Below are 55,640 nucleotides of genomic sequence, written 5' to 3' on the forward strand. Positions count from 1 at the left end.
CAATTGATCCCCCGGATCAATTGCTTAACGTCTTCACCTCGTCAGGCTCATAACCTGAAGGCCAGAGGTTCAAATCCTCTCCCCGCAACCAGGTCGAATAATACCAAAACAGACCCTGCAGACTAAAATTGATACCCCGGATCAATCACCCGACCAACGCGAAATACGCCGGACCGCAGGGTCAAACCCTGCTCCCGAAACCAAAATCGGAAAAGCACGTTCAGACTAAAAACAGTCCACAAAACGAATTGATCAGCGATCAAGCTACGCAAAAAAATGTTCGGAATGCGGCGGGCGCGACATCGTTTGGTCATGTCGCAAGCGCTAAACGCTCAAAGGACCGGATATTGTGTCGGGTCTATCCCGTGACGTTTACAGACGACGTCAATGTAGCTTCCGTCAGGTGGTAATCCACCGTAATGCGCCCTCATGTTGCTTCTGGTTTCGCCCTGGAAATGATGGAACCGTACCCAATCGGGTTCGTAGTCGTCCAGACCGCGTTCGGGATCCAAAAAACCGCGGCGCGGAAAATACAAATGCCAGTGTTGGCCGCGACTGATCTCACCTGTCGCGCTCAGGGCCCAGCGGGTAACACTGGGGCCGGTTGTCGTCCAGGGTAGGTCATACAGCGTAAAACGATCTCCCGCCTGGTATCGGTCTACCAGCTTCTGTGTGCGTTCTGGTCCAAGCCAAAATGGAAATGGCACATCAGATTCCAAGAAGTTGATGATGAGTTTCAGGGCCAGTGAGGCTTTAGGAAGACGTAGAACGCAATTGTTCATCGAGTTGTTGCGCCTAATCAAACCGAACAGGTAATCGGACTTCACTTGCAGCGGATTTACGCAATAGATGTCAAGATCGACCCAGACATAATCGGTTTTTTGCATCAGGTAGATTCGGAACACATCCGAATACACGGCGGCTCGTTTGCGTGATGCATCAAGCTGGTCGATCTTGCCCACGCTATAAATCTCGCGGGCGTCATGGACGATGACACCGTCCGGGACATCAATATTCAAATCCAGGACATAGAGATGATATGTGTAGCCATGGTCGAGAAAGGACTGAATACAGACCCGTTCCACGCACGAGAGCGGTTGTCCGTACCAAAAACTCGCCACCTCAAAATCCAAAACAACATTCCCTTTGCAACGGCTTGATACAGTGTCTCTACCGAAGGGATTTGGAGGTCGTCAACGACCGGATGATGCTTGTGGATCGATGTGTTTTATTGTCCACATTTAAATTGGTTTTTGCGCTGATGTGCTGAGCGAGGCGAATAGAGTTTTATGATCAAAAGGAACTCTAATTGGGTTCCAAAAACTTCTGCCAGGCAAGTCGGATTAACTCAAATTCGGGCCACCTTTGGCGCATATCTCATCATTGCAGTCCATGTAGATCCTGCCCCACAAGTTCCTGAATCCTTGGACGACGTAAATTCCATCTTAGATGACTGTGCCTCTTCATCTAATTGCGGGTTCATCAGACAACGGTGAAAAGCTTTGCCCAGCTAAGCTTTTACCGCATGATGCCAATAAGTTGATGGCGGAGACGAAGGGATTCGAACCCTCGAGACGGTTTCCCGCCTACTCCCTTAGCAGGGGAGCGCCTTCGACCACTCGGCCACGTCTCCGCCGACGGGTATATCCTTGCAAACGCTGGAAATACAAGGCCATTTGTCGACGGTTTGACAGTTTTATTGAATTTTCCGGAAATCCTTGAAATTGCTTGGATTCACGTGGCACATGTTGAATCTCGACGCAATTCGCACCTTGTTTTTCAATCTGCGCATCGCCAAGGCGTGCCAAAACTCGAGCCGAAAGCATAGTGCGTGCAACCTGAGTCTCGCGAAATCCGCCGATCACAACCTGTGTCAACGGAACCGGTTCAACGAGGCCATTCGGGTTCAGCCGCGTAGATGCCAAGCTGATGGCGGCGGCGGTGGAAACGCTCGACGCGTTCGACGATCTCGTCGCTGGATACGGCAATCACAAAAGACAGCAGGGTTTCAAGCAACGCTATGGTTGAAACGGATGACGGGAAGAATTGGGGCGTATCTGCAGATACAACGAACCCGTGATGCGCGTTCAGGATGACAGGGCTGGCCGGGCTGTCCGATATCCCCACAACCGTCAGGCCCTGTTGCCGCGCCAGCTTGATCGCTTCGATCACTTCGGTGCGGTAAGGGTGACAGGTGATTGCGATTAACACATCCTGTTCATCAGCCCATGCCAGATCATCGACCGGTGTGGATCCGGGGCGTGGAATGGCGTGAAACTGTTTCATTCCGGTGGAGGCCAGGTAAGTGAAATTGCGCGCGTTTGAGTTGTTTACGCCCACGCCCAAAGTGAAAATCTGCCGACAATTCCAGATATCTTCTGCAGCCGATTTCAAACGCTCTGCGTCAATACCTGCAAAGGTTTCTTCGATGTTCTGTATCGCTGCACCGATCATGTCGGCGTAAAGCGTACCCAGCTCTCCGGACTTTCCGATGTCTTGCAGCCAACGGGCGCGGTCCGGAAACGAGATTTGACCCTTGCGGATCGCGTCACGAAACGGTTCGCGGAAATCGTCATATCCGTCAAAGCCAACCTGCCGGGCCATGCGTACAAAGGTGTTGGGCTTAACCTTTGCAGCCTCGGCAATTTCGCGCACGGTCGAAACCCCAACATCGGTTGGGTTTTCCAAAACATACCGTGCAGCTTTTTGCGCTTCGGGGGTGAGGGCGTCCCACTCTTCAGTCAGGCGGTTCAGGACAGCTTGGGATACGTTTGTGTCATTCATGGTTGACGATGGTACAAATGTGAAATTAGCGTGTCGAGCAGAAACGCGACTCGCGATAAGGAACGATCATGTCCGCGAACGAATTGCCATCACTCTCGCATGCGGTGATCGCAGACTATGACTAATTTGCCATGAACGTGAAGCGGATTGAGCACGGATACAACTGTGCTTGCGAATTAACCTCCGAGCCAGCCAACGCAAGGCGCATTGCGCGCGCTGGTAGGACGTTTTTGATTGGGGGCATTGCTCTGACAAATACGCCCCGCACTGACGCAACATTGGAGACCGCTCAATGAGCTTGCCTGAAACAATGAAAGCTATGGTGACAATGGGCCACGGTGGCCTGGAACAGATGGTTCTACATGACAACTGGCCGCGCCCCGAACCACAGATTGGGGAAGTGTTGATTAAGGTCGCGGCCTGTGGGCTGAACAATACCGACGTCAATACGCGCTCAGGCTGGTATTCCAAGACAGTGACCGACGCAACGACTGGCGGCGCGTTTGAAGAGGTTGGAGAAGACGACCCTACCTGGGGCGGCAACCCGATCACCTTCCCACGGATTCAGGGGGCCGACATTTGTGGACACATCGTGGCAGTGGGTGAAGGTGTCGACCCCCGGCGCATAGGTGAGCGGGTCATTACCGATGGCTGGTTACGCGATCCAAACGATCCCGAAAATATGAATAAGACCGGCTATTACGGTTCAGAGCGCGATGGCGGGTTCGCAGAATATGCGACGACGCTTGCGGTCAATGCCGTGCCGATCACGTCAGATCTGTCGGACGCTGAACTGGCCACTTTCTCATGTTCCTATTCCACGGCCGAAGGCATGCTGACCCGTGCCAACGTAACCGACCGGGACACGGTTCTTGTGCCCGGAGCATCGGGCGGCGTTGGCGGTGCCCTTGTCCAGTTGGCAAAACGGCGTGGCGCGCGTGTCATCGCGATGGCATCCGAGGCCAAACACGCAGATGTCGCCGAGCTGGGTCCGGATGTCATTCTGCCGCGCGCACCTGAGAACCTGCGCGATGCCATAGGCGACGAAAAGATCACAGTGGTCGCGGATGTGGTTGGTGGGTCGTATTGGCCAAACCTGATCGACATTCTGGAACGTGGCGGTCGCTATACCTGTTCTGGCGCGATCGCCGGACCGATGGTCGAGTTTGATCTGCGCACCTTCTATCTGCGCGACCTGACCTTTACAGGCTCGACCGTGATTGACCCGCAGGTGATGCGAAACCTTGTCGGCTACATTGAAGCTGGTGAAATCAAACCTGCCTTGGCCGCCACATATCCTTTGGAGGAATTGCGTGAGGCGCAAGCAGCGTTCATTGCCAAAGAGCACACCGGCAATATCGTGGTGATACCATGACGCTTGAAGACGTTTTAGCGGCGGCGCGGCAGCTGCATCAGGCACACCCTGAGCTGTCGGCCTTTAGCGCTTGGCCCTCTGATCTGTCTGCCGCAGTGACAGAACCAGTTCACATCCCAGCGGCAGATCTGGTGCAGGGTTTCGGTCTGCGGGGGAGTGAACTGGTTCAACCGCTCATTGACGCTATCAAAACAACTACCCATCTGGCCCATTGGAAACAGACCTACACCGAGGAAGAGGTTGGGGCGGATTTTCTCAACCGATACGGCTATTATGAGCTGTTTGGTCCGACCGGCCATTTCCACTCGGCGCAATTGCGCGGCTACATCGGATATTGGGGCGCTGGCCTGAACTATGACTGGCACAGCCATCAGGCAGAAGAGATCTATTTGACGCTGGCGGGTGGTGCCCTGTTCAAGGTCGAAGGGGACGAGACTTTTGTTGGCCCTGACCAAACAAGGCTGCATTCCAGTTGGCAAAGCCATGCCATGATCACAACGGATCAACCGATCCTGACCTTTGTGCTGTGGCGTGGCGATGGGATGGGCGATTTACCAAGAATGGATGCCAAATGAAAATCACACGAATTCGAGTTTTTCAGACAAAATTGCCTTACGTCGGCGGTGTCTATGTCTGGGGCGCAGGGAATGCCATTGAGACGGCCATCACATCGGTCGTGGTCATAGACACTGACGCAGGGTTGCAAGGCTGCGGCGAGTTTTCTCCCTGCGGCGACAATTACATGGTCGCCCATTCAGAGGGTGTGCCAGCATTGGCGCGGTTGGTTGCTCCGAAATTACTGGGGGAAGACCCCCGGCAGGTGGCGCGGATCGAGCAGTTAATGGATCATCTTGTGCAAGGCCACGGCTACGCTAAAGCCCCATTCGATGCGGCGTGCTGGGATATTCTGGGTCAGGCGTGTGATCAGCCGGTTTGGATGCTGATGGGCGGCAAGCTGACGGACGGTGCGCCGATGTATCGGGTCGCGCCGCAGAAGGCGTTGGATGAGACTGTGGCAGAAATGGATGCCTACCGCGATCAGGGCTACCGCCAGTTTCAGGTCAAAGTCGGAGGCGACTGGTCCACTGATATTGACCGGATCCACACCACGGTCCCTCTGTTGAAACCGGGTGAAAAGGCGATGGCCGATGCAAATCAGGGATGGCGCGTTGACAATGCGATCCGAGTGGCGCGGGCGACACGCGATCTGGATTTCATCCTCGAACAACCCTGCCGCACCTATGAGGAATGCCAACAGGTGCGCCGCGTGGCCGAGCAACCGATGAAACTGGATGAGTGTGTAACAGGCATCCACATGGCGCAGCGGATCGTTGCGGATCGTGGGGCCGAGATCTGCTGTCTGAAGATTTCGAACCTGGGTGGCATCAGCAAAGCGCGGCGCGTGCGGGACTATCTGGTCGACAACCGCATCCCAGTGGTCAGCGAAGATACATGGGGCGGCGAGATCACGACGTCTGTAGTGGCACATTTCGCGGCCTCGACACCACCTGAATACCTGCAGAACACAACGGATCTGATGAACTATAACACCAGATCAACCGGCATCGGTGGACCAACGGCAAAGGACGGCAAGCTCTTTGCATCGGACACGCCCGGACTGGGCGTAACACCTGATTTTGAAAGCCTCGGCGCGCCGGTGGCGGAGTACACACTATGAAGATCAAGACCGTAACCGTTTATCACGTGGACCTGCCGTTAGAGCATCCCTATTGGCTGTCTGGCGGTCGGCTGAAGTTCGAAACGCTTGATGCGACGATTGTGAAAATCGAAACTGACGCCGGGCTGGTTGGCTGGGGTGAGGGCACCCCTTGGGGGCACACCTATGTTCCTGCCCACGGACCAGGCATTCGCGCTGGCATCCAGACGATAGCCCCTTTCATTTTGGGTCTCGACCCGCGCAAGGTTTTGGATGTGGAGCGGGCGATGGATCTGGCCTTGCCCGGGCATCTTTATGCCAAAAGCCCGATCGACATGGCCTGTTGGGACATTGCCGGTCAGGCAGCGGGCCTGCCCATTGCCGATCTGATGGGGGGCGGGTCGCGCACGCCGCGCCCGATTGCTTCCTCGGTAGGAGCAAAAACTGTCGAAGAGACCCGAGAGGTAATGGAGCGTTACCGCAGCCGTGGTTACATCGCGCATTCGGTAAAGATCGGCGGGAACGTCGAACGTGACATCGCGCGTGTCCGCGATGTGGAAAGCATTCGGCGACCGGGTGAGATTGTCCTCTATGATGTAAATCGCGGTTGGACGCGGCAACAGGCCCTGCGGGTGATGAGCGCGTGCGAAGACCTGAACGTTATGTTCGAACAGCCGGGTGAGACGTTGGACGATATTGCGGCGATCTCGGGGTTGCATGCTTCACCGGTGTCCGTAGATGAAACTCTGGTGACTTTGCAGGATGCCGCCCGGATTGCCCGCGAGGGTATTGCCGAGATATTCGGGATCAAACTGAACCGCGTTGGTGGTTTGACCAAGGCCGCGCGGATGCGGGATATCGCGTTGGCCCATGGTATCGATATGTTTGTAATGGCAACCGGCGGCACGGTTCTGGCAGATACCGAGGCGTTGCATTTGGCGGCCACGATCCCGGATGACAATTGCCATGCGGTATGGGCTTGTCAGGACATGATCACCGTCGACATTGCGGGCGGGCGTGGGCCGCGCAATATTGACGGCCACCTGCACTTGCCTGAAACTCCGGGGCTGGGTGTGCACCCTGATGAAGACGCGCTGGGGAATCCTGAAGCTGTGTACCAATAAGGTTCGCGCCGGCGTTCTGTGATGACGGAGACCACGTGACATGTTGAAGATCAACACTCAATCCGAATGGATCAACCGCGCAAGGGCTGTATTGCCAGCGGGCGGGTTCGGCAATTTCGACCCAGGCATCGTCATCGCTCGGGGCGAAGGCAGTCGTGTCTGGGACGAAGACGGTAACGAATATGTCGACTTTCTGATCGGATCAGGCCCCATGTTGCTGGGGCATGGCCACCCTGAGGTGATGGAGGCGGTGCTGGAACAGCTTCCGCACGGCATGACCTTCTTCGCCAATAACAGCAAGGGAATCGAACTGGCCGAAGCGATTGTCCAAGCCGTTCCCTGCTGCGAACAGGTGCGTTTTGTTGCATCCGGTGGCGAAGCTGACATGTATGCCATCCGACTGGCGCGCGCCTTCACTGGGCGCAACAAGATCCTCAAGTTCGAGGGCGGGTACCACGGGATGAGCGCCGAAGCGCAAATGAGTCTGGCGCCCAGCCGTCGGGTCAATTTCCCTCAAGCCGTGCCCGACAGTGCCGGGATCCCAGACAGCGTCGCCGAACAGATGCTGATTGCGCCGTTCAATGATCTTGAGGCTGTTGCGGCCCTTTTGGACGAACATGACGATGTGGCGGCGATCATGGTCGAGCCGTTGCAGCGGATCATTCCACCCCTGCCAGAGTACCTGCAAGGGCTGAGGGATTTGTGCGACAAACACAATGTCTTGCTGATCTTCGATGAAATCGTCACCGGGTTCCGTCTGGCATATGGCGGGGCGCAGGAACGTTATCGTGTGACCCCGGACATCTGCACGTTGGGCAAGATCACGGGTGGCGGGTTTCCTTTGGCCGCTTTGGGCGCGAGCGCCGAGATCATGAAGCACTTCGACAAATCGAAAGTCGGCGAAGACGGCTGGCTGATGCAATTGGGCACTTTGTCAGGCAATCCTGTCGCTTCGGCCGCAGGATTGAAGACGATGGAGATTCTGCGCCGTGACGGGGCGTATGACCGTCTGCGCAGCATCGGTCGACAGCTGCAAGACATGCAGACCGAGGCACTGAACGAAGCGGGCATTCCGCATCGGATTTGCGGGGATGAAACCTTGTTCGACATCTACTTCACCGAAGGTGAGTGCCGCGATTACCGAAGCGCCCGCCATGACGATCCAGCACGTTACACAACCTATGGCGCTGCATTGCGGGCGCACGGCGTGTTCAAAGCCCCGGGCAAGCTGTACCCGTCTCTGGCGGTGACCGACGTCGATCTGGACAAGACCCGAGAGGCCGTGCGTCACGCGGTTGCTGCAATTTCCTGAGTGTAGCTTGAATTAAAAACGGGTCGCCGTTGGTTACAACCGCGACCCGCCACCTTTGGAAGTCGGGGGCCAGCCTCGCCCCCTCGAATACTAATTAAATCACCGCAATCTGAAAACTTTTCGATACTTTCGAGACTGACCCGACTTCCTGGTTGGTATGTCACCTTAATGCCTGAAGAAATTACCTTCTACAGTGACCCAGTTCACATTAGGCGAATTTATTTTGATTTTTTCCAATCGAATAAATCCGGGCCTGCTTGCGCAAGCAGGTCTGCAGCCATCGCGCGGGCCATTTCCGGCCCGTCTTCTACGGGGGCTGTCATATCCCGGTTGGCGGTTTCAGTTCCGTCTGGCCGCAAAACCTCGCCACGCAGCCTGAGAGTGCCGCCATCAAGCTCGGCCAGACCCGCGATCGGTGTTTCACATGACCCGTCCAGCGCATCCAGCAAGGAACGTTCGGCGGCCAGCCGTTGGCCGGTTTCCGCGTGATGTATCGCCTCAAGCATCTTTGCCGCACGCATGTCGTCGCTGCGCCGTTCAATGCCGATGGTGCCTTGCGCGATGGCGGGCAGCATATCATCGGGGGAAATGGCGTTGGCCGGGACATCATCCATACCCAGGCGGCGAATACCGGCCATCGCCAAAAAGGTGCAATCTGCCACGCCATCTTCCAGCTTTTTCAGCCGCGTCTGCACGTTTCCGCGAAATTCGACAACCTTCAGATCAGGGCGACGGCTCAGCAATTGTGCCCGACGGCGCAGCGAGGAGGTGCCCACAACGGCCCCCTCGGGCAGATCGTGGATGGAACCCAGGCGCGGGGAGATAAATGCATCCCTTACGTCTTCACGTGGCAGGAATGTATCCAGCACCAAACCGTCTGGCTGTGCGACTGGCATGTCTTTGGTCGAATGCACGGCGATGTCGATTTCCGCGCGAAGCATCGCTTCTTCGATTTCTTTGGTGAATAGGCCCTTGTTGCCAATCTCTTTCAGCGGCCGATCAGCATCGATCATGGCGCGATTGTCGCCCGTGGTTTTGATCACAACGATCTCGAATGCGTCTTCGGGCAGGTCGAAGGCATCACTCAGGCGTTGGCGTGTTTCATGGGCCTGCGCCAGCGCAAGCGGAGAACCACGGGTGCCGATTCTGAGGGGCGATGCGGGTGTGGGCAAATTCACAGTCATGCTCACAGCTTTAGTCGCGTCACATTGCCCTGACAATGGGGGCTAAGCTTGACAAATTGCCGCCGAAGGACGACCCGTTGCCAAAAGCGGATGACTGGGGGCAAAAATGGCCGAGACAAAGAAACTGCTGCGCGCTTTGGCGGGTGAGGTGCAGGACGTGCCGCCGATCTGGATGATGCGCCAGGCAGGCCGGTATCTGCCCGAATATCGCGCCACCCGCGCCCAGGCCGGTGATTTTCTGTCCTTGTGTTATAACCCAGAGCTTGCCGCCGAAGTCACGTTGCAACCAATCAGGCGATATGGGTTTGATGCGGCGATCCTGTTTGCCGATATCCTGCTGGTGCCGCAGGCTTTGGGCGCGGATCTGTGGTTCGTGACCGGTGAAGGCCCGCGCCTGTCGACCATCACGCAGCAATCCGATTTTGACATGTTGAAGCCGGTCGACGCGCTTCATGAAACACTGTCGCCCGTTTATGAAACGGTGCGCATTCTGTCACAGGAATTACCGTCGGAAACCACTCTGATCGGGTTTGCTGGCGCGCCGTGGACGGTGGCCACCTACATGATCGCCGGACGCGGTACGCCGGATCAGGGCCCTGCGCACGCATTGCGTGAAGGAAACACCGCGCTGTTTGAGGCACTGTTGGATCGCATCACCGCCGCGACGATTGAGTACCTGTCCGCGCAAATCGAAGCCGGGGCCGAGGTGGTCAAGATCTTTGACAGTTGGGCGGGGTCCTTGAAAGGTGAGGCGTTCCCAAAATACGCGGTCGAACCGTGCCGGGTGATTACTCAGGCCATTAAGGAACGCCATCCAGGCATTCCGGTCATTGGATTCCCGCGTGAGGCGGGCGATGGGTATATCGGATTTGCCAAAGCAACCGGTGTGGACTGTGTTGCGCTGGACAATTCGGTGTCGCCGGAATGGGCGGCCGAGCATGTGCAGGTAGATGGCTGTGTACAAGGCAATCTGGCCTCGTCCCATATGGTGACGGGCGGGCAGGCGCTGGTAGATGAGACGCGGCGCATTGTCGAAGCGTTCTCGAAAGGGCCGCATATCTTCAACCTGGGGCATGGGATCACGCCGGATGCTGATCCCGAAAACGTGCAGTTGATGATCGACACGGTGCGTGGGCGGTAAACCGGCGAAAGGGGCCAGCCCCCTTTTTGGCCTGCGGCCAATTCATCCCCCGAGGTATTTTTGGCCAGATGAAGCGCGGATCAGCGCGGAGCATCAAGCTCGGCGAGGATTTCCTTTGTGTGCTCTCCGCGTGTGGGGCTGGGACTTGGCTGCCATTGATGGTTTGAAAATCGCGGCGCGGCTGCGGATTGCAGGGTGCCGTCGACGTCTTGCCAGCTGTTGCGATGGGTGTTCATAGGGTGATCCAGCGCCTCTTGCGGGCTGAGCACCGGGGCGACGCAGGCATCCGTGCCTTGGAACAGGGCAACCCAATGGTCGCGGGGTTTACTGGCGAAGATATCAGTAAGGCGTTGTGTCAGGTCGGGCCAGAGTGTGCGGTCATATTGGTTCTGGAATTTGGCGTCTGTGGCGAGACCGAGGATCTGCAAAAACTGAGCGTAGAATTTGGGTTCCAGGCATTGAACCGTGATGAAGCCATCATCGGCGCAGGTATAGGTGCGGCTCCAGTACGGGCCGTCCAGAAGGCTTTCGCCGCGCGTTTCGGACAGATTGCCGGTTTGGCGCATGGTCATCAGAAGGTTCATCATATTGGCTGAACCGTCATAGATTGCAGCATCAACAACTGTGCCTTCACCAGTGCGTTGCGCATGGATCAGACCTGCCAGAACACCTGCGACCAGATACATGGAACCACCGCCAATATCGCCCACCAAAGTTGCCGGTGTCTGCGGGGGTTGGCCGGGATGAGAGGCATACCAGAGCGCGCCGGACAGGGCGATATAGTTCAGGTCGTGTCCAGCTGTATTGGCCAAGGGACTATCCTGACCCCAGCCGGTCATGCGCCCATAGACCAGCTTTGGGTTGCGGGCCAGGCAGGGGTCGGGGCCAAGGCCCAGCTTTTCCATCACACCGGGGCGGAAGCCTTCGATCAAGGCATCTGCGGTGCCGATCAAACGCAAAGCGGTTGCCAGGTCATCCGGGTCTTTCAGGTCAAGCGCGATGGAACGCTTCCCGCGATCCAAAAGTGAGCGTTCTGGCATCCCGGGTGTGACGGCACCGTTCTTGCGATGAATGGTTATCACATCAGCGCCCAAATCGGCGAATTGCATGGCGGCAAACGGACCGGGGCCCAGCCCTTCGATTTCGACGACACGAATTCCTTTTAGCATCTGCACCCTCCGTTTCGGGCAGAGTTTGCGAGCTGGCTGCGGATTGCAAGGCGGATGTTTAGTGGTGCAGATCGTCGCCTTTAAGGCAGATGTGTATCAAACGATGTTGAATTGACCTGTTATACCCAGGTTCGGCGCGATAGGGTCCACGCCAGAACGGGGAACGGATATGACGACAATTTTGTCCATCAGAGATCTGCGCAAGTCTTACGCCGATGGGTTTGAGGCGCTGAAAGGTGTGTCTTTGGACATTGAAGAGGGTGAGATTCTTGCCCTGTTGGGGCCAAACGGTGCCGGAAAGACAACCTTGATCTCGACCATCTGCGGGATCACCACCCCGAGTTCAGGCGAGGTCACGGTGGGAGGGCATGACATTCAGGCCGATTACCGCGCTGCGCGCAGGATGATCGGGCTTGTGCCGCAGGAAATTGCGCTGGAACCGTTTGAGAAGGTCTGGAACACGGTGCGCCTGTCGCGGGGGTTGTTCGGGCTTGGCAAAAACAATGCGCGGATCGAAGAAATTCTGCGGAAACTGTCCCTTTGGGACAAGCGCGACAACGCGATCAAGGAGTTGTCCGGCGGTATGAAACGTCGGGTGCTTATCGCCAAAGCACTGGCCCATGAACCCCGCGTTCTGTTTCTGGATGAACCCACTGCCGGTGTGGATGTCGAACTGCGTAAAGACATGTGGGAAATCGTGGCCGAGCTTAAACAGGACGGGGTCACCATCATTCTGACCACCCACTACATCGAAGAGGCCGAAGCCATCGCAGATCGTGTCGGGGTCATCGACAAGGGTGAGCTGCTGTTGGTGCAGGACAAGGACGCGCTGATGGCGCAGATGGGTAAAAAGCAGATTGAGGTCATGCTGACAGAGCCAATCGTGCAAATCCCTGACAGTCTTGCGCTGCACAATCTGACCCTGAACGGTGCGGGGGATGTCTTGATTTACACCTATGACACACACGCAGATCGCACGGGTATCACGACATTGCTGAATGACGTGTCGCAAGCCGGGTTGATCTTGCGGGACGTACAAACACGTCAATCGAGCCTGGAAGAGATTTTCGTCAACCTTGTATCCGGAGAAATGGCATGAACTGGACTGCAATTGCTGCCATCTACCGGTTCGAAATGACCCGGTTCTTCCGCACCCTCGCGCAAAGCTTTTTCTCGCCGGTTCTGTCCACGTCGTTGTACTTCGTGGTCTTTGGCACGGCTATCGGCAGCCGCATTCAGGAAGTCGAAGGCGTCTCATATGGTGCGTTCATCGTGCCGGGGCTGATCATGCTGTCGGTGGTGATGCTGTCGATTTCGAACGCGTCTTTCGGGATATATTTCCCGAAGTTTCTGGGCACCATCTACGAGCTTCTGTCCGCGCCGGTCAATTTCATCGAGATCGTGATCGGATATGTAGGTGCCGCAGCTACCAAGGCGCTGTTTGTGGGTTTGGTGATACTGGCAACCGCCACCTTTTTTGTGGATATTCGGATTGAACATCCCTTTGCCATGGCTGCGTTCCTGATCCTGTCCTGTCTTAGCTTTTCTTTGCTGGGCTTCATCATTGGGATCTGGGCCAGCAATTTCGAACAGATGTCGTTGGTGCCGCAACTTGTGGTGACGCCCCTGATCTTTCTGGGGGGTACGTTTTATTCGATCTCAATGCTGCCGCCGCTGTGGCAGACCATCACATTGTTCAATCCGGTCGTTTATCTGATTTCGGGTTTCCGTTGGTCTTTTTACGGGCTGGCCGATGTGCCGATTGTCTTTAGTCTGCTGGCCATTCTGGCTTTTACAGGTGTTTGTCTGGCGGTCATTGGCTGGATCTTCAAAACCGGTTGGCGCATACGCAACTGACTGTTCTCGGGCGTTGCATTTTTGCCCACCGAGTGTGGGAATTTGGTTCACGTCGCGTTTAAGGCCGGATGAGTCCCTTGTTTACGGGTTGGGGGCACTCTACATCGGCACCCATGAAACTCAGCCTGCCGTTTGTCAAAAAGCACCCCTGCGTGGCCGTTGTCCGCCTGTCCGGCGCCATTGGAATGGCGGGGCGTGGGGCGTTGAACGATACGACCCTGGCCCCGGTTCTGGAAAAAGCGTTTCGCAAGGGAAAACCCGCCGCCGTGGCGATTGAGCTCAATTCCCCGGGCGGGTCCCCTGTGCAAAGTTCTCTGATCGGTGCCCGTATCCGGCGTTTGTCGGAAGAGCTGGACGTGCCCGTTATCGCCTTTGTCGAGGATGTTGCTGCCTCGGGTGGGTATTGGCTGGCTGCCGCTGCGGACGAGATCTGGGCCGATGACAGTTCGGTTCTGGGCTCGATCGGAGTGATCTCGGCCGGGTTTGGCGCGCATGTCTTTCTGGCGCGGCAAGGGTTTGAACGGCGCGTGCACACGGCAGGCCAGTCGAAATCCATGCTGGATCCGTTTGCACCAGAAAAGAAAGAGGATGTGGCCCGCCTGCAAGGTTTGCTGGGGGATATCCACGAAAACTTCATCGCGCATGTCAAAGCGCGCCGCGGTGACAAGCTGGATGGCAGTGCAGATTTGTTCACCGGCGAGGTTTGGCTGGCGCGCCGCGCGCAAGAATTGGGCCTGATTGATGGCATCGCTCATCTCAAGCCGAAGATGCAGGAACGCTTTGGCGACAAGGTCAAGTTCCGCCGATATGGTGTGCGCAAACCGATCTGGTCGCGTTTTGGGGCCAGCCTCGCACAGGATGCTATCGCCGGATTAGAGGAGCGTGCAGCATATGCGCGTTTCGGTTTGTGACGTGATCATCAAGGCCGTCACCCTTTTCCTGATTGCCATGGGCGTATTGGCAATGTTCGGTAAGCTTCGCTTTCCCGGACAAAAGAAATTGAGTTCGGCGAAATGTCCGCGCTGCGGTCGGTATCGTATCGGCAAAGGCCCCTGCGCCTGCGAAAAAGGAGGCCGGACTTGATTACCACATGGCTGTTGTCCGGTCTGGGCCTGTTGATTCTGCTGCTGGCAGGCGACGCCCTTGTGCGTGGTGCCGTGAACCTGAGCCTGCGCCTTGGCGTTCCGGCGTTGATCGTCAGCCTGACGATTGTGGCATTCGGGACGTCCGCGCCTGAGCTTTTGATTGCAATCAGCGCTTTGGAAGAGGACGCGCCTGGTATCGCGCTGGGCAACGTGGTCGGATCAAACACGGCGAATATCCTGCTGGTTCTGGGCCTTCCCGCGCTGCTGGCGACTTTACACACCAGTGAGTGCAACAGCCGCAGGAACTATGTCTTCATGCTGATGGCGACGGTTTTGTTCATTGGTTTGGCATTTTTGGGAACGTTTACTTTCTTCAGCGGCCTGATCTTGTTGGCAGCGTTGGGTCTTGTTCTGATGAACGCCTTTCGCGAGGCAAAAGCCCATCGCAAAGCCTGCGGTGAGGCATGCGTGGATGAAGAGCTTGAGGGGCTGGAAGAAGCAGATCCTGACATGCCGTATTGGAAGGTATCTGTTTTCTTGATCCTCGGGCTGATTGGTCTGCCGATGGGCGCGCATCTGTTGGTGGACAATGCAACGGTCATCGCACGCAACTATGGTGTCAGCGAAACGGTCATTGGTTTGACGTTGATTGCCGTTGGAACGTCTTTGCCCGAATTGGCGACAACAGTTATGGCCGCGTTGCGCAGACAGGCCGACGTTGCGCTGGGTAACGTGATCGGTTCGAACATGTTCAACCTTTTGGCCATCATCGGGATCGCAACCTGGTTTGGTCGTATCCCGGTTGATCCCGAGTTCCTGCAATTCGACCTTTGGGTCATGCTGGGCGCATCGCTGCTGCTGATACCGTTTGTATTCTTCAAACAAGATATCTCGCGCATCTGGGGGTTGGTGTTGACTTTCCTTTATGTGCTTTATGTCACCGTATTGCTGGTGTGATCTGACAAAACGAGGTGAAGCATGACCCGAGCTTTAGTGACCGGTGCCGGTATTCGTCTGGGCCGGGCCATGGCGCTGTATCTGGCGGGTCGTGGGTATGACGTGGCGGTGCATTACGCCACTTCAGAACAACCGGCGCAGGAAACTGTCGAAAAGGTGCAGACCCTTGGGCGGCACGCGGTGGCATTGCAGGCCGATTTGCTGGATGAAACTCAGGTTCAGGCGTTGTTGCCCAAAGCGGCTGAGGCGCTGGGCGGACCGATCACTTGTCTGGTGAACAACGCCTCGATCTTTGAATACGACAATATCCATACTGCAACCCGCCAAAGCTGGGACCGCCATCTCGACAGCAATCTGCGTGCGCCATTCGTGCTGACGCAGGCCATGTCTGAACAGGGATTGGCCGCCGGTATGGACGAAAACAACGAGCCCTTGGCCGCGGGCTTGATCGTCAACATGGTCGATATGCGAGTCCGAAAGCTGACGCCAGAATTCATGTCCTACACAATCGCGAAAATGGGGCTGTGGGCCCTGACCCGAACGGCCGCTCAGGCCCTGTCACCTGATATTCGGGTCAACGCGATCGGTCCGGGCCCGACGGTTCAGGGGCATCGCCAAAGCGAACAGCATTTTCAGGCGCAACGGTCGAACACGGTGCTTGAGCGGGGCTCCAACCCGTCGGACATAACCGCTGCGCTGGGGTATTTTCTGGATGCACATGCAGTCACAGGGCAATTGCTCTGCGTTGATGGGGGGCAGCACTTGGGATGGAAAACGCCTGACGTGCTGGGCGTAGAATAAGCAATTTTGCCGCAAGTTTTGCACCGCTCTCAATCCTGTTACTTACGCGTTACAAAAATGTCTTTTTTTTCATACACTTGCTAAGTGATGGAAAAAATATCATTTATTTACATATACTTACAATATTGCCCATTTTTTGTGCAAATCAAGGAAGAGGCAATGAAACAAGGGGATTCCCGATCCAGCAGAAACTTATCTTCACACTTATCCACAGAAGTCGTGGATTTGTTTCCTCTTGATTTGAGGCGCCTGAGATTGCAGCCAGTCCAAGAGAATCATATCAAAAGCCCATGACCACCCACAGCGACTCCTCTCAGACCGGTTACGCCTGTATTCAGCGTTATGTGAAAACGCTGGACAGTTCGCCCGGTGTGTATCGGATGCTGGACGCAGACAGTCGTGTTCTTTACGTGGGCAAAGCGCGCAACCTGAAGGCGCGGGTGTCGAATTACACACGCCCGGGGCATTCCGGCCGGATCGAAAAGATGATCGCTTCGACCGCCTCGATGATGTTTCTGACCACCCGGACCGAGACCGAGGCGCTGTTGCTGGAGCAGAACCTTATCAAGCAGCTCAAGCCGAAGTACAACGTGCTTTTGCGCGACGATAAAAGCTTCCCCAATATTCTGGTCGCAAAAAGCCACGCCTTTCCGCAGATCAAAAAGCATCGCGGGGCAAAGAAAGAGAAGGGTGCCTATTTCGGCCCGTTCGCCAGTGCCGGTGCGGTGAATCGGACACTGAACCAATTGCAAAAGGCGTTCCTGCTGCGCAACTGCTCGGATTCCATGTTTGACAGCCGAACGCGGCCTTGTCTGCTCTATCAGATCAAACGCTGTTCAGGGCCCTGTGTCGGTTTGATCTCGGAAGAGGCATACCGCGAAAGCGTCAAGGACGCTGAACGTTTCCTGTCTGGCCGGTCCACCAAAGTGCAGGAGGATCTGGCCGAGCAGATGATGGCTGCGTCCGAGGCGATGGAGTTCGAACGCGCCGCCGGTCTGCGGGATCGCATCCGGGCGCTGACGCAGGTGCAGACGTCCCAGGGCATCAACCCGCGCGGCGTGGCCGAGGCGGATGTGATCGGCCTGTATATGGATAGCGGTCAGGCTTGTGTGCAGGTGTTCTTCATCCGCGCCAACCAAAATTGGGGCAACAAGGATTTCTATCCACGGGTCGGCCCCGATGTGTCCCCGGCTGAGGTGATGGAGGCGTTCCTTGGCCAGTTCTACGACAACAAGGAACCGCCCCGGCAGCTGATCCTGTCGGACGGAATCGAAAACGCTGATCTGATGCAGGAGGCCCTGACCGAGAAAGCAGGCCGCAAGGTGGAAATCCTGGTGCCGCAACGCGGTGAGAAGCAGGAGCTGGTGGCAGGAGCCCTGCGAAATGCGCGCGAGTCATTGGCTCGTCGCATGTCAGAAAGCGCGACGCAGGCCAAACTGCTGCGCGGGGTGGCCGAAGCGTTTGATCTGGATGCGCCGCCTGAACGGATCGAGGTTTACGACAACTCGCACATTCAAGGCACCAACGCCGTAGGCGGCATGATCGTGGCAGGGCCCGAAGGCTTCATGAAGAACGCCTATCGCAAGTTCAACATTCGAGGCGAAGACCTGACACCTGGCGATGATTTCGGCATGATGAAAGAGGTGCTGAACCGTCGTTTCACCCGGTTGCAAAAGGAAGACCCAGATCGGGACAAAGGGCTCTGGCCCGATCTGTTGCTGATTGATGGCGGTGCAGGGCAGGTGAGCGCCGTGCACGAAATCATGCAGGCCCATGGGGTCGAAGACATTCCTATGGTTGGCGTTGCCAAAGGGGTCGACCGCGATCACGGCAAGGAAGAATTCCATAGGACCGGTCAGCGCCCCTTTGCCCTGAAGCGCAACGACCCGGTGCTGTATTTCATCCAACGCTTAAGGGATGAGGCGCATCGGTTCGCCATCGGCACCCATCGCGCGAAGCGGGCAAAGGCGGTCGGGGCCACGCCGTTGGACGAAATTCCCGGAGTAGGGGCCGCGCGCAAACGTGCCTTGTTGACGCATTTCGGCAGCGCCAAGGCGGTCAGCAGGGCCAATCTTGCTGATCTGAAAGCAGTCGAGGGGATCTCGGCCGGGCTGGCCCAGAAGGTTTACGATTTCTTCCACGACAAGGGCTAGGCGCGTCGTCCACGCCACAGGATGTACAGTCCCGAAGCCACAATGAGCGCGCTGCCGATCCACATGGTCGGATCGAGGCTTTCACCGAACATGACCACGCCCAAGCCGATGCCGAATAACAGGCGGGTATAACGGAATGGTGTCACAGCGGACACTTCGCCCGTGCGCATGGCCTTCATCAGCGAGGAATAGGCCAGAACGCCCATCAGCACCGCGCCGGTCAGATGCAGACTGGTATGCAGATCAATCGCAACCATCGGCGCGCCTTCCCAAAACCGATAGGCGAGCCCTGCAACGATGATGCTGATAAATCCGTAGAACCCTAGAACCTCGGTTCCCAGCGTGGCAGGTGCTGCGCGACTGGCCAGATCGCGCCCGGCAAATCCCAGCATACCCAGGACGGCCAGTACCGACAGCAGCGAAAAGCTGTCGCCGGTGGGTTGCAGGATGACGACGACACCGATCATTCCGACGAAAATCGCGCTCCACCGCCGCCAGCCGACGGATTCCCCGAAGAACATCGCAGCACCCGCAACCACGACCAGTGGCGTGGCTTGCAGGATCACCGTGGCCGAAGACAAAGGGGTCAGCGCGATCGCCAGAACATAGAACAACCGACCAAAGACCTCGAATAGCACCCGAACTTTCATCGGGCGGGACAGGACATCGGGATGCAGCAAGTTTTGCCCACGCGCCAATGCCACCGCCGCAAAGATCACCGAGCCGCCCACGCCAAACAGCACCAGGACTTGCCAGATCGGAAGTACGGCCGAAGCTGCTTTCAGCAAAGCGTCCTCCAGCGCAAAGCCCGCCATTGCGGCGATCATCCAAAGGCTACCAATCATGTTCGACCGGGCGTCGGTTTGAATATGCGCTGTCATCTGGTGCTTTCTAATTGGACTTGCGCGGCAATCTGACGGTAAAGCCAGAAAAGGCCAAGAGGTACAACTCTGAGACGTCAGGCCTGCGGCGCTTTGACCAAGCGTTTGGACGTGGTGCAGTTTTTTGTTTGATTGGCTTTTCTGTCCTGCGGCGTCGATATAGGGTCCAAGCCATGAAGTGGAACTTGCCCAATATTCTGACTGTGCTGCGCCTGCTGGCGGCACCCGGTCTGGCCGTCATGTTTTTGTACTTTACCCGGCCATACGCGGATTGGTTCGCTTTGATCCTGTTCCTGTCGGCGGCCATTACGGATTGGTTCGATGGGTATCTTGCCCGCGCGTGGAAGCAGGAAACCAAGATCGGAGCAATGCTGGACCCCATTGCCGATAAGGCGATGGTGGTGATCGCACTTATGATCCTCGTTGGTTACTCGCAAGACAGCTGGACCCCGTGGCTGGTACTGCCCGCCACCGTGATCCTGTTTCGCGAAGTGTTCGTCTCGGGCCTGCGTGAATATTTGGGTGATGTGGCAGGGACGCTAAAGGTTACAAAACTGGCCAAGTGGAAGACCACAGCTCAGATGATCGCCATCGCGGTTCTGTTTTCGCAAGGTATCTTTGAACACTATGCCGTTATGGCGAGCTTCGGAATGGATGCTGAACTGGTCGAGCAGATCATCACGGGACAGGTTGAAGACGTGAACCATCTGCGCTGGAATGTCGAAGGCATGTATTGGGCTGGTCAGATTGGGCTGTGGCTGCTGTGGATTGCTGCGACGCTGACATTGATCACCGGCTATGACTACTTACGTAAAGCCATGCCGCATCTGAAGGAGAGCTAAGCGATGGATGTGCTGTACTTTGCATGGGTGCGCGAACGCATCGGTTTGCCAAAGGAAAAAGTCGAAACCAGTGCAGCCACGGTCAGCGATCTGGTGGCTGAGCTGAGCGCAAGGGAAGAACGTTACGCTGCAGCTTTTGCCGATTTGTCGGCCCTGCGCGTGGCATTGGATCAGGAGCTTTCTGATTTTGATGCCTCACTGGCCGGTGTGCGTGAGGTAGCATTTTTCCCACCGATGACAGGTGGTTAAGCGATGAAGATTGCCGTTCAGGAAGAGGCATTCGATTTGGGCGCTGAGGCCAACGCCTTTGCCGCTGGGGATGATGCCAACGGTGCCATCGTCACCTTCACCGGCGTCGTACGCGATCTTGCAAGCGGTGATCTGGATGTGATGGAGATCGAACATTATCCGGGCATGACCGAACGTGCCCTGACCAAGATAGCGCAAGAAGCCAAGGATCGCTGGTCATTGGGCGATGTATTGGTGATCCACCGCCATGGCCGCCTGGCTCCGGGCGACAGAATCATGATGGTGGCGACCGCAGCGCCGCACCGCAAGGATGCGTTTGAGGCGGCTGAATACCTGATGGATTACCTGAAATCCCGCGCCCCGTTCTGGAAGAAAGAAGTCACTGGAACCGGTGCAGAATGGGTTGCTGCCAAGGACGAAGACGAGGACGCACTAACCCGGTGGTGAGATAGGCCCGCCACCGCAATAACGCGGTGGTCGTTTTTGAACCTAATAAGGCTCAATATTCCTCTAGACGTCAGCATCAGAGCTTGCGCTAAATCCGAGCAACCGGATCAAGAGGACAACCCCATGCAAAACGATTTGAGAAACAAGGGTCTTGCGACGCGCGCAATTCATGCGGGTGAAGAACCGGACCCGACCAATGGTGCATCTGCACCGGCTTTGCATATGTCATCGACTTTTGTCACCGGTCAGGTGGCAGGGTTCTCGGCCCATGATCTCGAGGAAGAGGCCCCTTACCTTTATGGGCGCTGGGCCAACCCCAACGTGCGAACGCTTGAAACCAAAATCAGCGTCTTGGAAAGCACCGAGGATTGTATTTGTCTGGCGTCGGGTATGGCCGCTGCAACTGCGATTTTCCTGACGTTCCTGTCCGCCGGGGATCACGTGATCGTCTCTGACGTGTCTTATGCGGGTGTGGCCGAGCTGGCGCGGGATACGCTTCCGCGCTTGGGGATCGAGGTCAGCACCGTCAACATGTCTGATCTGGCTGCGGTGTCAGCGGCAATCAGGCCAAACACACGGCTGATACATACGGAAACACCGGTAAACCCAATCGGTCGCCTGACCGATCTGGCTGCAGTGTCAGCCATTGCACAAGATGCCGGGGCGTTGTTGTCCTGTGATGCCACCTTTGCGTCTCCGCTTGGTCAACCCAGCAAAGATTTGGGCGTCGATCTGATCATGCACTCCGTGACCAAGTTCATAGGCGGGCATGGTGACGCCATCGGCGGAGCGGTAGCGGGCCGCAAAGAGTTGATCGGGAAGATCCGCAACGAGTCGGCCATTCATCACGGCAGCATCATGTCACCGTTCAACGCGTGGATGATCGCCCGGGGCATGGCTACTTTGCCGCTTCGAATGCAGGCACATCAGGCGGGTGCCATGGCGGTTGCCGAATGGCTTGAAACACGCGGGGCCGTCACCAAAGTTGTGTATCCGGGCCTGAAATCACACCCACAGTACGAACTGGCACAGCGGCAGATGCGGAATTCATCCGGTATGATCACCTTTCAGGTGGGCGACAATGCCACCGGAGAAGCACTGGCACAGCAGATGATCGACAATCTGAAGATCGCCCATTACGCCGTGTCACTGGGCCACCATCGCAGTCTGATCTTCTGGATGGGAACAGAGGCTTTGATGCAGACCTCATTCCGTTTGGAAGGGGCGCAGCTGCAAAGCTACCGGGATTACGCCGGGGATGGTGTATTCCGGCTGTCGGTTGGTCTGGAAGATCCCGAAGACCTGATCACGGATCTTGCGCAGATACTTTGACCCGATCATGTCGCGGGCGCGTCAGTCAGCGTTGTTGATCCGCCCGCGCAATTCTTCTGCCTCTTGCCGCGCGGCACGCAGGCCGTCCATGGCGGCGGCCAGCTCAGCCTCGGTCTGGGTCAGTTGATTGGTCAGCTCTGCCTCGCGCTGCTGCAGATAGGTGATGGCCTGATCGCGGGTCTCTTCGGCCTCGTGCAGTTCCTGACTCATCCGGTCCAGATCGGCCACATCGCTTTGGCGGACGCGGGACAGGCGGTGGGCCAGCCAGTTGGCAAACCAGCCCATGCAGAATGCGGCAAACAGAATGATGGCCGTGGCGATGATGAATTCTATTCTGTTCAACTTACTGGTCCTCTGCATCCGCATCTGATGCGGTCGTGTCGGTCTGGTCTGCTTCAGGCGCGTCTGCCTCTGCCTCAAGCGCTTCGAGACCTGTTTCGTCGGCCTCAACAGGCTCGGGGCGGATCAGGCGGAATTCAATGCGACGGTTTTCTTCCCGACCTTCTTCGGTGTCGTTATCCGCGATGGGCTGCGTTTCGCCGTATCCGACTGCTGTGTAGCTGCTGGTGGGAATGCGACGCCCGCGCAGTTCGTTCAGGATGGACTGGGCCCGCGCCTGACTGAGCTGCTGGTTCATCTCTTCACGACCCTGGCTGTCTGTATGACCCTGAATCTCCAGCCGAATGGGGCCGCAGTCCCGCAGGATGTCTGCGATCTGGTTTACGGTATCGCGTGAATCCGACGCGATCGTAGCCGATCCGGGTTCGAAGGCGATTTTACTGGACGCCTGGACTTCAGCGATCTGTTGTTCACAGACTTCCGGGTCGGGCAGGGCGTCTTCGGGTTCCGGCGGCGGCTGATAGGTGATCATCAGAGTGAATTCCTGCCCCTCGCCCAGCTTATCCGACAACTGACCTGCGATACGGGCCTTGGCGTCTTCTTCGTGGCTGAGGCCGGTCAACTCCACGGTATCAGGCGTCACGGTCAAGGCGCCGTTGTGCAGCTGCGCCAATGCTTCCAGCCCGGCCAGAACACGGACGGGCCAGTCCGAGGGCAGATCGGTCACGATGCGGGTGGCAGTGTAAACTTGATTGGACCCAAACGCGGCCCGGGCATAGCTGTCGACCATGTCGCGCAGGGTTTCATCGCCCAGACGCCCGCGCAGCTGCACGAGGCCTTCGGGGCTGCGGGTGGCCGAGAACTCAACCGGGCCGGACGCATCCGTGTCTTCGGGTTCCGGCAACACGGCGTGGAGTGCAAACACAGGCGGTAAGGCGGTTTCAAGTTCACCCACCACCCTGTCAAAAATGGCAGGATCCGTTCCTTGGGCTGCGACCAGTGTAATATCGGCATCTGACAGTGTGACAGTTCCCTTGCCAATTTTTGACAGGGCCTGAATGCCCTGCACGGCGGCTTCGGGCCAGCGTGGAGAAGGCTCGCCCAGGCCAATTGTGCAGGTATAGGTGCCCTGCAACCCTGCATCACGTGCGGCGGCCACGATCCGGTCGCGTGCCTTTTCATCCTGCGCGGAACAGGCATCAAACTGACCGCCGTCTTCGTCGATCAAGAAGCGCAGGGTGAATGGTGTGATGACTGGGCGTGGCGCCGAGATTGCCAATCCAATTCGCAGACTGGTCGGCGCGGCACGCGTCAACTCTTGCTCGAGCCGTTGTTTTTCGTCCTGGCTATCTGCAATCGCGGTGATTTTGACCAATCCCGAACTGGCGGAGATCTTGGCGCGAGGCAGGCGTGCCAAGGCTTCGATGGCGAAGGACATCGCGGCATCCCAGCCGTCGGGCTTGGGATAATCTGCCGTTTCCATCAAATCTGAAACTGCAACGCTTCGGTCCAGGTTACGCAACCGGTCGATCAGGTCGGCCCTGTCCTCGCTGGCGGGAATCAGACCGATGATCGAGATGCCGCTGTCGTTGCGCAGGATCTCTGCTGAAAAGCGTGGGGGGGCCAGGGCTGAGGTGGCCTCGACCTCCATTTCGTCGATCACACGGGATGTGTCGACCTCGGTACCTGCAGCGGTCAGCGCGTTGAATCGGGTGGCTTCATCCGGCGCGGTGCCCGTCAGAACCACACGAAGCCCGTCGGATTCGACCTCGGCCCAGTCATGTCCTTTGAGGTCCAGTGATCGACGCACAGCGAATTCGGAAGTCTCTTCGATCTTTGTAACAGCGTAGCTGGCGGCCACGAGGGACAGTCCGGCCGAGACCAGAAAAATCAGCAAAACAGCGATAAAGTACGGCAGACGCATGCTTGGGTTCGACACTCCTCAGGCGTTTGGGCCGATCTTTACAGCCCCCTTTCGGCAGGTGCAATCAGAGCAGCAAAGCGACGCAAAGGAAGATCAGCGGAATCAAGCCGGTGTCGCGGTTGACCCGGAACAATTGCAGCAGCTTGGCGTTGTCTTCCAGATCCAGACCGCGCAACTGCCACATCATGTGCCAGCCCATCGCCCACGGACCGCACAACGCAACAACAAGCGCCAGAATCGAAGCATCCGGCACGCCTGCATCGATAATGGCCAGCCCCATCAGCGATACTGTTGCCACTAGAAAGTATTTGAGCCACTTCGCCGTATCTTTCCCGAACAGGCGTGCCGTGGACTTGATGCCCACCAACTCGTCATCCTCGGCATCCTGATGCGCGTAGATCGTATCGTAGAACAGGGTCCACGCAATGCCCGACAGATAAAGTGTGATGGCGGGCCAACCCACAGAGCCGCTATGCGCGGCCCAAGCCAAAAGCGCGCCCCAGTTGAAGGCCAGCCCAAGGAACACCTGGGGCCACCACGTGAACCGTTTCGCGTAAGGGTAGATTGTCACCGGCAGAAGGGACAGAACGCCCATGGCAATCGCTGCCTGATTGAAGCTGAGCAGGATTCCCAGCGCCAGCAGGCATTGCAGGATCATCCACACCGCAGCCTGTCGGACGCTGACCTGTCCCGAAGGGATAGGGCGTGAACGTGTGCGCTCAACCTGCCCGTCGAAGTCCCGATCCGTTATGTCGTTCCAGGTGCATCCGGCCCCTCGCATCAGAAACGCGCCCAGCGCGCAGCCAATGGCAATCCACAGATCTTCCCAACGGGGCTGACCGTCATGCAGGATGGCCAAGGCCAAGCCCCACCAACATGGAATCAGCAACAGCCACGTTCCAATGGGCCGGTCCGCGCGGCTGAGGCGCAGGTAAGGGCGGGCAAAGGCCGGTGCATAAGTGTCGACCCAATTGCCGGTTACGGCATCGGCGACTTGACCGTCTGGTGTTGGGGCATTGCCTTGCATATGTAAGGTCTCATGAGTGCGAAGATCAGACTGTATGTAGAGCAGCCCTTGGGTCAGGGGCAATCGGTTCCTTTGACGCGCGACCAGGCGCACTACTTGTTTGGCGTGATGCGATTGTCGGTTGGCGGGGCTGTGGCCCTGTTCAACGGCAAGGATGGCGAATGGTTGGCCGAAGTGGCAGAAGCGGGCAAACGGGGTGGAGTATTGACCTGCCTTGAACAGACCAAACCTTTGCAATTGCCGCCCGATCTGTGGTTCCTGTTTGCGCCGATCAAAAAGGCCCGCACCGATTTCATCGTCGAAAAAGCGGCTGAGATGGGCGCGGCCCGCATCCTGCCTGTGCAGACCGAATTCACCAATTCCGAACGCATTCGTCAGGACCGCTTGCAGGCGCATGCGGTCGAGGCTGCAGAACAGTGTGGCGGCACATTCGTGCCCGAAGTCGCCGATTTGCAACGGCTGGATCGTGTACTTGATACATGGCCCGAAGACCGTCAGTTGATGTTCTGCAACGAGGCCGAGGTCGGCTCGGCCTTGCGATTGGCCGCCAACGAAAAAGGACGGCCATGGGCGATTCTCATCGGCCCCGAAGGTGGCTTTTCCGACAAAGAACGCGCCCGACTGACAGCATTGCCCTATGCGCATGTGGTTAGTCTGGGCCCGCGTATCCTGCGGGCGGATACGGCAGCTGTTGCAGCGCTGACCATGTGGCAACAGGCGCTGGGGGATTGGTCGTGACACCACCGCCCCGATTGCACGTTTTGACGGCTTTGGGGTCAGATCAAGCAGTTGTTTTGCGCCGAGGTCCGACCGACCATGTTGCCGTTTTGATGTGGGACCGCCGCACAGGCACTGTCAGGCTTGGGCAATGGCTTTCGGCCCGAATCCACGAACACAGATGCGATCTGTCCCCGTCAGGGCGACATCTTGTTTACTTTGCGTGCAAAGGTGGTCGATGTTGGACGGCCGTGTCCAAAGCGCCCTGGCTTACGGCTATCGCGTACTGGCCCCAATCCGACAGCTGGTTCGGCGGTGGCGCGTTCACGGCGGACGGCAGGCTGTGGTTGAACGGGGCAACGCCGACCGAGGACCTGCCTGATGATCTGCGAGCAGCCGAAGTCGACAGCTTCCCGCATTCGACTGACGGGTTTCACATGGGCGATCTCGTGGTGTCGCGCTTGCAGCAAAGGGGTTGGATCCACACGGGCGGCGAAAGGTACGAAGTCGAGTTAAGGCTGAAACTCGCTGAAAACTGGACCTTGAGCCAGAAATTCACGGTCGGAGAACAGGCCAGAGCACTAATATCCAGTCATTACACATTGCTGCCGGCCAATAGTGGAAAGGTAATGAATTGCTCGGGATGGGAATGGGCGGACCGTTTTGGCGACTTATTGCAATGGGCGGAAAACGGGAAGTTGTGGCAGATGCAGTTGACCGATGCGGATGGGATTGAAAATCGTCGACTGGTGCACGATTTCTCGTCCATGCAGTTTGAAGCGATCCAGGCACCGTATTCGGGCGTTTCTGTTGGAGATTACAGATGAGTTTCATCCGACCCGAAGCAAAATTGGCCCTGTGGCGCTGGCGCGAAGTGTTGGTTGCGGTTTTTGTCCTGATCCTCGGCCTCAGCTGGGTCAGTGGGCCGGGTGGGTTGCTGGCATGGTTGGGCTGGTTCCTGATCTTGGTTTCCGTAGCATTGGCAGTGATCGGCATACAACGCGCCCGCTTCAGAACCGGCGCAGGCGGGCAGGGTGTGGTGACCGTCGACGAAGGGCAGATCACCTATCTAGGCCCGTTGGACGGCGGTATCGTGGCGACGCGCGAAATTGAACGGCTTGCGCTCGACCCGACTTCAAGCCCGGCGCATTGGGTTTTGGATCAGTCGGGACAGCCGGCGCTTCACATTCCTGTGAATGCAGAAGGGGCCGAGGCATTGTTTGATGTGTTCTCCAGCCTTCCGGGCCTGAAAACCGAACAAATGCTGTCGGAACTCAACGGCAAATCACGGCATCCTGTCGTCATCTGGGAACGCACCCCATCGCGCCCGGCACATTTGCGGTTGCATTGACACTGGCGTCATTTACGCCCACGACTGACCTTCAAGACAGACACATCAGGATCGGAGCACGGTTCATGTCCATCCCTCAGTCCGGCGGCGGTCCGATCGAACGCCATGAGCAACTGGCCGAATATCTGGAATCAGGCTGCAAGCCCAAAGAAGACTGGCGCATCGGCACCGAGCACGAAAAGTTCGGCTACTGCAAAGACACGCTGAAGCCGCTGCCGTTCGAAGGAAAGCGCTCGATCGTGGCCGTGCTGGAAGGTCTGCGCGATCGCCATGGCTGGGGTGAGGTGCGCGAAGGCGACAAGCTGATTGGCCTTGAAAAAGACGGTGCGAATGTCAGCCTTGAACCCGGTGGCGCGCTGGAGCTTTCCGGTGCCCCGCTGGAGACCATCCACGAGACCTGCGATGAGGTAAACACCCACCTGCGTGAGGTGAAGGACATCGCCGACGAGATTGGCGTTGGTTTCATCGGTCTGGGCGCTGCCCCGATCTGGACCCACGAGGAAATGCCGCTGATGCCGAAAGGGCGTTATCGGTTGATGAACGACTATATGGAAAAGGTCGGCACCATGGGCCGCGCCATGATGCGGCGCACTTGCACGGTTCAGGTCAATATCGACTTTGGGTCCGAGGCCGACATGGTGCAGAAACTGCGCGTTGCGCTGGCGCTTCAGCCAGTGGCGACTGCCTTGTTTGCCAATTCGCCCTTTTTTGAAGGCAAGCCCAACGGTCAGAAAAGTTGGCGCAGCCATATCTGGCGGCATCTGGATGATGCGCGCACAGGAATGTTGCCCTTTGTGTTCGAAGACGGCTTTGGGTTCGAACGCTATGTGCAATATGCGCTCGATGTGCCGATGTATTTTGTCTATCGCGACGGTCAGTATATCAACGCGCTGGGCATGTCCTTCCGCGATTTCCTCAAGGGTGAACTACCTGCGCTGCCGGGTGAAACACCGACCCTCAGCGATTGGGCAGATCATCTGACCACGGCCTTTCCCGAAGCGCGGATCAAGAAGTTCATGGAGATGCGCGGGGCCGATGGTGGCCCGTGGCGTCGCCTTTGCGCGCTGCCTGCCTTCTGGGTCGGTTTGACTTACGACCAGGGCGCGCTGGATGCGGCGTGGGATCTGGTCAAGGGCTGGGACGCGGAAACACGCGAAGGGCTTCGTGTGCAAGCTGCGGTCAATGGCCTTCAGGCGCAGGTCGGTGACATCAACATGCACGATCTGGCGCGTGAGGTTGTTGCCATTTCTGAGGCCGGGTTGAAGGCCCGCGCGCGCGCCGGTGCGGGTGGGCTGGTCCCGGATGAGACGCATTTCCTGAATGCGCTCAAGGAAAGCATCGACACTGGTAAGGTTCCGGCAGATGAGTTGCTGGATCACTACAATGGCGACTGGAATGGCGACCTGACCCGGATTTTCCCGGAATACAGCTATTGATCCGCACCGTCCCGCTTGCATTCGCGGGGCGGGGCCGATAGCAGGTTCTCGACCAAATTCAGAGGGCCGTCATGGACGATCTTAAGGCAAAATATCTGGGCCAAATCGCCGAAGCAGGCGACGAAAACGCGCTTGAAGCGATCCGCGTCGCTGCCGTGGGCAAAAAAGGCGAGGTCGCGCTGAAAATGCGCGAGCTGGGCAAGATGACGCCCGAGGAACGTCAGGTTGCAGGCCCCGCGCTGAACGCCCTGAAGGATGAGATCAACTCGGCTCTGTCCGCCAAAAAGGCCGCGCTGGCCGACGCCGCGCTGGATGAGCGTCTGCGCACTGAATGGCTGGACGTCACCCTGCCGACTCGCGCGCGCCGTCAGGGTTCGATCCATCCGATCAGCCAGGCGACCGAGGAACTGACCGCGATCTTTGCCGAACTGGGTTTCTCGGTGGCCGAAGGGCCGCGGATCGAGACCGACTGGTACAATTTCGACGCCCTGAACATTCCCGGCCATCACCCCGCGCGGGCCGAGATGGATACGTTCTACATGCACCGCGCCGAGGGCGACAATCGCCCGCCGCATGTGCTGCGGACGCATACCTCGCCGGTGCAGATCCGGTCGATGGAGAAACAGGGCGCGCCGATCCGCGTGATCTGTCCGGGCGGTGTCTATCGCGCCGACTATGACCAAACCCACACGCCGATGTTCCATCAGGTCGAGGGGCTGGCCATCGACAAGGACATCTCGATGGCGAACCTGAAATGGGTTCTGGAAGAGTTCGTGAAGGCGTTTTTCGAGGTCGACGATGTCGAACTGCGCTTCCGCGCCTCGCACTTCCCCTTCACCGAACCGTCGGCCGAGGTCGATATCCGCTGTTCCTGGGACAACGGTCAGCTGAAGATCGGCGAGGGCGATGACTGGATGGAGATCCTCGGCTCCGGCATGGTTCACCCCAAGGTGATCGCCGCCGGTGGGATTGATCCTGAGGTGTATCAAGGCTTTGCGTTTGGGATCGGGATCGACCGTCTGGCGATGCTGAAATACGGGATTCCGGATTTGCGGGCGTTCTTTGATTCTGACCTGCGCTGGCTGCGGCACTACGGGTTCGCAGCGCTGGATATGCCGAACCTGCATGGTGGTTTGTCGCGGTGAGCCAAAACTTGTTGAGGTATGCCTCTCAACTGGTTTTCGGGCTTGTGCTTGGTGCAATCCCAAGCCTCTCCACAGCAGAGCAAGTCGAAAAGACCACTTATGTTCCAAGGTTTGGCAGGATGCGGTTGCGGAGATCCGAAGTGCGTTCCCCGACGGATTTTCATCGAACCAGGTTGTCTATTTTTCCGGGAGCGATGGCAGGACTTTTGACTGCTTAGGTGTCAATGCTCCCTCTAGCGTTCTTGAAGTGTCAGAGCTTTGGTCGCAGCAAATCGCGCCGCTCGCCGATGACATGGCGAGAGAGTCAGGTGAGATTTCTGTCAACTTCTGTAACCTAAGTCGCCAACGAATAGGCGGGTTTCAAGTTGTGAATGTACACTTGCCATATGAAACAGGGGAGCTGACTTCGGCAATGTGCCAGAAGAGGCTTCGTGACCTCCCGGGCCGTATCCAAGACAGCTTCAAGTAATTAGGACGTGGTGCCTGTCGAAGCTAACGGGTTCATAGTTTTTGGCGCGGCTTGCGGTCTGATCTGATGTTGGGCGGGTGTAGGGCGGGCTTCAGCCCGCCTTGGATAAGGGATGGGTGCCGGGCTGAAGCCCGGCCTACGTCCGATCAACGGCCTCCTACACTGATATGTTATGTGACAGCGCGGAAAGTCTCGCTAGGGTCAGGCGCATGATCTATCGACTGCTTAGCCTTCTGTTGCTGACCGCTGCCCCTGCATTCGCCATGGGGCCATGGAACACCGACTGCCACGGGGACACGGCCTGTGAGGTTGGCGACCGCTCGTACCATGTGTTGGAGCCTGAGGGCTGGGACGGTGAAACGCCTCTGCCCGTGTTGCTGCATTTCCACGGCTGGGCGCGGCAGGGAACCGTGGTCGTGAACCACGAACGTATCGCCGGGGCGACCAAGCTGCGGGGCGTGTTACTAGTCGCCCCGAACGGGCTGGGCAAAAGCTGGGATTTCTGGACCTCGGACACTGGTGATGTGCCTTTTGCTGATCGAGTGCTGGAAGATGTGGCCAAGCGCTATCCGATTGACCCTGACCGCATCTATGTCTCGGGCTATTCCTTTGGTGGCGCGATGGCTTGGCGTTATGTCTGCCAGTCGGGCAACGACATTGCCGCTTTGCTGGCCGTTGCGGGCAGCATTCGCCAGACAGAAAACTGCCCCGAAGGCCCGCGCGAGGCGCGGCATGTCCACGGCCTCAGCGATACAGTGATGGATTTTCCCTATGGCGCGAATGGTGACACGACCTATCCGGTGGCTTTATGGCGCGCGAAATACGACTGCCACGACGCAACCCCGCGCGGGGATTGGAGCGTGGTGCCGATCCTGACTCTCAGCCGCGTGGAATGGACCGATTGCGCGCAGGGGCAGGTGGTACTGGACACCCATCCGGGCGGGCATTTCATCCCGCATGGCTGGATCGGACGTCAACTGGACGAGCTTTTGGGCCGCACCCCCACCTATCCGTGACGCGCAGCGCTTGCACCTTGGCCCATTCTTTGCCATTGCCTGTGCCGACTGGATATCTGCCAAAAAAGGCCCCGTGCAATGAAATTCACTCTGTCCTGGCTGAAAGACCACCTCGACACTGACGCTTCGGTTGATGAGATCGCCGAGGCGCTGACCGACCTTGGCCTGGAGGTCGAAGAGATTGTGAACCCGGCGGACCGTTTGGCGGGCTTTACGCTGGGCCATGTCAAACATGCCGAGAAACACCCTGACGCTGACAAGCTGCGGGTTTGCACGGTTGCGACGGACGAGGGTGATCTGCAGATCATCTGCGGGGCCCCGAACGCGCGTGAAGGCATCACCGTCGTGGTTTGCAAGCCGGGCATGTACATCCCCGGTCTGGATATCACCATCAGCGTCGGCAAGATCCGGGGCGTCGAGAGCTTTGGCATGATGGCCTCCGAGCGCGAGCTGGAGCTGTCGGAGGAGCATGACGGCATAATCGAGCTGCCTTCCGGTGAAGTCGGCGACAAATTTGTCGACTGGCTGGCCGAGAACGATCCGTCGAAGGTTGATCCGATGATCGAGATTGCGATCACGCCGAACCGGCCCGATGCGCTGGGCGTTGAGGGGATCGCGCGTGATCTGGCCGCGCGCGGTATCGGTACGCTGAAACAGCGTGACTATGCGCCGGTTCCCGGGGATTTCGAGTGCCCGATCAAGGTCAGCATTGACCAAGACACTTTAGATGGCGCGCCGCATTTCACCGGGCGTCTGATCCGTGGCGTCAAGAACGGCCCCAGCCCGCAGTGGCTGCAGGATCAGCTGAAGGCTATTGGTCTGCGTCCTATCTCGGCTTTGGTGGACATCACCAACTATATGACGTTCGACCACAACCGCCCTCTGCACGTGTTTGATGCGGACAAGGTTCAAGGCAACCTGCGGGTGCATCGCGCCAAAGGTGGCGAGACCTTGGTGGCGCTGGATGAGAAAGAATACACCTTACAGCCCGGTATGATGGTGATTTCGGACGACAAAGGCCCGGAATCGATTGCCGGGATCATGGGCGGCGAGGAAACAGGCTGCACCGAAGAGACCGTTAATGTCTTCCTCGAAAGCGCGTTCTGGGATCATGTGCAGATCGCCCTTACGGGTCGCGCGCTCAAGATCAATTCGGACGCGCGTTATCGGTTCGAGCGCGGTGTCGATCCGGAATACACCCGCGAAGGGTTGGAACACGCAACCCAGATGATCCTGGATATCTGTGGCGGCGAAGCGTCCAATGTGGTCGAAGCGGGCAAAGCCCCGAAACACGGGCGGGCGTACAAGCTGGATGCGGCACGCGTGCAGTCTCTGGTCGGAATGGACATTCCGGAAAGCGAACAGCGTCAGACCCTGACCCGCCTGGGTTTCCGCCTTGAGGGTGAGATGGCCCATGTTCCCAGCTGGCGCCCCGATATCATGGGCGAGGCCGATCTGGTGGAAGAGGTTGCCCGGATTGCGTCGCTGACCAAGTTGCAGGGCAAGCCACTGCCGCGTGTGACCGATGGTATCCCCAAGGCGGTGATGACGCCGACGCAGCGCCGTCAGTCCATGGCGCGTCGCACCTGTGCCGCGTTGGGCTACAATGAATGTGTGTCCTACACCTTCATCGACCAAGCGTCCGCAGCGCTGTTCGGCGGCGGTGATGAGGCGACCCAACTGGAAAACCCGATCTCGTCCGAGATGAGCCACATGCGCCCGGACTTGCTGCCCGGCCTGTTACAAGCGGCGGCGCGCAATCAGGCGCGAGGTTTTGCGGACGTGGCTTTGTTCGAAGTTGGCCCGGTCTTCCATGACGGAGAGCCCGGCGATCAGAAAACCCAGATCACTGGCCTGCTGGTCGGTCGTGACGGACCGAAGGATGTGCACGGCGCGTCGCGCCCTGTCGACGTGTTCGACGTCAAAGCGGATGCCGAGGCGGTGCTGGCCGCGATCGGCGCGCCCGTGAAGGTGCAGATCCTGCGCGACGGTGATGCCTGGTGGCACCCGGGCCGTCACGGCAAGATTTGTCTGGGCCCAAAGAAGGTACTGGGTGTGTTTGGTGAATTGCACCCGCGCATCTTGCAGGCGATGGACATCAAAGGTCCGGCGATGGCATTCACGATCTGGCCGGACGAGGTGCCCATGCCCCGTAAATCCGGTGCCACCCGCGCTGCGCTTGAGTTGCGTGACCTTCAAGCGGTTGAACGTGACTTTGCTTTTGTCGTCGATGAGGGCGTCGAGGCACTGACGCTGGTCAATGCAGCGGCTGGTGCTGACAAGGCGCTGATCGAGGATGTACGCGTCTTTGATGAATTCATCGGTGGCAGCCTGGGTGAAGGTAAGAAATCTCTGGCCATCACCGTTCGCCTGCAGCCGACGGACACGACGCTGAAGGAAAAAGACATCGAAGCGGTGGCCGAAAAGATCATCTCGAAAGTCACCAAGGCGACCGGCGGCGTCCTGCGCGGGTAACTCAGGATCGCCTTCGGCGAGAGTATTTTTGAAAAGATGAAGGGGCGGTGGCGCCCTTTCTGTGTTTGCGGAGGACTGAAGATGCTGAACGTTTACCTCTCGGGCGAAATTCACACCGATTGGCGGGAACAGATCATTGAGGGTGCGCAAGGGTTGGATGTGACATTCAACAGCCCTGTGACCGATCACGCAGCCAGCGATGATTGCGGTGTCGCCATTCTAGGGGCCGAGCCGAACAAGTATTGGCACGACCATAAAGGCGCGATGGTCAATGCTATCCGCACGCGCAAAGGGATTGCGGATGCGGACGTTGTGGTTGTTCGGTTTGGAGACAAGTACAAACAGTGGAACGCCGCCTTTGACGCGGGTTATGCTGCGGCACTTGGCAAGTCGATCATCGTTCTGCATGGCCCGGATCATCAGCACGCATTGAAAGAAGTCGACGCGGCCGCGCTTGCCGTAGCAGAAGAACCTGCTCAGGTAGTGGAAATACTGCGTTATGTGCTGACAGGTGCACTGCCCGGCTGAGACATGCAAAAAGGGTGCCGCGACAGGCACCCTTCCAAACATTCAGTTGTTTAGCCGCGCGCAGGTATGACCTTGCCGCGCTGAACCGCCGGACGCTGCATGAAACGGTCGACATAAGCGACGACATTGTCATGGTCGGCCCAGCCGACAACGTCTTTCGCGCCGTAAAAATCCAACGCATTCAGCCATGGCGCCAGGGCAATGTCGGCGATTGAATAGTCGCCTGCGATCCAATCTTGCCCTTCAAGCTGGGTGTTGACCACGTTCAACAGGCGTTTGGCCTCGTTGATATAGCGGTCGCGGGGGCGAGGGTCTTCGATCTCGCTGCCCGCAAATTTGTGGAAAAAGCCCAGTTGACCAAACATAGGCCCGACCCCGCCCATCTGAAACATCAGCCACTGGGTGATGCGGTGTTTGTCGGCGGCGCTTTGCCCCAGTAACTGTCCTGATTTCTCTGCGAGGTACAGCAGGATTGCCCCGCTTTCAAATAAGGCAAGCGGTTCACCATCAGGGCCATTGGGATCGATGATCGCAGGGATCTTGTTGTTCGGGTTCAGCGACAGAAACTCGGGGCTTTTGACGTCGGCATCCGCCAATGTCACCAGATGAGCCTCGTACGGCAGGCCGGTTTCCTCAAGCATGATCGACGCCTTGACGCCGTTTGGGGTTGGATAGGAGTACAGTTGGATCTTGTCCGGGGATTGGGCAGGCCAGCGGGCCATGATCGGATGAGGTTTGTTGTCCAGCATTGGGGGCTCCTGATTGGATATCTCGTCAAAGCTAGGGATCAAACTGCGATCATGAAAGCCCTTTGCCCTGTGCATTTCCGGTCAGGCCGTGTTTTTTGACGAACAACGGGGAAATCCGGCGAAACTCGCCCCTAGACCGAAACGTAATCTTGGCTCACAATCCGGTGACCCCCGCGAAAACCTCGCGGGTTTCTTGCTGTTGAAAGGAGATGCGCGTGGATGAGGTCGTAACACAGGTGGGCGCATACGCCCCGCTGATCATGAATGCGGTCAAGGCGCTTGTCGTTCTGATCCTGGGCTGGATTGTAGCCGGCGCAATCGGTGGCATGGTGCGCCGCCGGATCAATTCGACGCCACATATCGATCCCACACTCGGGAACTTTATGGCGAGCCTTGTCAAATGGGCCATACTGGCCATGGTTCTGGTTGCCGTTCTTGGCATCTTTGGGATCGAAGCTACAAGCATCGTTGCCATACTGGGTGCCGCTTCGCTGGCCATCGGTCTGGCGCTGCAAGGCACGCTCAGCGATTTGGCTGCCGGTGTCATGTTGGTCGTCTTCCGACCCTACAAACTGGGTCAGTATGTGGATATTGGCGGCACAGCGGGAACCGTGAAGGATTTGAACCTGTTCACCACTGAACTGGTAACCCCTGACAACGTTCAGATCATCGTCCCGAACGGTCAGTCCTGGGGATCGATCATCACCAACTTTTCGGCACATGACACGCGTCGCGTCGATCTGGTGTTCGGTATTGATTATGGTGACAGTGCGGACAAGGCGATGCAGATCATTCTGGATGTAGCCAAAGCGGACGACCGCATTCACAGCGACCCCGAGCCCTGGGTCAAGGTCACCAATCTTGGTGACAGTTCAGTGGACCTGACGGCGCGCCTCTGGTGTGATGCGGCTGATTATTGGGATGCCAAATTCGAACTGACCAAAGCTGTGAAAGAAGCCTTTGACGACAAGGGTATCTCGATCCCTTACCCACACGCAGTGGAAATTCAGAAACAGGGGTAATGGCTCCTGCCTGTCATCCGGGCATAAAATTTGCCCTTATCCTGTTGGGCTGGGCACCGCGCGAAAGCGCGGTGCTTTTTTGGTTTGTAAACTGTGGTCCAGAACCATCTTTGCTTATGACTTGACCACCACGTTGGGCGAAACCACGTCAATACCCAAGGCTTTGCCGACGGCATAGTAAGTCAGCTGCCCTGCATGAACGTTCAGACCTTCCAGAAGATGCGGATCGTCCTGACACGCCTGTTTCCAGCCTTTGTCTGCCAGAGACAACATAAAGGGCATCGTGGCGTTACCTAATGCGATGGTCGAAGTACGCGCTACAGCACCGGGCATGTTTGCCACGCAGTAATGCATGATGCCATCGACATCGTAGATCGGATCAGCATGGGTGGTGGCTTTCGAAGTCTCGAAGCACCCGCCCTGATCGATGGCGACATCAACCAGGACCGCGCCGGGCTTCATCGTCGACAATTGAGCGCGCGATACAAGTTTCGGAGCCGCAGCGCCTGGGATCAGAACGGCACCGATGACCATATCGGCATCCCGGATCAACTCGGCCGTGGCACCCGCCGTGGAATATTGGTTCTTGAAGGTCCCACCAAAGACATCATCCAGATAACGCAGCCGCGGCAAAGAGCGATCCAGAACAGTGACATCCGCGCCCATTCCCGCGGCGATTTTTGCCGCGTGCGTGCCCACGACACCGCCACCGATCACGACGACTTTGGCCGGGCCAACACCGGGAACGCCGCCCATCAGAACACCGCGTCCACCATTGGCCTTTTGCAGGGTCCACGAGCCGACCTGAGGCGCCAAACGACCCGCGACTTCGGACATCGGCGCCAGCAGAGGAAGACCGCCATTGGCATCGGTTACGGTTTCATAGGCGATTGCTGTACAGCCCGATTCCAGCAGGTCATGGGTTTGTTCTGGGTCGGGTGCCAGATGCAGATATGTGAACAGCAACTGACCTTCACGCAGCATCTTGCGTTCGACAGCCTGCGGCTCCTTGACCTTGACGATCATGTCAGCGGTGGCGAACACTTCTTCTGCGGTGTCAATGATGCGTGCGCCTGCGGCAACATAGGCGTCATTGTCAAAACCAGCGCCGATGCCTGCGCCGGTTTCAATCAGTACTTCGTGGCCGCGGGCAACCGCTTCCTGAGCGGCGTTGGGTGTCATGCCGACGCGGAACTCCTGAGGTTTGATTTCCTTGGGGCAACCGATTTTCATGGTGGTCTCCGTTCATAAACTGCTTAAATTATGTGCATTCCGGTGCGCAATTTCTGTGAAAGAAAACGTGCCGTGGGAATTTTCTTTGGAAGAATCTCCTGTATAAGGTGTAAATCCCGCAAAGGAATTGCACGAATGGCCTTGGATACGACTGATAGAAAGATTTTGGCCGCCCTCCAGAAAAACGGCCGGATGTCGAATTCGGAGCTGTCCGAGCAGGTCAACCTGTCGCCGTCTGCCTGCCATCGGCGTGTTCAGCGCCTCGAGGTCGAGGGGTTCATCCGCAACTATGTGGCGTTGCTGGATGCGCGCAAGATGAACGTGCCTACAACCGTCTTTGTCGAAATTACCCTTCAAGGGCAGGCCGAAGAGGTGTTGGATTCCTTTGAAAAGGCAGTGGCGCGTATTCCCGACGTTTTGGAATGCCACCTGATGGCCGGGACGGCGGACTATATCCTGAAAGTGGTGGCCGAAAACACCGAGGATTTTGCGCGTATTCACCGGCAATATCTGTCCCGCTTGCCCGGGGTGGCGCAGATGCAAAGCTCGTTTGCCTTGCGTACCGTGTTCAAGACCACTGCTCTACCGGTCTGACTTTCAGGCAGGGCCGGGATAGGTGAACAGCAGCAGGTGCACGAGGTTGAACCCGAAATGCATCGCAACGGGCACCCAAAGACGCTGTGTAGCATAGTATCCCAAACCACAGGCCAACCCGAGAATTGAGGCAAAGACCACCAATGCCGGTCCGCCGCCAAAGTGAGCCAACCCGAACAGCAGGCTAGCCGCAATCACGCCTCCTACCGCACCAAGACGTGCCGTGATGGCGGATTGAAGATAACCACGAAAGAAGGCTTCTTCCGTCAGGCAGGTCAAAAACAAGTTGGACAGGACAAAGACAAGCCACCACGGTGGGATCGAAAATTCCGACTGTATCGCGCCGACAACGAGACCCAAAAGAAACAGCAACGGCAACAGCAGCAGCCCTGCCGCCAGCGGGCCGAATTTGGTCTGAATGGCGCTTTGAAGCATCCCGGGCCAGGCTAAAAGAACGGCAAAGAAGACCATCGGTTTGTCCAGATTCAGATGCATTGTGAACCCAGTGCTGGCCGCACCGGCCTGCACCTGATCCAGCACTTTCAGGTTCTGAAATCCGGGCAGAAGATGTGCCCCCATAGCCAGACACCACAGGATCAAAAGCGTATGTCCTGTGATCGCGATCCACCCTTTGAGGTGCGGCAGCAAGGTGGCTCCGGCCAGCCCACCGACCACGGCGATGATCGCCACAGATGACATCAGCCCCGTTGCTGAGGCAATGCTTGCAAACAGAACCAGCAGTGACAGCGCGACCGCCTTGCGCCCCATAAGCGCAGTTACCTGCGCGGCGATCAGAATCGACCAAGGCCAGATCGCCGGTAGAAGAGAAAGAAAGAATGTCACGCGCTTTGCATCCTTTAAGTCCACACAGTCTTGCCGCACAAAATCGAGGCAATGCAAGCATTCAGCACGCTGTGTGTTCTTATGATGTGCCTTGCGTCAATTCTGACGCTTGTAACCTCTGGGATGGGCGGTCACATTTGGGAGAAAGACCATATGCCCGCGCCGTCTGGATTTTCAGATGTTTCGGCAGCATTGGGCGTCGTCGTCTTGCATCAATTTATCTGATGACATCAGGCGGTTACACAGGCCCGATATGGTTCGAACCCGATAACAAAAAAAGGAGCTGACCTTGGCTTACGAAAACAACGGTGGACCCAAAGATTGGCTTGAGGCCGAATTGGAAGACACGTTGGACGAAGATTTTGAGATCGAGTTCAGCGAACCAATGCTGTCGATGGAAGTGCGTAAGATCTATCGGGAACAGCACCCGGATATGCTGGATCGCAAGGTCTATTTCCGCAACCTGTTGCGCCTGCAGGCTGAGCTGATCAAAGTGCAGGATTGGGTTCAGCACACCGGTGCCAAGGTCTGTATTCTGTTCGAAGGTCGTGACAGCGCGGGCAAGGGGGGCGTGATCAAACGGATCACCCAGCGCCTGAATCCACGAGTTGCGCGAGTGGTCGCTCTGCCCGCGCCCAGCCGCCGCGAGCAAAGCCAGTGGTATTTCCAGCGTTACGTGCCGCATCTGCCTGCGGCAGGTGAGATCGTGTTGTTCGACCGGTCATGGTACAACCGCGCAGGCGTCGAACGGGTGATGGGTTTTGCGTCCGAGGACCAAGTCGAGCAGTTTTTTCAGGACGTTCCCGAATTTGAACGGATGTTGGTGCGATCAGGTATCATTCTGCTGAAATACTGGTTCTCGATCACTGATGAAGAACAGCAATTGCGATTCCTGATGCGTATTCACGACCCGATGAAGCAATGGAAGCTGTCGCCGATGGATCTGGAATCCCGCATTCGATGGGAATCTTATACCAAAGCCAAAGAGGATATGTTTTTCAGGACCAACATAACCGAAGCTCCTTGGTATATCGTCGAGGGTAACGACAAGAAGCGCGAGCGGCTGAATTGTATCGAACATCTTCTGACCAAGATCCCCTACACGGATGTGCCGCAGGAAAAAGTCAATCTGCCTGACCGCAGATACAACCCGGACTATGAACGCCGCGTGTTACCAGATGAGCTATACGTCCCAAAGATTTATTGATTGGGACATGCGGGGCGGTCCAGCCGCCCCGCATGAATGTTCGTATCAAGCGGCTTCGTTCATGCAGCCAGTGTCGTAGAAATTGAACACATAGATGTCCGCGCCCTCTGTCCCGTCTGCATCATAGCAAGTGGCAACGGGGTCTTCGGCCGGATCCACATCATCGGTGTCTACGACCATCATGTCATCCTCGACTGAGTCCGACGGGGTCAAGTCATCGGTTGCCCAATCGAACTGATCAATCTGTGCCAGAACGTTGTTGATGAAAGCTTCCAACTCGGCAAGGAAGGCTGCCACGTCAAAACACCCGCCCGGTTCTTCTGTAATGGGAGTTTCAGGCGCAGGCTCGGCCACGTCGGTATCGGGCGTTTCGGCATCCGGCTCCTCAGGTTCGGCGACGTCGGTGTCGGGCGTTTCGGTATCCGGCTCCTCGGGCTCGGCCACATCGGTGTCGGGCGTTTCGGCATCCGGCTCCTCAGGCTCGGCGACGTCGGTATCGGGCGTTTCAGCATCCGGCTCCTCAGGTTCGGCGACGTCGGTGTCGGGCGTTTCGGCATCCGGCTCCTCAGGCTCGGCCACATCGGTATCGGGCGTTTCGGTGTCCGGCTCCTCAGGCTCGGCCACGTCGGTATCGGGCGTTTCGGCATCCGGCTCCTCGGGCTCGGCGACGTCGGTATCGGGTGTTTCAGTGCCTGGGTCCTCAGGTTCCGCTACATCGGTGTCAGGCGTTTCAGTATCGGGATCCTGAGGTTCCACCACATCGTCTGTGGGTGGAACTGGCGCATTGCCGTTATCCAGCATCACAGCGCTGTCAGTGGCGGCGAAATTCTGAGTGACCATCACCGCGTCGAATCCTTGCATGTCACCTGTTTCTATGCCGATGCCAATATATTCGAAATCAGGGTTCAGGATGTTTGCTCGGTGTCCGGGGCTGTTCATCAGGTTTTCGTGCAACTGCGCGACATCATCGCTGATGCCAGGCTCGCCGCGTTCTGATTGCCAGGCGATGTTCTCACCAGTGCGCCAACTGCCGGACAGGTCTAAACCTGCATCCTGCATGCGCTCAGTTGCGCTAGACCCTCCCTCGCCAGTATGGCTGAACGTGTCCGTTTCCAGCATCCAGCTGCTGTGATCTTCGGATGAATCGTTCAACTGTCTCTCCAGTTGCAGCGGGGTGATCCCGCGGGATGTGCGCTCGGCGTTGATCAGCGCAAGCATTTCTTGCTCGATTGAACTTGCAGTCGACATGGTAGCCTCCGTTTGTAGGTGTCGTCCGATTAGACGTCGCCAGTTACAAGCGGCTTGCTGAGATCAGATAGAGGTGCAAAATTTTTAGGCGAATTCTGGCAGGGCGATGCTACCAATGCGGGATTCGCTGCGCTGCAAAATGCCGGGCAAAATGTTGCTGGTGGGGAAATGGCGGCTTGTCGCACACCCTGAACCACGAGTCGGCGGAATAAATCCGAAACCTGAAACGACAAACCCCCGGGCGTGGCCTCGGGGGTCGTCAAATAGTGTCATCCAAAGCTGGATGAGGAAAGTCTTAGAGCAGACCTTCGCGCTGGGCTTTCTTGCGTGCCAGTTTACGGGCACGACGAATCGCTTCAGCTTTCTCACGCGCTTTTTTCTCGGACGGTTTCTCGAAATGTTGCTTCAGCTTCATTTCACGGAACACGCCTTCGCGCTGCAGCTTTTTCTTCAGGGCACGAAGCGCCTGATCGACGTTATTGTCGCGAACACTAACCTGCATGTGGTTGTCACCACCTTTCTAGATAGAGTTGCAAGGAAATTGCAGGAGTTGGCCGTATAGCAAAGCCGCCCTAACTTGTCTAGTACTGGGCCCGACAACCGGAGAACCGCCATGACGACCACATATGAAGAAGCAAAACAGCAGCTTTTGGATGCGATGCTGATCCATGTTCCCTTCGACGGCTGGTCGGAAACCAGTTTTCGCGCCTCTATTTCCGATTGTGAGCTGGATGACGGTTTGGCCCGCGCGATTTGTCCACGCGGGGCGGTTGATCTGGCGCTGGCCTATCACGCACGCGGCGATCAGGCGATGCTGGATCGCATCAAATCCGAAGATCTGAGCGGGCTGAAATTCCGCGACAAGGTTGCCGCTGCCGTTCGGTTCAGGTTGCAGGCGGTCGAGGACAAAGAACTGGTACGCCGTGGCATGACGCTGTTTTCCTTGCCGACCCATGCGGCAGATGGGGCCAAGGCGGTTTGGCAAACCTGCGATCTGATCTGGGATGCGCTGGGCGACACGTCGGACGATGTGAATTGGTACACCAAACGGGCCACTCTGTCGGGTGTCTATTCGTCGACGTTGCTGTTCTGGCTGGGCGATGACAGCCCCGATCATCAGCGCACGTGGGAATTTCTGGACCGCCGGATTGACAATGTCATGGAGTTTGAAAAGCTCAAAGCGCAGGTGCGCGACAATCCGGTGTTGAAACCGTTTCTGGCGGTTCCAAACTGGCTGGCCGGGCAGGTGAAAGCGCCCATGAGAATGCGGGCCGATCTTCCGGGGATGTTGAACCCACGAAAGTAGACCATCTTGGCGCTAGGCCCCGGCCCGGATGCCTGCTAGGCATTGCGCAAAGGAGGTGCCTATGACCCAGATGATGCGCGCTGTTGAGATCACCAAACCGGGTGGTCCTGATGTTTTGCAACTGACCGAACGACCGATCCCCGAACCGGGTGACGGACAAGTTGTACTGAAAGTCGCCTACGCCGGTGTGAACCGTCCTGACGCGCTGCAGCGGGCAGGGGCCTATGATCCGCCGCCGGGGGCCAGCGACTTGCCCGGGCTTGAGGCCTCGGGCGAGGTGGTTGCCGTAGGTGCAGGGGTTGAAGGACTGTCGGTCGGCGACAAGGTTTGTGCGTTGCTGCCGGGTGGGGGCTATGCCGAATACGTCGCCACGCCTGCCGCCCATTGTCTGCCAGTGCCTGCGGGGATGGGAATGAAAGAAGCGGCGTGTCTGCCGGAAACATTTTTCACCGTCTGGTCAAATGTATTCACCCGTGGAGGTCTGAAGGCGGGTGAGCGGTTTCTGGTCCATGGCGGCTCCAGCGGGATCGGCACAACGGCAATCCAACTGGCCAATGCTTTTGGTGCGCGCGTTTTTGCGACCGCTGGGTCCGATGAGAAATGTGAGGCTTGCGTCAAGCTGGGCGCGGAAAAGGCGATCAATTACCGCAACGAAGATTTTGTGGCTGCCCTGCGGGCCGAGGGCGGGGCGAACCTGATCCTCGACATGGTGGGTGGCGGCTACATCCCGCGAAATGTCAAAGCGTTGGCCGAGGATGGCAGGCTGGTTCAGATCGCGTTCCTGCAAGGCCCCGTGGTCGAATTGAACTTTGCCCTGATGATGGTCAAACGTCTGACCCTGACAGGCAGCACTTTGCGCCCGCAAAGTGATTTGGCCAAAGCGCAGATCGCGCAAGACCTGCGTGAAGCCGCCTGGCCTCTGCTTGAGGCGGGAAAGGTTGCACCGGTTATGGACAGCGAATTTGATCTGGCCGAGGCTGCTGCTGCCCATGCACGCATGGAAAGCTCTGGCCATATTGGCAAGATTGTCCTCAAAGTCGCGGGCTGATTGTTGAATGCGCGGGCTTGTCCCGCGCGTTCACGCAACCGCGCGGCGGTACAGATGCCATGTGGCATGGCCCAGAACGGGCATAACCACGATCAGACCCAACAGCATTGGCAATGCGCCCAAAAACAGCAGTGCCGCCACGATGAACCCCCAGGTCAGGATGACGCCGGGGTTCTCACGCAAGACACGAAACGACGTCACAACCGCCACCGGCAGCCCCACCCTGCGGTCCAGCAGCAATGGAAAGCTGACAACGCTGACTGCCAAAGCGCAAAGGGCAAACACGAATCCAACAGCGGTTCCCGCGATAATCATCGTCCATCCCGCAGAGGTGGTGAGAACCTGTGTTGCAAATGCACCAAGGGACGCGGGTACTTCAGGGCCCATTGTGTAAGTATGAATGGTTTGTGCGACCATCAGCCAGACTAAAAGCAGCATGACCAGATAGAACCCAAGTACCAGAATTGCACCGAAGGACGGTGATCTGAAGACACCGAACGCATCTAACCAATGCACTGCACTGCCTTGTTCCCGCTTGCGGCTAATCTCGTAAAGCCCCACGGCGGCGACTGGTCCGATCAAGGCAAAGCCGGCGACAAGCGGAGCCAGAAGCGGAACCAGATTCATGTTCAAAGCAAAGCCGAACATCAAAAGCCCTGCGATCGGGTAGATCAACACAATGAACACGGCATCCGCCCGCGTTTCGAGAAAGTCGTCGTAGCCCGCGCGCAGACAGGCGCGCAGGTCTTGCAGCGTCAAGGTTTGCACCATTGGCAGCTCTTTGGTGTCCGCGCTGCCCAGGCGCGAGACGCTTTCCGAGACATGATCACCTGCCGCCCCGAGATTTCGGGCGGTCCAGCTGATCGGGTTTCCGATTGTTTTGGCCATTTTCCTCCCCTTCCCTGGCGAAAACTGCGCCGCGGGGCGGATCCGGCATCACGTTGCCCGTGGCCGGACCAGCCGGCAACGCCTGATTGCAGTATAGCACAGTTTTACGAAATCCAGATCAATAGTCTGGCATCGGACGGATTGCCCTGTGTTGAAGTCATGTTAGCTTGAGGGCAGGCAATAGGAGGTCAGGATGCAGAATACAGCAAAAACAGTTATGATTCATGAGTTTGGCGGCCCCGAAGTCCTGCGGATCGAAGACCGGCCGCTCGGCGACCCCGGACCGGGCGAAATCCGAATTCGTCACGAAGCCTGCGGTCTGAACTTTATCGATGTATATCAACGGACTGGCTTGTATCCTCTGGATCTTCCGCACGCGCTGGGCATGGAGGCCGCAGGTGTTGTCGAGGCTGTTGGCGAGGGGGTAACGCACCTGGAACCGGGACAGCAGGCCGCCTATGCTGCGGCACCGTCAGGGGCCTATTGCGAGGCCCGTGTGATGCCCGCAGCGCAGGTTTGCCCCTTGCCAGATGACATTACATTTCAGACTGCTGCGGCGATGATGCTTAAAGGTTTAACGGTGGAATACCTGTTTCATCGAACGACTCCGTTGAAACGCGGCGATACTGTCCTGTTTCATGCAGCCGCCGGTGGTGTTGGGCTGATCGCCTGTCAATGGGCAAAATCCGAGGGGATCACATTGATCGGGACGGCTGGAAGTGATGAAAAATGCAGCCTGGCCCGTTTCAACGGGGCTGCGCATTGCATCAACTACCGGACTGAAAATTTTGCCGAGCGCGTGGCCGAGATCACCAAAGGACAGGGTGTAGATGTGGTGATGGATTCAGTTGGGGCGGACACGTTCGAGGGATCTTTGGATTCCCTCAAGCCGCTGGGCATGATGATTTCCTTCGGAAATGCTTCGGGCCCGGTACCGCCCTTCAATATCGGTGTTCTGGGTCAAAAGGGGTCACTTAAGATCACCCGGCCCACGCTGTTCACGCATATCTCGGATCACGGGGTGTGTCAGGCAATGGCCCGAAGACTGTTCGGCAAAGTTGAAGGCGGTGAGGTCAAGATCCATGTGGATCAACGCTTTGCGCTTGATCAGGTTGCTGATGCGCATCGCGCGCTGGAGGCGCGACAAACAACCGGCAGCACAATTTTGGATGTGTGAGAAACGACCCGGCTGGAATGCCGGGTCCAACTTGCTTAACAGGTGAGCTTCAGAACCGATAAGAGGCTCGGATTTGCAACGTGGTCGCGTCAACGTCGACGCCGCTTCCATTGAAGTTGCTGAATTCGTGGTACAGCAGTTCACCACCGATGCTCACATTGGGTGCCACGATTTGCTCATAGCCCGCGCCAATGAACCAACCATCGTCGCTTCCCAGGTTGTCAGTTCCGGCTTCGGCGTAACCTGCAGTTCCGTATAGCAGACCTTGCGGGTTCACCTTGTATCCTGCGCGCGCTTTCAAACGCCATACGTCTTCGACGGTCACCGGAACATTAGACAGGCCAACATCAGCCCAGTCATAGTCGAAACCGCCGCCGACAACCCAGTCGCCCAGGTCATAGTCGTAGCCCAGAATAACACCACCGATTGCGCCGTCTCCGTCGACGCCAGCCACATTGGTGTCCACATCGATGTAACCCAACTGCAAACCACCGTAGAAACCGGTCCAATTGCCCGAGGATTGCGCTAGGGCCGATCCGGCCGTCAGTGTCGCGGCTGTTGCGATGAGAGCCAATTTCAAAGTCATCTCATTTCCTTTCGTTCGAAACTCAGCACCAGTGAGAATGCGCTCACTTATGCAGACCGATACGATCCAGCTTGGTCACTGGATCATTGATTTCTACCTATTCCAGCCCGAAATCCGGCGCTTGAAGATACAGGCAAGCGCCCGTGCCCTGTTCAGCCGGGCACTTGGTATACTGAAAAGATAGGAAAGGATCAGAGGTCTTCAAACGATATGCGGCGGCGGAACATTCCGCCGCCGACACAGCATTGCGTTTCAGCGGATTATTGCGCTTGCAGCTCCGCAGGGGTTTTGTCGGCAATGGTTTCCCAGTTTGCGCTGGCGCTTTCGATGAAGCCCGGGATGTCGCCTTCCCAACGTTCCTGGATATCTTGCGACAGGTTCAGGTACAGCTTGTTGTCAACGATTTTCCAGTGGTTCGGATCGCCGTCGAACTTGAAGCCCATGGCCGCGCCGAAAGCACAGTAACCACCATATGCAGGCAAGTATGCTTCTGGGTTGGCTTCAAAGGCGGCTTTGTTTTCTTCTGACGAGAAACGGTACAGCGCTTCATCATGCAGCGTGGTGATGCGGTAGTCGCCCTTGGTTGCTTCACCGGCGGTGAAGTAGGCAACCGGATCATAGCCCTGCATCGCCAGGCCGGTCGAGCTTGCGTTGATTTCCACGCCTGCGGCCAAAGTCGAAGTTGCCAGCGCGACAGACAGGGCGACGCCGCCGATCAGAGATTTAAAAGTGTTCATTGCTTCACCTTTCGTGAAAGGAGCCTTGTCTTGGTGCAAACGCAGGCCCCGGTTGTTGTCCTGTGCGGCCCGTAATTGACCGTCACGACAGCGATCTGGGAAGCGGGGTGATCACGTTCAAAGCAATGAATTGTGATTGTGCAGCAGCAAAGATGTCATGTTCAAAAATGTAGAGCTTAGCTGGCTTGGTCAGGCACAAGGCCCAGTACAAAACTGATTACTTTGCTGGCGGGCATTTCACAGGGCCGCAGCAACGCCCCGCTGTTGCGCGTCTGGTACAGGTTCAAGCTGATATAGTCTGCGCCGCCCCGTTCATGGGCGACCAGTTTGTGGGACTTGCCACCAGCCATCCGCTGCCGCACGACAACATAGCTGCGCCCATTAGAAGTGCCGTTAAAGCTGCCTTCCGGCAGCGCCAGAAACGCTGACAAGAACGCGTCGGGAGCCGTCACGGTTTCCCGATTTTCGGTTCTGTCCCGGCCTTGATCCGCGCCACATTCGAGCCATGACGCCAATAGATCAGAAGCGTCAGGATGATCCCCAGAATGAAGCTCGATCCGTTTGTAAGCACCAACACCCAGGTTGTGGACAGCGCCGCCGCGGCCAGTGCGCCGACCGACGAGATCCGCCAGATTGCGGCCGCGACCAGCCAGCTCAGGCAGCAGGCCACACCAACGCGCCAGTCCAGCGCCAGCCACAGCCCCAGAAAGGTTGCCACGCCTTTACCGCCCTTGAAGCCCAGCCAAATCGGGAAGCAATGGCCCACAAATGCCATAAGCGCTGCGATTTGGGCTGCATCTTCGCCCGCATAAGCACGCGCAACAAGAACGGCCACAGCCCCCTTGGCGGCATCAAATAGCAACGTCAGGGCAGCAGCGGCCTTGTTTCCAGTGCGCAGGACGTTCGTGGCCCCGATATTGCCCGATCCTATTTCGCGCAGGTTGCCCAGCCCCATAACCTTGGCCAGTATCAACCCAAAGGGAATGGACCCCAACAGGTATCCAATCAATGCCCACAAGAGCAAATCCTCTGCCGAATTTCCGATAATGGGCATTAAGATCTCCGGAACACTTCTTGGCCTGCAACATAAGTCGCAAGGACCTTACCTTGCATCCGCTGACCGTCAAATGGCGTGTTTTGCGATTTGGATTTTAAGGCGAACCGATCAAGCAAAAAGGGCACATCCGGGTCGAAGAAAACCAGATCAGCTGGGGCGTCTTTGGCCAATCGACCGCTTTCCAATCCCAACCGTTTTGCAGGGTTGAGCGCCATGGCCCCAAACAGCGTCGGCAGGTCCAGTTGATCTGCGTGATACAGGCGAAGCGCTGCAGGCAGCAGCGTTTCCAAAGCGACCGCACCCGAGGCCGCCTCTTCAAACGGCAGGCGCTTACTTTCTTCGTCCTGCGGTGTGTGCATCGAACTGATGATGTCGATCAGCCCTGTCCGAACAGCCTCGATCACCGCTTGCCTGTCGTCCTCGGACCGCAGCGGCGGTTTGACCTTGAAGAAGGTGCGATAGTCGGCCACGTCCAACTCATTCAGGGTCAGATGGTGGATCGATGTGCCGGCAGTGATGTCCAGCCCATTGCGTTTGGCCCGTACCAGCGCGGGCAGGGCACGGGCGGTGGTGATCTGATCGGCGTGGTAGGCCGCTCCGGTCATCTCAAGCAGGGCAATATCGCGATCCAGACCCATGCGTTCTGCCATGGGCGATACGGCAGGCAGGCCGCGCAACGCTGCGAACTTGCCGCTGGTCGCCGCCGCCCCGGCGCTGAGTCCGGGTTCCTGAGGATGGGCGATCACCAACGCGCCGCAGGATTTTGCATAAGTCAGCGCTCGAGAAAACACCTTGGTGTTGGTGATGACATGATCGCAATCGGTAAAAGCCACAGCGCCTGCGTCCTGCAAAAACCCGATCTCGGTCATTTCGCGCCCTTCGCGCCCTTTGGTCAGTGCAGCCATCGGCAGCACGTTGACAGGCGCATCCGCCTGCGCGCGTCGGGTTGCGAATTCCAACGTCTCTGGAGTATCCACTGCTGGCAACGTGTCGGGACGGGTGACGATGGTGGTCACACCTCCGGCGGCGGCGGCCAGACCTGCGGATTTGTAGCTTTCCTTGTGCCGCTCGCCCGGTTCACACACCTTGACGCCGATATCGACGATGCCGGGGGCGAGGCACTTTCCGTTGCAATCGATGATCTGACCGTCAGAACCCGGCGCGCTTCCTTCCCCTCGGGCGACAATCCGGCCATGGGCCACCTGTAGCCAGCCAGTCGTATCCGTCCCAGCCTCAGGGTCGATCATGCGGGCGTTGGTGAAGAGAACAGAAGTCATTGTGCGGCCTCTCGGGCTTGGTCCAGAGCCTGCAATGCGGCTTCTGGGTCGGACAGGTATTCAAATACAAGAAACAGACGGCGGGAGAATACTATGTTTCGACCGCTGAGATGGTATTTCAGCTTAGTATCAACGGGTACGTGCTTGGGCTTGAAAATCGCGCTGATCCACCATGCTCGGCGAGTAGTAACGACGTAGACGCGCCGAGACCGAATAAACCGATCCAACCAGATGAAAAAAGACAGTAGAATCGTACAACCGACCAACTTCCAAAAGTCCCGTACAGATTCCGCGAACCACGGGCTTGCGAGCCACGCCGAACAAAGACAAAGGATCAGAATTCTGTAAGCCCATCCGACACGCGGCGGAAAAAATCTGTCACTTGGCTTTCCAACCCACAAAACCCTTTCGGATTTGGGTATTGTCTCGCGCCACCACTCGTCGCTCATCCAATCGCCCTTTCAATGGCGGCTTTAGTGGCGACGGGGTCGGCTTGATACTTGATCAGGTGCTTGTCACCGCCCTTGGTGACGATCTGAACAAAGCTGCCCATGATGTTGACCGCCTGGATTTGATTTAGCGGCACCTTGCGCGCGCCGGGGCCGGTTAGGGAGGTGTCCGACATCTCCCATTTTGTGAACAGCTCTTCCGAGGCCAGATACCAGGCGCGAATGCCAATGGCAGCCAGACCTGCGGGTGCTCCGGTCCAGATGTACGGATTTCCGATCAGCCACAGAACGACCATTGCACCAGCCATCGCGACGGCGGCCAGCCAGGCGTTGGTGCGGATATAGGCCCCTTTGTCAGGGGCGAAGATCACAGGATCAGCCATATGACGCCTCCGATGACCAAAAGCGCGGCCAGCGCCAGAATGGCTGACCCGATACGGCGTGGGTGATCATCCAATGGAGTGGTCTGAGGTGCCGAAAATGGCTTGGCGCTTTCGGTTTCGATGACCCCTCCGGTCCAGTTCGTGGCCTCTTCCGTGAACAGACCGAACAGACGCAGACGCGGATCGGGCTTCAACGTCGCCGGGCGTCCTTGGAACGCAGCGCTGCGCAAGACCATAACCCAGCCGTTTATCGCGGCCAGAGCGTCCTGATCCAACTGATCCGGAGACACGGCGCAGCCTTCTGTCAGATAGCCATACAGCCCGAGGTCATCAAGGTCGGCAACCGGGAAGATATCTATCTGCTCAGGATCCAGCCCGTCCGCCCCAAGCACCTGATCGGCGGCACCCGGTTCGCGCAGGAACTTCGCCTCTTCCGGGCGCATGTCCAGCGTGAACAGGCGCAAGACGCCGCGTTCGTGGGGTGCAACGGTCAGATCGCTCATGCGGCCTCGCGCAGGTTGCGGGCCAGCAGATCCATCGCGGCCATACGAACGGCGACGCCCATTTCCACCTGTTCCTGAATGACGGATCGGTTGATGTCGTCGGCCAGCGTGCCGTCGATCTCAACCCCGCGGTTCATCGGGCCGGGATGCATGACGATCGCGTCTGGTTTGGCCTGCGCCAGCTTCGCGGCATCCAGACCATAGCGGTGATAGTATTCGCGTTCCGAAGGGATGAACCCGCCATCCATCCGCTCTTTCTGAAGGCGTAGCATCATGACGACATCGACGTCCTTCAGACCCTCGTTCATGTCGTCATAGATCTCGGCCCCAAACTCGGCGAACTGGCCGGGTACAAGTGTCGGCGGGCCGATTAGGCGAATACGGTTTTCCATCTTGCCCAGCAGGATCAGGTTTGATCGCGCGACGCGGGAATGGGCCACGTCGCCGCAAATCGCAATGTTCAGCCGGTGCAGGCGGCCCTTGGCGCGTCGGATGGTCAGCGCGTCCAACAGGGCTTGTGTGGGGTGTTCATGCTTACCGTCGCCCGCGTTCAGAACAGCGCAGTTGACCTTTTGTGCCAGCAGATCGACCGCGCCGGAATGCGGATGCCGCACAACCAGAAGATCCGGGTGCATCGCGTTCAATGTCATCGCCGTGTCGATCAGGGTTTCACCCTTCTTGATCGAACTGGCCTGCATTGCCATGTTCATCACATCTGCACCCAGACGCTTGCCCGCCAGTTCGAAACTGGCTTGCGTGCGGGTCGAGTTTTCAAAGAACATGTTGATCTGGGTCAGCCCCGACAGCACGTCCGAATGCTTGGTCGACTGACGGTTCATGTCGACATAGGTCTCGGCCAGATCCAGAATTTCGGTAATATCGGATTGGGACAGATGCTCGATGCCAAGAAGGTGACGATGGGCGAAACGCATGGGCGGGCTCCTGTCTGACAATCGGGCCGCTTATAGGAAGCTGTGCAGCGCAAGGCAACCTAAGGTTCCGTGCCCTCTGGCAGTTTTTCGCAGCCACCCGCGGGCAGGCATTGTTCGCCCGGCTTGCACCATTTGCCATAGCCGCAGTCGATAGCCTTGATCGGGACGCAGCCTTGATGGGCCGAACATTTGAAGCCGGGGCGGCATTGCGACCCGGTTTCCTCGCACAAGAACCATCCTGGACGGGAACAGCCCCCGCCGGGCAGGCAGGCCGAACCGCGCGCGCAGGTGCGCCCGTCATCGCAAGTTTTGGGTGGTGTTGTGTCCAGATCGGGTGCGATCCGTTCACACTCGCCACGCCCATTGCAGAAACTCCCGCCCGGGCAATCCAGACGAGACGTGCATTTGTTCGCGCCTGCAGGTGCACATCTGGTTCCACCGGCCACGCAACGTTCGAACGGGCCGCAGGTGCGACCGCCGCCGCAATAGGTGCCGCCCAGCGGAATACAGTGACCATCAAAGCTGCATCTTTGCCCGCCCGAACAGCAGGTGCTGCCACATTTGAACTGCCCCGCACGGCACTGTCCCTGAGTGTTGTGGAACGTCGCCAGAACCGGATCGCCGGTCAGGGCCACCACAAGCCCGAGCAGGAGGAATCGCAGAGTTCTGAGCATCGCGCCCCGATGGTCGGCGCGACAGAGCGACCGATCAAGCCCTATTCGCTTTCCCTCGGCGCGTAGGCAGGTAAATTGTCCGTATGGAATCGGGCTTGGACTATTACTCTGCACGGGCGTTGCTGGAATGGCAGGTCGAATTGGGTGCAACCGAGGCAATCGGGGACGCGCCGGTTGATCGGTACGCGTTGCCGGATACGTCGCCCAAGCCCAAGAAGGCAGAAGCAACCCCTGTGGCCCCGGAAAAACCCAAAAGGGTTGACCCGGTTGCGGTCGCGCAAGCGGCATCTAAGGGGGCGGGTTCGCTGGACCAATTGCGCGCGGCGATGGAGGCTTTTGATCATTGCGAGCTAAAGCGCGGGGCACGGCAGCTTGTATTTGCCGACGGTACCCCCGGCGCAAAAGTGATGATCATTGGCGAGGCTCCAGGTCGCGACGAAGACCGTGAAGGCAAACCCTTTGTTGGTCGCGCCGGTCAATTGCTGGATCGGATGCTGGCGGCAATCGATCTGGATCGTACGCAAAACGTCTACATTACCAACGTGCTGCCATGGCGACCGCCGCAAAACCGCGATCCCAAGCCCGAAGAAATCGGGATGATGAAACCCTTCTTGGAACGGCATGTGGCGCTGGCCAAGCCCGAAGTTCTGGTGGTGATGGGCAACATCAGTTGTCAGGCGGTGCTGGGAAAACGGGGCATTACCCGTTTACGCGGCAATTGGGAACAGGCAATGGATTTGCCGGTCATCCCGATGTTCCACCCGGCTTACCTGCTGCGCCAACCACAGATGAAACGGCAGGCCTGGGCGGATCTGTTAGAGCTGAAGGCGCGGCTGAGAGGTGGTGCATGAAGGTTCTGGCCTTCTCTGATTTGCACATGGCACGCAATCGCGCCGCAGATCTGGTGGCGGCCAGTGTTGAGGCGGATCTGGTCATTGGCGCGGGTGATTATTGCAACATGCGTCAGGGTCTGGATGCGGCGATGCAGATGCTTGTAGGCATAACTGCCCCACTGGTGTTGATACCCGGAAATGCAGAAAGTGCCGAAGAACTGAGTGACGCCGCCCCGGAAGGTGTCCATGTCCTGCATGGATCTGGCATGACTGTAGATGGGTTGCGCCTGTTTGGCCTTGGCTACGGTGTGCCGCCCACGCCGTTTGGTGACTGGTCCTGCGACCTGACGGAAGGTGCGGCGACCGAGATGTTCGACCGGTGCGATGCGGCTGATGTCCTGATCGTGCATTCTCCGCCCAAAGGCTATGGGGATCAGACTTCTCAAGGCATGTCAGTCGGGTCGACGGCCGTGCGCAACGCCATAGAGCGGCTGCAACCGGGTCATGCGGTCTTTGGTCATGTACACGAAAGTTGGGGCTATCGCGGAACTCTGGGCCGAACTCAACTGGCCAATCTTGGGCCGAAACTGAATTGGTTTGAGGTAGAGCCATGATCGATACCATCACTTTGCTGGCCTTCATTCCCGCTGCCTTGGCGCTGAACTTCACGCCGGGTGCGGATATGATGTTTTGCTTTGGTCAGGGGTTGCGATCCGGCCCACGGCCTGCGGTCTCGGCCAGTGCCGGTGTCGCAGTCGGGTTGATGATCCATGTTCTGCTGGCCGGTTTGGGTCTGGGCGCTGCAGTTGCGGCGATGCCGTGGCTGTTTGACGTGATCCGCTGGATGGGCGTGACGTATCTGCTCTATCTGGCCTGGGGCGCGATCCGTAACGGTGCGATCACCGAAGATGCACCGGTCCGCCCAACCCATCTGGCATTTCGGGACGGGATGCTGGTCAACTTGACTAACCCCAAGGTCATCCTGTTTGTGCTGGCCTTCATCCCGCAGTTTGTAAACCCTGCTTCGGGCTCTGTTCTGCTTCAGTTTCTGACCTTTGGTGTGATCATCGCGATCGGAGCGTTTGTGGTGAACGGGCTGGTGGGCATATTCGCGGGAGGTGCGGGTCGGGTGCTGGTTGGCAACCCACGCGCCTCTCGCATTATTGGCTGGGTTACAGGGGGTATTTTTGCTGCGCTCGCCATCCGGCTTGCGATTATGGAAAGGGCCTGACGACAAATGTCGCGCATTGACGAAAATAAAGAGTTCATCCCGGTCAGAATTGCCGTTCTGACCGTGTCGGATACACGGTCGATGGACGAAGATCGCTCGGGCCAGACTTTGGTGGACCGGATCGAAAAGGCGGGTCACGTGGTGGCTGATCGCAGGATCATCCGGGATGAACGTGATCAGATCGCCGATCAACTGCGCGCCTGGGTGGCAGATGATCACATAGATGTCGTGATCTCGACCGGAGGCACCGGTTTGACCGGGCGCGACGTAACGGTCGAGGCGCATCGGGATATCTATGAGAAAGAGATCGACGCCTTCGGCACCGTGTTCACCATTATCTCGATGGAGAAAATCGGCACTTCGGCGGTTCAGTCCCGCGCAACGGGCGGTGTTGCCGGTGGCACGTACCTGTTCGCACTGCCGGGCAGCCCAGGAGCCTGCAAGGATGCGTGGGACGGGATACTCGAAAAACAGTTCGATTATCGCCACCGCCCCTGCAATTTTGTGGAAATAATGCCCAGATTGGACGAACACCTGCGACGGAAGTAGACTGGTTGTACGTTCAATTCCGTGTAACCGCTTTGTGGCTTGGCATAATTCGCGATCCAGCTACATGTTGGGAACGGCAGCTTGGTGCAACCGGGGTAACTGACTGATGCGATTTCTGCGGCAAAGCCTTGTCGGTATTTTTCTAGCGTTTCTGACGCTGGCTTTGCTGTTTGTTGCAGCGCAGATCATCATTGGTGCGGTGCAGGATGTTCTGGCACGAGACGATACAACGCCACCTTCGCGCGAAAGGGTATTTGCGGTGTCGGTGCAACAGGCCGAGGCTGAAACGGTTACTCCCTATCTTGAGGCGTTTGGAGAGGTCCAAAGCCGCCGCAGG

At 57.6% G+C, this 55,640-nt stretch carries 59 protein-coding genes and 1 tRNA gene (1 of these 60 running past the window's edge); 37 read left to right on the forward strand and 23 right to left on the reverse strand.

Annotated features, from left to right (window positions below; all coding sequences use genetic code 11):
- Positions 1-332: 332 nt before the first annotated feature.
- The 3 genes from ACR0EV_RS14340 to ACR0EV_RS14350 form a co-directional block, all read right to left on the reverse strand.
- Positions 333-1,121 carry a hypothetical protein gene (locus ACR0EV_RS14340; protein WP_480800717.1) on the reverse strand — a complete coding sequence of 263 codons (789 nt, stop codon included), beginning with the start codon at positions 1,119-1,121 and terminating at the stop codon, positions 333-335.
- Between the two features lie 422 nt (positions 1,122-1,543).
- A tRNA-Ser gene (locus ACR0EV_RS14345) sits at positions 1,544-1,633 on the reverse strand.
- Between the two features lie 254 nt (positions 1,634-1,887).
- Positions 1,888-2,784 carry a MurR/RpiR family transcriptional regulator gene (locus ACR0EV_RS14350; protein ID WP_480800718.1) on the reverse strand — a complete coding sequence of 299 codons (897 nt, stop codon included), beginning with the start codon at positions 2,782-2,784 and terminating at the stop codon, positions 1,888-1,890.
- 292 nt (positions 2,785-3,076) lie between these two features.
- On the opposite strand from ACR0EV_RS14350, the gene ACR0EV_RS14355 reads away from it, so the two are divergent.
- From ACR0EV_RS14355 to ACR0EV_RS14375, 5 genes are read left to right on the forward strand one after another with little or no spacing between them, the layout of a single operon-like run.
- Entirely contained in the window at positions 3,077-4,159 is a 1,083-nt protein-coding gene (locus ACR0EV_RS14355) for an alcohol dehydrogenase family protein (RefSeq protein ID WP_480800719.1), read from the forward strand.
- Entirely contained in the window at positions 4,156-4,734 is a 579-nt protein-coding gene (locus ACR0EV_RS14360; protein WP_480800720.1) for a dimethylsulfonioproprionate lyase family protein, read from the forward strand. Before ACR0EV_RS14355 ends, ACR0EV_RS14360 begins: the two co-directional genes overlap by 4 nt.
- Positions 4,731-5,837 (forward strand): mandelate racemase/muconate lactonizing enzyme family protein, encoded by a 1,107-nt coding sequence (locus ACR0EV_RS14365; protein ID WP_480800721.1) that lies wholly within the window; start codon positions 4,731-4,733, stop codon positions 5,835-5,837. The genes ACR0EV_RS14360 and ACR0EV_RS14365 overlap by 4 nt, the downstream gene beginning before the upstream one ends.
- Entirely contained in the window at positions 5,834-6,940 is a 1,107-nt protein-coding gene (locus tag ACR0EV_RS14370) for a mandelate racemase/muconate lactonizing enzyme family protein (RefSeq protein ID WP_480800722.1), read from the forward strand. The genes ACR0EV_RS14365 and ACR0EV_RS14370 overlap by 4 nt, the downstream gene beginning before the upstream one ends.
- A 40-nt stretch (positions 6,941-6,980) precedes the next feature.
- On the forward strand, positions 6,981-8,252 hold the full coding sequence (locus ACR0EV_RS14375; protein ID WP_480800723.1) for an aspartate aminotransferase family protein: 1,272 nt from the start codon (positions 6,981-6,983) through the stop codon (positions 8,250-8,252).
- 218 nt (positions 8,253-8,470) lie between these two features.
- On the opposite strand, the gene hemC is transcribed toward ACR0EV_RS14375, so the two are convergent.
- On the reverse strand, positions 8,471-9,436 hold the full coding sequence (gene hemC / locus ACR0EV_RS14380) for a hydroxymethylbilane synthase (protein ID WP_480800724.1): 966 nt from the start codon (positions 9,434-9,436) through the stop codon (positions 8,471-8,473).
- A 106-nt stretch (positions 9,437-9,542) separates the two neighbouring features.
- Between hemC and hemE the strand changes: the two genes are divergently transcribed.
- Positions 9,543-10,577 carry a uroporphyrinogen decarboxylase gene (gene hemE, locus ACR0EV_RS14385; protein WP_480800725.1) on the forward strand — a complete coding sequence of 345 codons (1,035 nt, stop codon included), beginning with the start codon at positions 9,543-9,545 and terminating at the stop codon, positions 10,575-10,577.
- A gap of 80 nt (positions 10,578-10,657) precedes the next feature.
- Here hemE and ACR0EV_RS14390 read toward each other — a convergent pair whose 3' ends face one another.
- The gene (locus ACR0EV_RS14390) at positions 10,658-11,746 is read right to left on the reverse strand and encodes a CaiB/BaiF CoA transferase family protein (protein WP_480800726.1); all 1,089 of its coding nucleotides are present in this window, start codon (positions 11,744-11,746) and stop codon (positions 10,658-10,660) included.
- A gap of 169 nt (positions 11,747-11,915) precedes the next feature.
- Here ACR0EV_RS14390 and ACR0EV_RS14395 point away from each other — a divergent pair, with 169 nt between their 5' ends.
- From ACR0EV_RS14395 to uvrC, 7 genes are all read left to right on the forward strand, one after another.
- Positions 11,916-12,845 carry an ABC transporter ATP-binding protein gene (locus ACR0EV_RS14395; RefSeq protein ID WP_480800727.1) on the forward strand — a complete coding sequence of 310 codons (930 nt, stop codon included), beginning with the start codon at positions 11,916-11,918 and terminating at the stop codon, positions 12,843-12,845.
- Entirely contained in the window at positions 12,842-13,603 is a 762-nt protein-coding gene (locus ACR0EV_RS14400) for an ABC transporter permease (RefSeq protein WP_480800728.1), read from the forward strand. The genes ACR0EV_RS14395 and ACR0EV_RS14400 overlap by 4 nt, the downstream gene beginning before the upstream one ends.
- 113 nt (positions 13,604-13,716) lie before the next feature.
- Positions 13,717-14,514 (forward strand): S49 family peptidase, encoded by a 798-nt coding sequence (locus ACR0EV_RS14405; protein WP_480800967.1) that lies wholly within the window; start codon positions 13,717-13,719, stop codon positions 14,512-14,514.
- Positions 14,495-14,686 carry a hypothetical protein gene (locus ACR0EV_RS14410; RefSeq protein ID WP_253282532.1) on the forward strand — a complete coding sequence of 64 codons (192 nt, stop codon included), beginning with the start codon at positions 14,495-14,497 and terminating at the stop codon, positions 14,684-14,686. The genes ACR0EV_RS14405 and ACR0EV_RS14410 overlap by 20 nt, the downstream gene beginning before the upstream one ends.
- Positions 14,686-15,645: a calcium/sodium antiporter gene (locus ACR0EV_RS14415; RefSeq protein ID WP_171184234.1), complete on the forward strand. Its 960-nt coding sequence runs from the start codon at positions 14,686-14,688 to the stop codon at positions 15,643-15,645. Before ACR0EV_RS14410 ends, ACR0EV_RS14415 begins: the two co-directional genes overlap by 1 nt.
- 21 nt (positions 15,646-15,666) lie before the next feature.
- On the forward strand, positions 15,667-16,446 hold the full coding sequence (locus ACR0EV_RS14420; protein ID WP_480800729.1) for an SDR family oxidoreductase: 780 nt from the start codon (positions 15,667-15,669) through the stop codon (positions 16,444-16,446).
- A 290-nt stretch (positions 16,447-16,736) separates the two neighbouring features.
- Positions 16,737-18,599 carry an excinuclease ABC subunit UvrC gene (uvrC, locus tag ACR0EV_RS14425; protein WP_480800730.1) on the forward strand — a complete coding sequence of 621 codons (1,863 nt, stop codon included), beginning with the start codon at positions 16,737-16,739 and terminating at the stop codon, positions 18,597-18,599.
- Here uvrC and ACR0EV_RS14430 read toward each other — a convergent pair.
- Positions 18,596-19,480, reverse strand: coding sequence for a DMT family transporter (locus tag ACR0EV_RS14430; RefSeq protein ID WP_480800731.1), 885 nt, complete (start codon positions 19,478-19,480; stop codon positions 18,596-18,598). The two genes, uvrC and ACR0EV_RS14430, sit on opposite strands and share 4 nt — an antisense overlap.
- Before the next feature lie 173 nt (positions 19,481-19,653).
- Between ACR0EV_RS14430 and pgsA the strand changes: the two genes are divergently transcribed.
- The 4 genes from pgsA (at position 19,654) to ACR0EV_RS14450 (ending at position 22,350) form a co-directional block, all read left to right on the forward strand.
- On the forward strand, positions 19,654-20,322 hold the full coding sequence (pgsA, locus tag ACR0EV_RS14435; RefSeq protein ID WP_480800732.1) for a CDP-diacylglycerol--glycerol-3-phosphate 3-phosphatidyltransferase: 669 nt from the start codon (positions 19,654-19,656) through the stop codon (positions 20,320-20,322).
- Positions 20,323-20,325: 3 nt separating this feature from the next.
- A complete protein-coding gene (gene moaD / locus ACR0EV_RS14440) occupies positions 20,326-20,571 on the forward strand; it encodes a molybdopterin converting factor subunit 1 (RefSeq protein ID WP_480800733.1) in 246 nt (81 codons plus the stop codon).
- A 3-nt stretch (positions 20,572-20,574) separates the two neighbouring features.
- Positions 20,575-21,018 (forward strand): molybdenum cofactor biosynthesis protein MoaE, encoded by a 444-nt coding sequence (locus ACR0EV_RS14445; protein WP_480800734.1) that lies wholly within the window; start codon positions 20,575-20,577, stop codon positions 21,016-21,018.
- A 123-nt stretch (positions 21,019-21,141) separates the two neighbouring features.
- Entirely contained in the window at positions 21,142-22,350 is a 1,209-nt protein-coding gene (locus ACR0EV_RS14450; protein ID WP_480800735.1) for a trans-sulfuration enzyme family protein, read from the forward strand.
- A 21-nt stretch (positions 22,351-22,371) separates the two neighbouring features.
- Here the strand turns inward: ACR0EV_RS14450 and ACR0EV_RS14455 are convergent, their stop codons facing one another.
- The 3 genes from ACR0EV_RS14455 to ubiA all read right to left on the reverse strand — a co-directional run bounded on the left by ACR0EV_RS14455 (position 22,372) and on the right by ubiA (position 25,640).
- Positions 22,372-22,692, reverse strand: a complete 321-nt coding sequence (locus tag ACR0EV_RS14455) for a hypothetical protein (RefSeq protein ID WP_170446384.1) — start codon at positions 22,690-22,692, stop codon at positions 22,372-22,374.
- 1 nt (position 22,693) lies between these two features.
- Positions 22,694-24,613 carry an OmpA family protein gene (locus ACR0EV_RS14460; protein ID WP_480800736.1) on the reverse strand — a complete coding sequence of 640 codons (1,920 nt, stop codon included), beginning with the start codon at positions 24,611-24,613 and terminating at the stop codon, positions 22,694-22,696.
- A gap of 64 nt (positions 24,614-24,677) precedes the next feature.
- Positions 24,678-25,640 (reverse strand): 4-hydroxybenzoate octaprenyltransferase, encoded by a 963-nt coding sequence (ubiA, locus tag ACR0EV_RS14465; RefSeq protein ID WP_480800737.1) that lies wholly within the window; start codon positions 25,638-25,640, stop codon positions 24,678-24,680.
- 12 nt (positions 25,641-25,652) lie between these two features.
- On the opposite strand from ubiA, the gene ACR0EV_RS14470 reads away from it, so the two are divergent.
- From ACR0EV_RS14470 to ACR0EV_RS14505, 8 genes are all read left to right on the forward strand, one after another.
- Entirely contained in the window at positions 25,653-26,378 is a 726-nt protein-coding gene (locus ACR0EV_RS14470) for a 16S rRNA (uracil(1498)-N(3))-methyltransferase (RefSeq protein WP_480800738.1), read from the forward strand.
- A complete protein-coding gene (locus ACR0EV_RS14475; protein WP_480800739.1) occupies positions 26,375-27,184 on the forward strand; it encodes a hypothetical protein in 810 nt (269 codons plus the stop codon). The genes ACR0EV_RS14470 and ACR0EV_RS14475 overlap by 4 nt, the downstream gene beginning before the upstream one ends.
- On the forward strand, positions 27,181-27,708 hold the full coding sequence (locus tag ACR0EV_RS14480; protein WP_171669043.1) for a hypothetical protein: 528 nt from the start codon (positions 27,181-27,183) through the stop codon (positions 27,706-27,708). Before ACR0EV_RS14475 ends, ACR0EV_RS14480 begins: the two co-directional genes overlap by 4 nt.
- 65 nt (positions 27,709-27,773) lie before the next feature.
- Positions 27,774-29,144, forward strand: a complete 1,371-nt coding sequence (locus ACR0EV_RS14485) for a glutamate--cysteine ligase (protein WP_480800740.1) — start codon at positions 27,774-27,776, stop codon at positions 29,142-29,144.
- A 71-nt stretch (positions 29,145-29,215) separates the two neighbouring features.
- Entirely contained in the window at positions 29,216-30,289 is a 1,074-nt protein-coding gene (gene pheS / locus ACR0EV_RS14490; RefSeq protein ID WP_171179000.1) for a phenylalanine--tRNA ligase subunit alpha, read from the forward strand.
- A 678-nt stretch (positions 30,290-30,967) separates the two neighbouring features.
- Entirely contained in the window at positions 30,968-31,774 is an 807-nt protein-coding gene (locus tag ACR0EV_RS14495; protein ID WP_480800741.1) for a CE1 family esterase, read from the forward strand.
- Positions 31,775-31,852: 78 nt separating this feature from the next.
- A complete protein-coding gene (pheT, locus tag ACR0EV_RS14500) occupies positions 31,853-34,249 on the forward strand; it encodes a phenylalanine--tRNA ligase subunit beta (protein ID WP_480800742.1) in 2,397 nt (798 codons plus the stop codon).
- Between the two features lie 81 nt (positions 34,250-34,330).
- Positions 34,331-34,777, forward strand: a complete 447-nt coding sequence (locus ACR0EV_RS14505) for a YtoQ family protein (RefSeq protein WP_171183828.1) — start codon at positions 34,331-34,333, stop codon at positions 34,775-34,777.
- Between the two features lie 50 nt (positions 34,778-34,827).
- Here the strand turns inward: ACR0EV_RS14505 and ACR0EV_RS14510 are convergent, their stop codons facing one another.
- Positions 34,828-35,526, reverse strand: coding sequence for a glutathione S-transferase family protein (locus ACR0EV_RS14510; protein WP_480800743.1), 699 nt, complete (start codon positions 35,524-35,526; stop codon positions 34,828-34,830).
- A 209-nt stretch (positions 35,527-35,735) separates the two neighbouring features.
- On the opposite strand from ACR0EV_RS14510, the gene ACR0EV_RS14515 reads away from it, so the two are divergent.
- On the forward strand, positions 35,736-36,548 hold the full coding sequence (locus ACR0EV_RS14515) for a mechanosensitive ion channel family protein (protein ID WP_216600425.1): 813 nt from the start codon (positions 35,736-35,738) through the stop codon (positions 36,546-36,548).
- Positions 36,549-36,662: 114 nt separating this feature from the next.
- Here the strand turns inward: ACR0EV_RS14515 and ald are convergent, their stop codons facing one another.
- Positions 36,663-37,781, reverse strand: coding sequence for an alanine dehydrogenase (gene ald / locus ACR0EV_RS14520; protein WP_171093821.1), 1,119 nt, complete (start codon positions 37,779-37,781; stop codon positions 36,663-36,665).
- A gap of 135 nt (positions 37,782-37,916) precedes the next feature.
- Between ald and ACR0EV_RS14525 the strand changes: the two genes are divergently transcribed.
- On the forward strand, positions 37,917-38,375 hold the full coding sequence (locus ACR0EV_RS14525) for an Lrp/AsnC family transcriptional regulator (RefSeq protein ID WP_171093819.1): 459 nt from the start codon (positions 37,917-37,919) through the stop codon (positions 38,373-38,375).
- A gap of 3 nt (positions 38,376-38,378) precedes the next feature.
- Here ACR0EV_RS14525 and ACR0EV_RS14530 read toward each other — a convergent pair whose 3' ends face one another.
- Positions 38,379-39,218, reverse strand: a complete 840-nt coding sequence (locus ACR0EV_RS14530; protein ID WP_480800744.1) for a CPBP family intramembrane glutamic endopeptidase — start codon at positions 39,216-39,218, stop codon at positions 38,379-38,381.
- A 289-nt stretch (positions 39,219-39,507) separates the two neighbouring features.
- Between ACR0EV_RS14530 and ppk2 the strand changes: the two genes are divergently transcribed.
- Positions 39,508-40,425: a polyphosphate kinase 2 gene (ppk2, locus tag ACR0EV_RS14535; RefSeq protein ID WP_480800745.1), complete on the forward strand. Its 918-nt coding sequence runs from the start codon at positions 39,508-39,510 to the stop codon at positions 40,423-40,425.
- 45 nt (positions 40,426-40,470) lie between these two features.
- Here the strand turns inward: ppk2 and ACR0EV_RS14540 are convergent, their stop codons facing one another.
- Both ACR0EV_RS14540 and rpsU read right to left on the reverse strand, forming a co-directional pair.
- A complete protein-coding gene (locus ACR0EV_RS14540) occupies positions 40,471-41,673 on the reverse strand; it encodes a CAP domain-containing protein (RefSeq protein WP_480800746.1) in 1,203 nt (400 codons plus the stop codon).
- Positions 41,674-41,968: 295 nt separating this feature from the next.
- The gene (gene rpsU / locus ACR0EV_RS14545) at positions 41,969-42,175 is read right to left on the reverse strand and encodes a 30S ribosomal protein S21 (protein WP_005614280.1); all 207 of its coding nucleotides are present in this window, start codon (positions 42,173-42,175) and stop codon (positions 41,969-41,971) included.
- Between the two features lie 111 nt (positions 42,176-42,286).
- Between rpsU and ACR0EV_RS14550 the strand changes: the two genes are divergently transcribed.
- The gene (locus tag ACR0EV_RS14550) at positions 42,287-42,979 is read left to right on the forward strand and encodes a COQ9 family protein (RefSeq protein ID WP_480800747.1); all 693 of its coding nucleotides are present in this window, start codon (positions 42,287-42,289) and stop codon (positions 42,977-42,979) included.
- A 61-nt stretch (positions 42,980-43,040) separates the two neighbouring features.
- The gene (locus ACR0EV_RS14555; RefSeq protein WP_480800748.1) at positions 43,041-44,027 is read left to right on the forward strand and encodes an NAD(P)H-quinone oxidoreductase; all 987 of its coding nucleotides are present in this window, start codon (positions 43,041-43,043) and stop codon (positions 44,025-44,027) included.
- Between the two features lie 30 nt (positions 44,028-44,057).
- Here the strand turns inward: ACR0EV_RS14555 and ACR0EV_RS14560 are convergent, their stop codons facing one another.
- Complete coding sequence (locus ACR0EV_RS14560; protein ID WP_480800749.1) at positions 44,058-44,915, reverse strand: DUF2189 domain-containing protein; 858 nt, start codon at positions 44,913-44,915, stop codon at positions 44,058-44,060.
- Positions 44,916-45,108: 193 nt separating this feature from the next.
- On the opposite strand from ACR0EV_RS14560, the gene ACR0EV_RS14565 reads away from it, so the two are divergent.
- On the forward strand, positions 45,109-46,092 hold the full coding sequence (locus ACR0EV_RS14565; protein ID WP_480800750.1) for a quinone oxidoreductase family protein: 984 nt from the start codon (positions 45,109-45,111) through the stop codon (positions 46,090-46,092).
- A 49-nt stretch (positions 46,093-46,141) separates the two neighbouring features.
- Here the strand turns inward: ACR0EV_RS14565 and ACR0EV_RS14570 are convergent, their stop codons facing one another.
- The 8 genes from ACR0EV_RS14570 to ACR0EV_RS14605 all read right to left on the reverse strand — a co-directional run bounded on the left by ACR0EV_RS14570 (position 46,142) and on the right by ACR0EV_RS14605 (position 52,016).
- A complete protein-coding gene (locus tag ACR0EV_RS14570) occupies positions 46,142-46,678 on the reverse strand; it encodes an outer membrane protein (RefSeq protein ID WP_480800751.1) in 537 nt (178 codons plus the stop codon).
- Between the two features lie 260 nt (positions 46,679-46,938).
- Positions 46,939-47,415, reverse strand: coding sequence for a YHS domain-containing (seleno)protein (locus ACR0EV_RS14575; protein WP_171093801.1), 477 nt, complete (start codon positions 47,413-47,415; stop codon positions 46,939-46,941).
- Positions 47,416-47,591: 176 nt separating this feature from the next.
- Complete coding sequence (locus ACR0EV_RS14580; RefSeq protein WP_480800752.1) at positions 47,592-47,867, reverse strand: hypothetical protein; 276 nt, start codon at positions 47,865-47,867, stop codon at positions 47,592-47,594.
- Positions 47,864-48,469 (reverse strand): glycerol-3-phosphate 1-O-acyltransferase PlsY, encoded by a 606-nt coding sequence (gene plsY, locus ACR0EV_RS14585; RefSeq protein ID WP_480800753.1) that lies wholly within the window; start codon positions 48,467-48,469, stop codon positions 47,864-47,866. The genes ACR0EV_RS14580 and plsY overlap by 4 nt, the downstream gene beginning before the upstream one ends.
- A complete protein-coding gene (gene pyrC / locus ACR0EV_RS14590; protein ID WP_480800754.1) occupies positions 48,469-49,749 on the reverse strand; it encodes a dihydroorotase in 1,281 nt (426 codons plus the stop codon). Before pyrC ends, plsY begins: the two co-directional genes overlap by 1 nt.
- A 445-nt stretch (positions 49,750-50,194) precedes the next feature.
- Positions 50,195-50,581, reverse strand: coding sequence for a hypothetical protein (locus tag ACR0EV_RS14595; protein WP_480800755.1), 387 nt, complete (start codon positions 50,579-50,581; stop codon positions 50,195-50,197).
- The gene (locus ACR0EV_RS14600) at positions 50,566-51,084 is read right to left on the reverse strand and encodes a hypothetical protein (protein WP_480800756.1); all 519 of its coding nucleotides are present in this window, start codon (positions 51,082-51,084) and stop codon (positions 50,566-50,568) included. Before ACR0EV_RS14600 ends, ACR0EV_RS14595 begins: the two co-directional genes overlap by 16 nt.
- Positions 51,081-52,016: an aspartate carbamoyltransferase catalytic subunit gene (locus ACR0EV_RS14605; protein WP_480800757.1), complete on the reverse strand. Its 936-nt coding sequence runs from the start codon at positions 52,014-52,016 to the stop codon at positions 51,081-51,083. Before ACR0EV_RS14605 ends, ACR0EV_RS14600 begins: the two co-directional genes overlap by 4 nt.
- Positions 52,017-52,192: 176 nt before the next feature.
- On the opposite strand from ACR0EV_RS14605, the gene ACR0EV_RS14610 reads away from it, so the two are divergent.
- From ACR0EV_RS14610 to ACR0EV_RS14635, 6 genes are all read left to right on the forward strand, one after another.
- Entirely contained in the window at positions 52,193-52,756 is a 564-nt protein-coding gene (locus ACR0EV_RS14610; RefSeq protein ID WP_480800758.1) for a hypothetical protein, read from the forward strand.
- 17 nt (positions 52,757-52,773) lie between these two features.
- Complete coding sequence (locus tag ACR0EV_RS14615) at positions 52,774-53,541, forward strand: uracil-DNA glycosylase (RefSeq protein ID WP_480800759.1); 768 nt, start codon at positions 52,774-52,776, stop codon at positions 53,539-53,541.
- On the forward strand, positions 53,538-54,137 hold the full coding sequence (locus ACR0EV_RS14620) for a metallophosphoesterase family protein (RefSeq protein WP_480800760.1): 600 nt from the start codon (positions 53,538-53,540) through the stop codon (positions 54,135-54,137). The genes ACR0EV_RS14615 and ACR0EV_RS14620 overlap by 4 nt, the downstream gene beginning before the upstream one ends.
- On the forward strand, positions 54,134-54,754 hold the full coding sequence (locus ACR0EV_RS14625) for a LysE family translocator (protein ID WP_480800761.1): 621 nt from the start codon (positions 54,134-54,136) through the stop codon (positions 54,752-54,754). The genes ACR0EV_RS14620 and ACR0EV_RS14625 overlap by 4 nt, the downstream gene beginning before the upstream one ends.
- A 6-nt stretch (positions 54,755-54,760) precedes the next feature.
- Entirely contained in the window at positions 54,761-55,303 is a 543-nt protein-coding gene (gene moaB / locus ACR0EV_RS14630; RefSeq protein WP_480800762.1) for a molybdenum cofactor biosynthesis protein B, read from the forward strand.
- 106 nt (positions 55,304-55,409) lie between these two features.
- On the forward strand, positions 55,410-55,640 hold the 5' portion of the coding sequence (locus ACR0EV_RS14635) for an efflux RND transporter periplasmic adaptor subunit (RefSeq protein WP_480800763.1). It continues 1,218 nt past the right edge of the window; 231 of the gene's 1,449 nt are visible here — the first part of the coding sequence; the start codon lies at positions 55,410-55,412; its stop codon lies off the right edge, out of view.

Source organism: Ruegeria sp. CF8, from assembly GCF_056537285.1.

Bases quoted from the DNA above. Each gene is read 5' to 3' on its own strand.
- ACR0EV_RS14470 (WP_480800738.1), top strand. From the start codon at position 25,653: ATGAGTGCGAAGATCAGACTGTATGTAGAGCAGCCCTTGGGTCAGGGG.
- ACR0EV_RS14480 (WP_171669043.1), top strand. From the start codon at position 27,181: ATGAGTTTCATCCGACCCGAAGCAAAATTGGCCCTGTGGCGCTGGCGC.
- ACR0EV_RS14565 (WP_480800750.1), top strand. From the start codon at position 45,109: ATGCAGAATACAGCAAAAACAGTTATGATTCATGAGTTTGGCGGCCCC.
- ACR0EV_RS14510 (WP_480800743.1), bottom strand. From the start codon at position 35,526: ATGCTGGACAACAAACCTCATCCGATCATGGCCCGCTGGCCTGCCCAA.
- ACR0EV_RS14555 (WP_480800748.1), top strand. From the start codon at position 43,041: ATGACCCAGATGATGCGCGCTGTTGAGATCACCAAACCGGGTGGTCCT.
- ACR0EV_RS14605 (WP_480800757.1), bottom strand. From the start codon at position 52,016: ATGCGTTTCGCCCATCGTCACCTTCTTGGCATCGAGCATCTGTCCCAA.
- ACR0EV_RS14375 (WP_480800723.1), top strand. From the start codon at position 6,981: ATGTTGAAGATCAACACTCAATCCGAATGGATCAACCGCGCAAGGGCT.
- ACR0EV_RS14370 (WP_480800722.1), top strand. From the start codon at position 5,834: ATGAAGATCAAGACCGTAACCGTTTATCACGTGGACCTGCCGTTAGAG.
- ACR0EV_RS14355 (WP_480800719.1), top strand. From the start codon at position 3,077: ATGAGCTTGCCTGAAACAATGAAAGCTATGGTGACAATGGGCCACGGT.
- ACR0EV_RS14610 (WP_480800758.1), top strand. From the start codon at position 52,193: ATGGGCCGAACATTTGAAGCCGGGGCGGCATTGCGACCCGGTTTCCTC.
- ACR0EV_RS14570 (WP_480800751.1), bottom strand. From the start codon at position 46,678: ATGACTTTGAAATTGGCTCTCATCGCAACAGCCGCGACACTGACGGCC.
- ACR0EV_RS14485 (WP_480800740.1), top strand. From the start codon at position 27,774: ATGTCCATCCCTCAGTCCGGCGGCGGTCCGATCGAACGCCATGAGCAA.
- ACR0EV_RS14445 (WP_480800734.1), top strand. From the start codon at position 20,575: ATGAAGATTGCCGTTCAGGAAGAGGCATTCGATTTGGGCGCTGAGGCC.
- ald (WP_171093821.1), bottom strand. From the start codon at position 37,781: ATGAAAATCGGTTGCCCCAAGGAAATCAAACCTCAGGAGTTCCGCGTC.
- ACR0EV_RS14515 (WP_216600425.1), top strand. From the start codon at position 35,736: ATGCGCGTGGATGAGGTCGTAACACAGGTGGGCGCATACGCCCCGCTG.
- ubiA (WP_480800737.1), bottom strand. From the start codon at position 25,640: ATGCAAGGCAATGCCCCAACACCAGACGGTCAAGTCGCCGATGCCGTA.
- ACR0EV_RS14620 (WP_480800760.1), top strand. From the start codon at position 53,538: ATGAAGGTTCTGGCCTTCTCTGATTTGCACATGGCACGCAATCGCGCC.
- uvrC (WP_480800730.1), top strand. From the start codon at position 16,737: ATGACCACCCACAGCGACTCCTCTCAGACCGGTTACGCCTGTATTCAG.
- ACR0EV_RS14410 (WP_253282532.1), top strand. From the start codon at position 14,495: ATGCGCGTTTCGGTTTGTGACGTGATCATCAAGGCCGTCACCCTTTTC.
- ACR0EV_RS14400 (WP_480800728.1), top strand. From the start codon at position 12,842: ATGAACTGGACTGCAATTGCTGCCATCTACCGGTTCGAAATGACCCGG.
- ACR0EV_RS14540 (WP_480800746.1), bottom strand. From the start codon at position 41,673: ATGTCGACTGCAAGTTCAATCGAGCAAGAAATGCTTGCGCTGATCAAC.
- ACR0EV_RS14420 (WP_480800729.1), top strand. From the start codon at position 15,667: ATGACCCGAGCTTTAGTGACCGGTGCCGGTATTCGTCTGGGCCGGGCC.
- ACR0EV_RS14395 (WP_480800727.1), top strand. From the start codon at position 11,916: ATGACGACAATTTTGTCCATCAGAGATCTGCGCAAGTCTTACGCCGAT.
- ACR0EV_RS14550 (WP_480800747.1), top strand. From the start codon at position 42,287: ATGACGACCACATATGAAGAAGCAAAACAGCAGCTTTTGGATGCGATG.
- ACR0EV_RS14525 (WP_171093819.1), top strand. From the start codon at position 37,917: ATGGCCTTGGATACGACTGATAGAAAGATTTTGGCCGCCCTCCAGAAA.
- ACR0EV_RS14460 (WP_480800736.1), bottom strand. From the start codon at position 24,613: ATGCGTCTGCCGTACTTTATCGCTGTTTTGCTGATTTTTCTGGTCTCG.
- moaB (WP_480800762.1), top strand. From the start codon at position 54,761: ATGTCGCGCATTGACGAAAATAAAGAGTTCATCCCGGTCAGAATTGCC.
- ACR0EV_RS14430 (WP_480800731.1), bottom strand. From the start codon at position 19,480: ATGACAGCGCATATTCAAACCGACGCCCGGTCGAACATGATTGGTAGC.
- ACR0EV_RS14560 (WP_480800749.1), bottom strand. From the start codon at position 44,915: ATGGCCAAAACAATCGGAAACCCGATCAGCTGGACCGCCCGAAATCTC.
- ACR0EV_RS14595 (WP_480800755.1), bottom strand. From the start codon at position 50,581: ATGGCTGATCCTGTGATCTTCGCCCCTGACAAAGGGGCCTATATCCGC.
- moaD (WP_480800733.1), top strand. From the start codon at position 20,326: ATGGATGTGCTGTACTTTGCATGGGTGCGCGAACGCATCGGTTTGCCA.
- ACR0EV_RS14450 (WP_480800735.1), top strand. From the start codon at position 21,142: ATGCAAAACGATTTGAGAAACAAGGGTCTTGCGACGCGCGCAATTCAT.
- ACR0EV_RS14575 (WP_171093801.1), bottom strand. From the start codon at position 47,415: ATGAACACTTTTAAATCTCTGATCGGCGGCGTCGCCCTGTCTGTCGCG.
- hemE (WP_480800725.1), top strand. From the start codon at position 9,543: ATGGCCGAGACAAAGAAACTGCTGCGCGCTTTGGCGGGTGAGGTGCAG.
- ACR0EV_RS14390 (WP_480800726.1), bottom strand. From the start codon at position 11,746: ATGCTAAAAGGAATTCGTGTCGTCGAAATCGAAGGGCTGGGCCCCGGT.
- plsY (WP_480800753.1), bottom strand. From the start codon at position 48,469: ATGCCCATTATCGGAAATTCGGCAGAGGATTTGCTCTTGTGGGCATTG.
- pyrC (WP_480800754.1), bottom strand. From the start codon at position 49,749: ATGACTTCTGTTCTCTTCACCAACGCCCGCATGATCGACCCTGAGGCT.
- ACR0EV_RS14360 (WP_480800720.1), top strand. From the start codon at position 4,156: ATGACGCTTGAAGACGTTTTAGCGGCGGCGCGGCAGCTGCATCAGGCA.
- pheS (WP_171179000.1), top strand. From the start codon at position 29,216: ATGGACGATCTTAAGGCAAAATATCTGGGCCAAATCGCCGAAGCAGGC.
- ACR0EV_RS14365 (WP_480800721.1), top strand. From the start codon at position 4,731: ATGAAAATCACACGAATTCGAGTTTTTCAGACAAAATTGCCTTACGTC.
- pheT (WP_480800742.1), top strand. From the start codon at position 31,853: ATGAAATTCACTCTGTCCTGGCTGAAAGACCACCTCGACACTGACGCT.
- ACR0EV_RS14615 (WP_480800759.1), top strand. From the start codon at position 52,774: ATGGAATCGGGCTTGGACTATTACTCTGCACGGGCGTTGCTGGAATGG.
- ACR0EV_RS14405 (WP_480800967.1), top strand. From the start codon at position 13,717: ATGAAACTCAGCCTGCCGTTTGTCAAAAAGCACCCCTGCGTGGCCGTT.
- pgsA (WP_480800732.1), top strand. From the start codon at position 19,654: ATGAAGTGGAACTTGCCCAATATTCTGACTGTGCTGCGCCTGCTGGCG.
- ACR0EV_RS14495 (WP_480800741.1), top strand. From the start codon at position 30,968: ATGATCTATCGACTGCTTAGCCTTCTGTTGCTGACCGCTGCCCCTGCA.
- rpsU (WP_005614280.1), bottom strand. From the start codon at position 42,175: ATGCAGGTTAGTGTTCGCGACAATAACGTCGATCAGGCGCTTCGTGCC.
- ACR0EV_RS14600 (WP_480800756.1), bottom strand. From the start codon at position 51,084: ATGAGCGATCTGACCGTTGCACCCCACGAACGCGGCGTCTTGCGCCTG.
- ACR0EV_RS14350 (WP_480800718.1), bottom strand. From the start codon at position 2,784: ATGAATGACACAAACGTATCCCAAGCTGTCCTGAACCGCCTGACTGAA.
- ACR0EV_RS14505 (WP_171183828.1), top strand. From the start codon at position 34,331: ATGCTGAACGTTTACCTCTCGGGCGAAATTCACACCGATTGGCGGGAA.
- ACR0EV_RS14625 (WP_480800761.1), top strand. From the start codon at position 54,134: ATGATCGATACCATCACTTTGCTGGCCTTCATTCCCGCTGCCTTGGCG.
- hemC (WP_480800724.1), bottom strand. From the start codon at position 9,436: ATGACTGTGAATTTGCCCACACCCGCATCGCCCCTCAGAATCGGCACC.